Origin of the sequence: Stenotrophomonas sp. NPDC078853 (assembly GCF_044901215.1) — a bacterium.
In the GTDB taxonomy this organism is placed as follows: Bacteria; Pseudomonadota; Gammaproteobacteria; order Xanthomonadales; family Xanthomonadaceae; genus Stenotrophomonas; species Stenotrophomonas lacuserhaii.
Window position 1 is genome coordinate 57,672 of record NZ_JBJDOQ010000002.1, and the last position, 55,961, is coordinate 113,632.

Genomic DNA, 55,961 nt, shown 5'->3' on the forward strand with positions numbered 1-55,961 from the left:
GCCACCATGGCCGCCCGCAAGGCGCTGGAAGACGCCAACATCGGCCCGGCCGACGTCGGCCTGGTGATCAACACCTCGGTCAGCCGCGACTACCTGGAGCCGTCCACCGCCAGCATCGTGTCCGGCAACCTGGGCGTGGGCGAGGAATGCGTGACCTTCGACGTGGCCAACGCCTGCCTCGCCTTCATCAATGGCATGGACATCGCCGCGCGGATGATCGAGCGTGGCGAGTTGAACTACGCGCTGGTCGTCGATGGCGAGACGGCGAACCTGGTGTACGAGAAGACCCTGGAGCGGATGACTGCCCCGGGCGTTACCGCCGAAGATTTCCGCAACGAGCTGGCGGCGCTGACCACCGGGTCGGGCGCGGCGGCGATGGTGATGGCCCGTTCGGAACTGGTCCCCGATGCCCCGCGCTACAAGGGCGGCGTCACCCGGTCGGCCACCGAATGGAACCAGCTGTGCCTGGGCAACCTGGACCGCATGGTCACCGATACCCGCCTGCTGCTGATCGAAGGCATCAAGCTGGCCCAGAAGACCTTCGCCGCGGCGAAGATCGCGCTGGGCTGGGCGGTGGAGGAACTGGACCAGTTCGTCATCCACCAGGTCAGCCAGCCGCACACCGCCGCGTTCATCAAGAACTTCGGCATCGATCCGAAGAAGGTGATGACCATCTTCGGCGAGCACGGCAACATCGGCCCGGCCTCGGTGCCGATCGTGCTGAGCAAGCTCAAGCAGCTGGGCAAGCTGAAAAAGGGCGATCGCATCGCACTGCTCGGCATCGGCTCGGGGCTGAACTGCTCGATGGCTGAAGTGGTCTGGTGACCCAGGCCCGGTAATGTCTCCCCAAGGGCCGGTACTACCGGCCCTTTTTACAGGTGCACCGCATGCGCGATCTTCCCGGCTACCCGTCCACTCCCCATCGGTTCGAGGTCCGTCCGGGCCTGTCGATGAACTACCTCGACGAAGGCCCGCGCGATGGCGAGGTGGTGGTGATGGTCCACGGCAATCCGTCGTGGAGCTACTACTGGCGCACGCTGGTGGCCGGCCTGTCCGACCGCTACCGCTGCATCGTGCCGGACCACATCGGCATGGGCCTGTCGGACAAGCCGGCTGATGACCGCTACGAATACACCCTGCAGTCGCGCGTGGATGACCTGGACGCGCTGCTGGCGCACCTGGGCATCACCGGTCCGGTGACCCTGGCCGTGCACGATTGGGGCGGCATGATCGGCTTCGGCTGGGCGCTGTCCCACCACGCCCAGGTCAAGCGGCTGGTGGTGCTGAATACCGCGGCGTTCCCGATGCCGGCGGCGAAGAAAATGCCGTGGCAGATCGCACTGGGGCGGCACTGGAAGATCGGCGAGTGGATCATCCGCACCTTCAATGCATTCTCCTCCGGTGCGTCGTGGCTGGGTGTGGAGCGGAAGATGCCGGCCGAGGTGCGCCGCGCCTACGTGTCGCCGTACGACAGCTATGCCAACCGCATCAGTACGATCCGCTTCATGCAGGACATCCCGCTGTCGCCGGCCGACAAGGCGTGGCCGCTGCTGGAGCGCTCCGGCCAGGTGCTGCCGTCCTTCGCCGACCGGCCCGCCTTCATCGGCTGGGGCCTGCGCGACTTCGTCTTCGACCATCACTTCATGGAGGGCTTCCAAGCGGCGCTGCCGCAGGCGGAAGTGCACGCGTTCGAGGATGCCGGCCACTACGTGCTGGAAGACAAGCACGAGGTACTGGTGCCGCAGATCCGCGCGTTCCTGGAGCGCAACCCCCTGTAAGCACGGCTTCTGTGAGTGGCGACCGTGGTCGTCACGCGCGTGAAGCGCCCGGACTGTCAGGGCCGGGCGCTACCAGCCCCATGGACCCCTCGGGGGGAGGAAGCCCCTGAGTCGGCGTGCCCTCCCGCTCAGGCCGCGATCGGGGCCTGCGGCGAGCCGTTGTCGTCCGGATGGTCGTCATCGTTGCCGGCCGCCTCGCGCCAGCGCCAGTCGGCCGGGGTCAGCGGGTCCAGGCCGTAGGCGAGGCGGGCTTTCTCGCACTGCGCGCTCGGCTTGCCGTATTCCCATGAAGCGTCCACCTCGCGGCACACGCTGGGCCGGTTGGGATGGATCGTGCACCGCGAATACACGCCGATCTGGGCGTCGAGCGCCACGCAACGCACCGGCGCCGAATGGGTGCCCTGCATGCACAGGCGATGCGGGTCCAGCACTTCGGTAAGTCGGTGCGGCACGCCGCCGGGGGTGACTTCGTCCGATTCCATCCAGTGGAACGCCACGCGGTACTGGGTGCAGCAGGCGCCGCAGGTCATGCAGGGGTGTTGCATGGGCAGGGCGCCTCGGGCGGCCATTGGCGAGATGAAAAGAGAGTGCGGATTTTCCACGATGCGGGCCAGCGCGCAAGAAATTCCGTATCCGGCGACAATGAACGGATGAACCGATACAGCAATATTGCCGCGCGGTTGCCCGAACTGGCGCGCGAACGACCCGACCAGATCGCCATCCGCTGTCCCGGACGGCGCGGGCCGGGCAATGGCATGGCGGCCTATGACGTGACCTTGGACTACCGTCAACTGGATGCGCGCAGCGATGCGATGGCCGCCGGCCTGTCCGCCTACGGCATCGGCCGCGGCGTACGGGCGGTGGTGATGGTGCGTCCTTCGCCGGAGTTCTTCCTGCTGATGTTCGCGCTGTTCAAGCTGGGCGCGGTGCCGGTGCTGGTGGATCCGGGCATCGACAAGCGCGCGCTGAAGCAGTGCCTGGACGAGGCGCAGCCGCAGGCCTTCATCGGCATTGCGCTGGCCCACGTGGCCCGGCTGGCGCTGCGCTGGGCGCCGTCGGCCACGCTGCTGGTGACCGTGGGCCGCCGGCTGGGCTGGGGTGGCACCACGCTGGCCGCGCTGGAGCGCGCCGGCGCCGGTACGCCGCCGATGCTGGCCGCCACCGATGGCGAAGACACCGCGGCGATCCTGTTCACCAGCGGCTCCACCGGCGTGCCCAAGGGCGTTGTCTACCGCCACCGCCATTTCGTCGGCCAGGTCGAGCTGCTGCGCGCGGCCTTCGGCATGGAGCCGGGCGGAGTGGACCTGCCGACCTTCCCGCCATTCGCCCTGTTCGACCCGGCACTGGGACTGACCTCGGTGATACCGGACATGGATCCCACGCGCCCGGCCAAGGCCGATCCGCGCCGCCTGCACGATGCGATCAAGCGCCACGGCGTCACCCAGTTGTTCGGCTCGCCGGCATTGATGCGGGTGCTGGCCGACCATGGCCAGCCGCTGCCGGGGGTCAAGCGGGTGACCTCGGCGGGGGCGCCGGTGCCGCCGGACGTGGTCGCCAGGATCCGCCGGCTGTTGCCGCCCGATGCCCAGTTCTGGACGCCATATGGCGCCACCGAATGCCTGCCGGTCGCGGTGATCGAAGGGCGCGCGCTGGAAAACACCCGCGCCGCCACCGAAGGCGGTGCCGGCACCTGCGTGGGCGGGGTGGTGGCACCGAACCAGGTGCGCATCATCGCCATCGACGACGCGCCGCTGCCGGACTGGTCGCAGGTACGTGAGCTGGCGGTGGGCGAAGTGGGCGAGATCACCGTCGCCGGGCCTACCGCAACGGACAGCTATTTCAACCGTCCGCAGGCAACTGCGGCGGCCAAGATCAGCGAGACGCTGGCCGATGGGAGCACCCGCGTGGTGCACCGCATGGGCGATGTCGGCTACTTCGATGCACAGGGCCAGCTGTGGTTCTGTGGGCGCAAGACCCAGCGCGTGGAAACCGCGCACGGGCCGCTGTACACCGAACAGGTCGAGCCGGTGTTCAACACCGTGGCCGGCGTGGCGCGCACCGCGCTGGTCGGCGTGGGTGCGCCGGGTGCGCAGGTGCCGGTGCTGTGCGTGGAGCTGCTGGGCGGGCATTCCGATTCCGCGGCCCTGCATGAAGCGCTGCGCACCAAGGCGGCCGTGCGCCTGCCCGAGGCACGCCTGCAGGAGTTCCTGGTCCATCCGGGGTTCCCGGTGGACATCCGCCACAACGCCAAGATCGGCCGCGAGAAACTGGCGATCTGGGCCGCTTCGCAACGGGAAAAACACGCATGAAGATCCTTGTCACCGGTGGCGGTGGATTCCTCGGCCAGGCGCTGTGCGCTGGCCTTGCCGAACGCGGGCACCAGGTACTCAGCTTCAATCGGGGTCATTACCCGGCGCTGCAGGCCATGGGCGTGGGCCAGATCCAGGGTGATCTGGCTGATGCGCAGGCGGTGCTGCACGCGGTGACGGGCATGGACGCGGTGCTGCACAACGCGGCCAAGGCAGGGGCCTGGGGCAGCTATGACAGCTACCACCGGGCCAATGTCGTCGGCACCGACAACGTGATCGCCGCATGCCGTGCGCAGGGGGTGTCGAAGCTGGTCTACACCTCTACCCCCAGCGTGACCCATCGCGCTACGCATCCGGTGGAAGGGCTGGGTGCGGACCAGGTGCCGTACGGCGAAGACTTCCAGGCGCCGTATGCCGCGACCAAGGCGATTGCCGAACAACGCGTGCTGGCGGCCAACGATGCCGCGCTGGCCACCGTGGCGCTGCGCCCCCGGTTGATCTGGGGGCCGGGCGATCTGCAGCTGGTGCCGCGACTGGCGCAGCGTTCGCGCGCTGGACGCCTGCGCCTGGTCGGCGATGGCAGCAACCTGGTCGATACCACCTTCATCGACAATGCCGCACTGGCGCATTTCCTGGTGCTGGATGCGCTGGCTCCCGGTGCGGCGTGCGCGGGCAAGGCGTACTTCATTTCCAATGGCGAACCGCTGCCGATGCGCGAGCTGCTCAACAAGCTGCTGGCTGCGGCAGGCGCGCCCCCGGTGACGAAGTCGGTGAGTTTCAAGACCGCGTATCGCATCGGTGCGGTGGCCGAAAAACTGTGGCCGCTGCTGCGCCTGCCGGGTGAGCCGCCGCTCACCCGTTTCCTTGCCGAACAGCTGTGCACCGCGCACTGGTACAGCATGGAACCGGCGCGCCGCGACTTCGGTTATGTGCCCGTGGTGAGCATTGACGAAGGGCTCACGCGGCTGAAAGCTTCATCAATCGGCGAGATTTCCGTCACCAGATGAACACCGCTGGCACGTAAGTATGGTCCCCAACGCCACCCCGGCACGTTAACCGCGAGGATCGCCATGCTGCATTACGCCGTCATCTTTTTCGTCATCGCCCTGATTGCCGCCGTGCTTGGGTTCTCCGGTATCGCCGGTGCCGCCAGCAACATCGCCTGGATCCTGTTCGTGGTCTTCCTGGTGCTGGCCATCATCTCGATGTTCCGCAAGCGAACCTGACCTTCGGTCGGGTTGCTTGAAAGACAAAGCCGGGCATCGCCCGGCTTTGTTGTTTCTGCGAGCCCCCCGCGGCCGCAATGGTGGTAGCGCCGCGCCATGCTCGGCGAGCGCAGCGGCAACAGCGTGACCACCCACGGTGGTCACCCACCACGGCCGCGGCAGACCGCCAGCGGCCGTCACTACCGGGCCGGTGGCGGTCACTGCCGCATCAGGCAGGTAGAATGCCCGCCATGCCTCTTTCCCTGCTCAAGTCGCTCAAGCCGGTTGCCGGCCGCGCCCTGCAAGCCGCGCTCAACCGCGCGCTTGCGCTGGACCCTGATACCCGCCAGGCGCTGACCGCACTGGATGGCCGCCATATCGACCTGACCCTGGAAGCGCCCGCCCTGGCGATGCGCATCAGCGTGCACGGCGAGGCACTGGAAGTGGGTCCGGTGGACCATCGCGAAGCCGACCTGGCGGTGCGCAGCAGCCTGTCCGGGGTGTTGGCACAGCTGCCGCTGCTGGCGAAATCACGCAGCGCCCAGGCCAACACGGCCGGGCGCGTGCGGGTGGCCGGCGATGCCGAACTGGCGCGCCGCCTGCAGCAACTGGCGAAGGGATTCGATCCGGACTGGCAACTGCCCTTCGTGCGCGTGTTCGGCGAGGTGCTGGGCGTACAGGTGGCCAACACCCTGCGCAGCGCCTTGCAGCACGCGCGCCGCGGCGCGTCCGACCTCGCGCATACGGCCGCGGAGTTCGTTACCGAGGAATCGCGCGACGTGGTGCCGCGCGGCGAACTGGATGCCTTCCATGACGACGTGGACGTGCTGCGTGACGACCTGGAGCGCCTCGCCGCGCGCGTGCAGCGCCTGCGGGGGGCCGCATGAAGGCGCTGCTGCGGGCCAGCCGCATCGGCCGCATCATCCTGCGCTACCGGCTGGACGACCTGCTGCAGGGCACCCCGGCCGAGCGCTGGCTGCGGCTGGCCAAACCCTTCGTGCCACGTGCATCGGCGGACATCGCCGCGCAGTCCCGCGGTGCGCGGCTGCGCCTGGCGCTGCAGGACCTCGGCCCGATCTTCGTCAAGTTCGGACAGATCCTTTCCACCCGCCGCGACCTGGTGCCGCCGGATGTAGCCGTCGAACTGACCCTGCTGCAGGATCGGGTCAAGCCGTTCGACGGCGATACCGCACGGCGCATCGTCGAACAGGCGCTGGGCATGCCGGTCACTGCGGCATTCGCCAGTTTCGATACCGAGCCGCTGGCCTCGGCATCGATCGCGCAGGTGCACGCCGCCACGCTCGGCGATGGGCGCCAAGTGGTGGTCAAGGTGCTGCGCCCGGACATCGAGAAGCAGATCGTCGCCGACATCGCCCTGCTCAATTCGCTGGCGACGCTGGTCGAGCGCACCCATCCGCGCGCCGACAAGATCCGCCCGCGCGAGGTGGTGGCCGAGATCGAAAACACGCTCTCGGCCGAACTGGACCTGCAGCGCGAAGGCGCCAATGCGAGCGTGCTGCGCCGGTTCTGGGAGAACTCCGACGACCTGTACGTGCCCGAGGTGATCTGGAGCCACACGGCCGAACGCGCACTGACCCTGGAACGCGTCTGGGGCATTCCGTCGGACGACATCGAAGCGCTGGACCGCGCCGGCATCGACCGCGTCGCGCTGGCGGCCAAGGGCGTGCGGGTGTTCTACACCCAGGTGTTCCGTGACAACTTCTTCCACGCCGATGCGCACGCCGGCAACATCTGGGTCGATATCGATCCGCAGCGCCGCGCCAACCCGCGCTTCATCGCGTTGGATTTCGGCATCATGGGCCAGCTCTCGCAGGAGGACCAGTACTACCTCGCCGAGAACTTCATGGCCATCTTCAACCGCGATTACCGGCGCATCGCCGAACTGCACGTGCAGGCCCGGTGGATGCCCGACCACGTGCGCATCGACGAGCTGGAATCGGCGGTGCGTTCGGTCTGCGAACCGTACTTCACCCGTCCGTTGTCGCAGATCTCGCTGGCCGAAGTGCTGATGAAGCTGTTCCGCGTGGCGCAGCGTTACCAGCTGACCCTGCAGCCCCAGCTGATCCTGCTGCAGAAGACCCTGCTCAACATCGAAGGGGTGGGCCGCCAGCTGGATCCGCAGATCGATATCTGGGCGGTGGCCAAGCCGGTGCTGGCGAAGATCCTGCGCGCGCGCTACAGCCCGCGCCGGGTGCTGCGCGAGATCGGCAAACGGGTGCCGGAAATCATGACCCATGCGCCGGACATGCCGCGGCTGGTGCACGCCTGGCTGAGCCAGCAGGTGGAAGGGCGGCATGAGCTGTCGATGCGCTCGCGCGACCTGGTCGCACTGGATGCCAGCCTGCAACGGCTGCAGAAGCGCGCCGTGGGCGCGATCACCGGTGTCGGCCTGCTGGCGATCGCCGCGCTGCTGTACGTGCTGCAGCCGCCGGGCCTGTACTTCGGCGACATGCCGATCTGGAGCGGGGTGTCCGGCGCCCTGGGTGCATTGGCGTTGGCACGGGCGTGGTGGCGATGACCGCGGGCGGGTCGGTGGTCGACGAGGCGATCCCTGACGAAGCGGCCGCAGTCACGCCACTGCCGCCGCTGCAGCTGCTGCACCAGGACGAGCGGCTGGCAGTGGTCAACAAGCCCGCCGGGTTGATGGTCCACGACAGCAAGCTGGCGCGCGGCGAGGATGACTTCCTGGCTGATCGGCTGCGCGAGCAGCTGGGCCGGCAGATCTTCCTGGTGCACCGGCTGGACCGTGCCACCAGCGGTTGCCTGCTGCTGGCCTTCGATCGCGAAACCGCCAGCGCGCTGGGCAAGTCGCTGATGGGCGGGGAGGTGCAGAAGGATTACCTGACCGTGTGCCGTGGGTGGCCGGCAGAGCAAAGCTGGCAGGTCGACCATGACCTCGACGGCGGTCCCGGCAAGCCGGTGAAGAAGCCGGCGGTGACGGATTTCCAGCGTCTGGCGACCGGCGAGCTGGCGGTGCCGAGTGGTGAGTTCAGCACCTCGCGCTATGCGCTGCTGCGCTGCCAACCGCAGACCGGGCGCTTCCGCCAGATCCGCCGCCACCTCAAGCACCTGTCGCACCACATGATCGGTGACACCAGCCACGGCGATGGGCGGCACAACCGCATCTTCCGCATGCAGGGCGTGCACCGCATGCTGTTGCATGCCGAGCGCCTGCGCTTCCCGCATCCGGACGGAGGCACGGTGGGCGTGCGCGCACCGGTCGACGCCGCATTCCAGAAGGCGCTGGATCTGTTCGGCTGGGACGTCGCGCCGGCCTGAGCCGGTAGCGCCGAGCCATGCTCGGCGGGATCCAGAAGCGTGACGACCAACGGTCGTCACCCACCAAGCGAACAGCGTGACGACCAACGGTCGTCACCCACCACGGCACGGCGCTACCGGGCCCCGGGCCTGGGCGGGCTACAATCCCCGCCATGAAAATCGCCTCGTGGAACGTCAATTCCCTCAACGTCCGCCTGCCGCACCTGGAGCAGTGGCTCAAGGACTTCGGCCCGGACATCGTCGGCATCCAGGAAACCAAGCTGGAAGACCACAAGTTCCCGGATTCGGCGCTGATCGCCGCCGGTTACCGCAGCGTGTTCGCTGGCCAGAAGACGTACAACGGCGTGGCACTGCTGTCGCGCGAGCCGGCGCAGGACGTGCAGATCGGCATCCCCGGCTTCGAGGACGAGCAGAAGCGCGTCATCGCCGGCACCTTCGGCGAGCTGCGGGTGATCAACCTGTACGTGGTCAACGGCCAGGACGTGGGCACCGACAAATACGCCTACAAACTGCGCTGGCTGGAAGCAGTGCATGCCTGGATCGCCGATGAGCTGCAGCGCTACCCGAAGCTGATCGTGATGGGGGATTTCAACATCGCCCCCGACGAGCGTGACGTCAACGACCCGCTGGTCTGGAACGAAAACCACATCCTGACTTCCACCGCCGAACGCGGCGCGCTGAACAAGCTGCTGCAGCTGGGACTGCACGATGCGTTCCGCCTGCACAGTGACGAGGCCGGAGTGTTCAGCTGGTGGGATTACCGCGCCGCCGGTTTCCGCCGCAACCTGGGCCTGCGCATCGACCTGACCCTCGTATCGGATGCGCTGAAGGCGTCGGCGGTGGCATCGGGCATCGATCGCGAGCCGCGGACCTGGGAGCGCCCGAGCGATCACGCACCGGCCTGGGTGCAGCTGGCCTGAAACAACGAGGCCCGGCACTTTGCCGGGCCCCGTGCTGATGCATCAGCCGGCCAGCGGCCGGCACCACGGCGGCGTCAGCGTATGCTCTTGCGGGTGAACAGGTTGACGATCGCCAACAGGATCACCGCGCCGATCAGCGAGAACAGGAAGGTGCGCAGCGTGATCGCGTCGTTGATCCCACCACCGAACAGAAAGCCGGCAATGAGCGCGCCGACGATGCCGACCACCACGTTGAGGATGATGCCCTGCTGGCCATCGCGCCTCATGATGATGCTGGCCAGCCAGCCCACGATGCCGCCTACGATCAACCAGATGATGATGCCCATCGCCACACCTCCACGTCCCAAGGGCCTTCAGTTGACGCGCCCGGCCGTGAACCGCTTGTGCAGCCGTGCTGACAGGCACGCGACGTGAGCCAGCCGCCGCCCTTTGGTGGCCCGTGGCAGTTCGGGCCGGTGACGGTCTGGCGCCGCCCCCACGTGCCGGGACACCGCGGCGAACCGCAGGCGCGCCAGGTGCTGGCCGAGGCGTTGGGAGGCGATCCGCTGGCGCTGCCCCTGGTCCGTGACCGGCGTGGCCGCCCGGAGCTGTCTGCTGCGTTGTCCGGCTACGGCACCGGCTGGAGCCACAGCGGCGAGCTGCTGCTGGTGGCGCTGGGCGAAGGCGTACGGCTGGGGGTGGACCTGGAACTGCTGCGTCCACGGCCGCGCCTGCTGGAAATCGTTCGCCGCTTTTTCCACCCGGCGGAAATCGAATGGCTGGAAAGCCTGTCCGAGGCTGATCGCGAACACTGGTTCTTCCGTGTCTGGTGTGCCAAGGAGGCCATGCTGAAGGCGGACGGGCAAGGCATCTCCTTCGGCCTGCACCGCCTGCAGTTCGCCCCCGCCCGCGACGGCAGCCTGCAGCTGCACTGGTGCGATGCGGCGCTCGGCCCGGCCGCGCGCTGGCACCTGCATGAGTGGCAGGCGCGCGCCGATTTCCGCGCCGCGCTGGCCTGGCACGCCGTCTGAAGGTAGCGCCGAGCCATGCTCGGCGAGCGCGAAGCGCGGCGTCGGACAGTGTCCGCCGAGCATGGCTCGGCGCTACCAAGGCCGGCCCGATCAACTCAACGGCAATAAACCGGCGATAATCACGGCATGAGCGAACACAATCTTCCGCCTGCCGTCGCCGACACGCTGCAGCGTGGCCTGGCCGACATGGGCCTGGCTGCCGAGCTGGCACCGCCGCTGCTGCGTTACCTGGCCCTGCTGCATCGCTGGAACCAGACCTACAACCTCACCGCCGTGCGCGATCCGCAGGAGATGGTCACCCGCCACCTGCTGGATTCGCTGGCGATGCAGCCGCACGTCACCGAAGGCACCCTGGCCGACCTCGGCACCGGTCCGGGGCTGCCCGGCATTCCGCTGGCCATCGCCTGCCCGGGCCTGCAGGTCACTCTGGTGGAAAGCAACGGCAAGAAGGCGCGCTTCATGCGCGAAGCCGTGCGCCAACTGCAGCTGGGCAATGCGCGGGTCGCCGAGTCGCGTGCCGAAGCGCTGGACGAGCCCGGCCAGTACGACCAGATCACCGCGCGTGCGATGGATACGCTGGAAGGTATCGTGCGCGTGGGTGGCCACCTGCTGCGCCCGGGCGGGGTGCTGCTGGCGATGAAAGGCATCCACCCGCACGATGAAATCGCCGCACTGCCGATGGGCTGGAGCGTGCGCGAGGTAGTGCCGCTGCAGGTTCCGGGCCTGTCCGGAGAGCGCCACCTGGTGACCATTACCGGTCCTTGAGCGGCTGCGCCGGTCCTTGTCCGCCAAGGTCCTGGCGCATCCCGATTTCCGCCCGGGGCCGGTTGTACGCATAATGACCAGCCCCAGCAACCGTCGACGAGGCTCACCCGCATGGCCCGCATCATCGCCATCGCCAACCAGAAGGGTGGCGTCGGCAAGACCACGACCGCCGTCAACCTGTCCGCCGCCCTGGCCCACGCCCCCAAGCGCGTCCTGCTGGTGGACCTGGATTCGCAGGGCAACGCGACGATGGGCAGCGGCGTGGAAAAGCGCGAGCTGGCCTCGTCCACCTATGACCTGCTGCTGGGCGAAAGCACCGCGGCGGAAGTGCGGGTGAAGTCGGCCGAAGGCTATGACCTGCTGCCCGGCAACATCGACCTGACCGCCGCCGAGATCCAGCTGATGGGCCAGGGCGAGCGCGAACAGCGCCTGAAGCGCGCGCTGGCCCCGATCCGCGATGAGTATGATTACATCCTGATCGACTGTCCGCCGGCGCTTTCGCTGCTGACCTTGAATGCCCTGGCCGCCGCCGATTCGGTGCTGGTGCCGATGCAGTGCGAGTACTACGCCCTGGAGGGCCTGAGCGCGCTGGTGGAAACCATCGAAGCGCTGCGCGGCAACCTCAATCCGGCCCTGGAAATCGAAGGCGTGCTGCGCACCATGTTCGATGTGCGCAACAACCTGGCCAACGCGGTGTCCGGCGAGCTCACCGAACACTTCGGCGACCTGGTGTTCCGCACCATCGTGCCGCGCAACGTGCGCCTGGCCGAAGCGCCCAGCCATGGCCAGAGCATCGTCGGCTACGACCGTGGCTCGCGCGGTGGCGTGGCCTACCTCGGCCTGGCCGGGGAGATCATCCGTCGCAACAACGATCGCAACAAGGCCGCCAAGGCCGTGGAGACTGCCTGATGACCACCAAGCCCGCCGCAGGCAAGAAGCGTGGCCTCGGCCGCGGCCTGGATGCCCTGCTGGGACCGAAGGCTTCGGTGAGCCAGGTGCAGGCCACGGCGGTGATCGAACCGCTGCCTGGTGAAGTGCTGCGCAGGCTGCCGATTGGCCAGCTGCAGCCGGGCAAGTACCAGCCGCGGCGCGAGATGGACCAGGCCAAGCTCGCCGAACTGGCTGATTCCATCCGTTCGCAGGGCGTGATCCAGCCGATCCTGGCGCGCCAGCTGCCGGGCGGCAACTACGAAATCGTCGCCGGCGAACGCCGCTGGCGTGCCTCGCAGCTGGCCGGGCTGGACGAAGTGCCGGTGGTGGTGCGCGAGCTGGAAGACCGCACCGTCATCGCGATGGCGCTGATCGAGAACATCCAGCGCGAAGACCTCAACCCGCTGGAAGAAGCCGAAGCCCTGCATCGGCTGATCAGCGAGTTCACCCTGACCCACGCCGAAGCGGCCGAGGCCGTCGGCCGTTCGCGTGCGTCGGTGTCCAACCTGCTGCGCCTGCTGGAACTGCCGATCGCGATCCGCGTGCTGCTGGAATCACGCCGGCTGGAAATGGGACACGCCCGCGCGTTGCTGACGCTGGCCCCGGAACTGGCCGGCAAGCTGGCCCAGGAAGCAGCCGATGAAGGCTGGTCGGTACGTGAAGTGGAGCGCCGCGCGCAGGCGTTCGCCGCCGGCAAAGTGCCGGGCAACCGCCCGCAGCCGGCGCCGCGCAGCGCGCCACAGGCGGATATCGCCTCGCTGGAAACCGAGCTGAGCGAATCGCTCGGTGCCAAGGTGGCGATCAACCACGGCCGCGGCGGCAAGGGCAAGCTGGTCATCCACTACACCGATCTGGACACGCTGGATGGCGTGCTTGAACGGTTGCGGGCCCAGCGCGGCTGAGCGACAGCATGACGATCCTGCTTACCGGCGCTGCGGGATTCATCGGGGCCTACACCGCGCAGGCCCTGCTGCAGGCCGGCCAAGCGGTGGTCGGGCTGGACAATTTCAATGAGTACTACGATCCCCAGCTGAAGCGCGACCGCGTAGCGGCGCTGTGTCCGCAGCTGGACCTGCGCACGCTGGAGCTGGCCGACCGCAACGGCCTGGCCGCGTTGTTCGAAGAGGTCAGGCCGCAGGCGGTGATCCACCTGGCCGCGCAGGCCGGTGTGCGTTATTCGCTGGAAAATCCGCAGGCCTACGTCGACAGCAACCTCAGTGGCTTCGTCAACATCCTGGAGGCCTGCCGCCACCACCGCGTGGAGCATCTGGTGTATGCCAGCAGCAGTTCGGTGTATGGCGATTCGGCCACGCCGCCGTTCTCCGAAGACCAGCGCGTGGACCAGCCGCGCTCGCTGTACGCGGCCACCAAGGTCGCCAACGAATTGATGGCCTACAGCTATGCGCACCTGTACGGCCTGCGCGCCACCGGACTGCGCTTCTTCACCGTATACGGCCCCTGGGGGCGGCCGGACATGGCGCCGCTGCTGTTCGCCCGCGCGGTGCTGGCCGGGCGGCCGATCGAGGTGTTCAACGAAGGCCGGATGCAGCGCGATTTCACACATGTTTCCGACATCGTGGCGGGCATCCTTGGCGCGCTCGCGCATTCCAGCACCGAGCCGGTGCCGCACCGCGTGTTCAACCTGGGCAACCACACCCCGGTGGAACTGGAGCGGTTCATCAAGGTGATCGAGCAAGCCGCCGCGCGCCCTGCACGCAAGGTCTACAAGCCGATGCAGGCCGGCGACATGGTGCGCACGATGGCCGATACCCGACGTGCCCATGAGGCGTTCGGCTATTCGCCGTCCCTGCCGATCGAACAGGGGCTGCCGCCTGTGGTGGCGTGGTGCCGGGATTATTTCGGCGAACGCGGCTGAAGGCGGCCATGCTGGGCAGCCGGGTTCATCTTCGGATAACCTCGGAAGCGGAGAATGCGCGCTGTTTTACTTCCCCTTGGCCGAGTTCCCGATGAGTCATCCCGAGCTTTCCGTCGTCGTCCCGGTATTCAACGAACGCGACAACGTCGCCCCGCTGGTGGCTGAAATCACCGCAGCGCTGCGCGGCCGCGTGGCGTTCGAGATCGTCTACGTGGATGACCATTCGCAGGACGACACGCTGGCGGTGCTGCAGGCCCTGAAGGCCACCACGCCGGAGCTGCGCGTGCTGCACCACCTCACCCAGAGCGGGCAGAGCACGGCGGTGCGGACCGGCGTCAAGCAGGCCCGCGGCGCGTGGATCGCCACGCTGGACGGCGACGGCCAGAATGATCCTGCCGATATTCCGAAGCTGCTCGACGCCCGCGCAACGGCCGATGCCCAGGTCAAGCTGTTCGCAGGCTGGCGGGTCAACCGCAAGGACAGCGGCAGCAAACGCTGGGCGAGCCGCTGGGCCAACGCGATCCGCGCGCGCGCGCTGCACGACGCCACGCCCGATACCGGCTGCGGCATCAAGCTGTTCGAGCGCGAGGCCTTCCTGGACCTGCCTTACTTCGACCACATGCACCGCTATCTGCCCGCGCTGATGCAGCGTGCCGGCTGGACCACGCAGTGCGTGCCGGTCAACCACCGTGCGCGTACCGCCGGGGTGTCCAAGTACAACAACCTGCAGCGGGCGCTGGTCGGCCTGCGCGACCTGCGCGGGGTGGCGTGGCTGATCACGCGCAGCCGCCGTACGGCCGTGGAAGAACGCTGATGGACCTTCCCCTGCTGGACCAGCCGCTGACCTGGTTGTACTGGACCGGCCTGCACGTTACCGGCTGGAAGCTGATCGGCTACACCGGCGCGCTGATGTTCGGCGGCCGCTGGCTGGTGCAGTTCGTCGCTTCGCGGCGCGCCGGCAAGCCGGTGATCCCGCGGTTGTTCTGGTACATGAGCGTGGTCGGCAGCCTGATGACGCTGAGTTACTTCCTTTTCTCCGCCAAACAGGACTCGGTCGGCGTGCTGCAGAACCTGTTCCCTGCATTCACCGCACTGTACAGCCTGAAGCTGGACATCGCCCACCGCGGCTGGAAGCGCGACAAGGCCGCTCATTAGGCAGCGGGCAGGACGTTCGACCCATGTCGGCGACGACCATCGGTGCCATCATCGAAGGACTGCCTCCCCGGGAATCTGCCGCTCGTGAAAACCCGCCTCGCCGTTGCCCTGCTGCTCGCCCTGTCCGCTCCCTTGCTCGCCCACGCGGCCCCGCCGGCGGCCACCGCCGCGCCGTCCAGCATTGCCAATGAAAGCGCCGCCGATGCAGCGTTCCGCGCGATCTATGAGAAGGAATGGGCGTGGCGCCAGGCCGGTGGAGGTGAAGCCAGCGAAGACGGCGACGCTCCGGAAAGCGCCGCGCGCATGCCCGATGTAGGCCCGGCTGCACAGCAGGCGCGGCTTGCGGTCTGGGACGGTGTGCTCAAGCAGCTGGACGGGCTGGATGCCAAGGCCCTGTCTGGCGTGAACCAGGTCAACCTGGCGATCTACCGCGACCAGGTGTTCAACCTGGCCGAGGAAGTGCGCCTGCGCACCTACGAGATGCCGTTCAATTCGGATTCCTCGTTCTGGTCGAACCTGTCCTTCATGGCCCGCCGCGAAATGAAGACCGCGCAGGACCATCGCAACTACATCGCGCGCCTCAACGACGTGCCGCGTTATTTCACCCAGCAGACCGACAACATGCGTGCCGGCCTGGCGCGTGGTTTCAGCGTGCCGCGCGCCGTGCTGGACGGCCGCGAAGTGGCGATCTCCAACGTCGCCGACCTCACCGATCCGACCCGGTCGCCGCTGTACGCACCGTTCAAGAAGCTGCCTTCCAGCATTCCCGCCGCCGAGCAGGCCCAGCTGCAGGCGCAGGCGCGCGAGGCGATCGCCGGCAAGGTCATCCCGGCGTTCCAGCAGCTGCGCCGCTTCTTCCTGCAGGAGTACGTGCCGAAGGCGCGCACCACCCTGGCCGCCGAGGCGATGCCGGACGGCAAGGCGTTCTACAAGCAGCAGATCCACGAGTACACCACGCTGGACCTGGGCCCGGATGAGATCCACACGATCGGCCTGGCCGAAGTGGCGCGCATCCAGGCTGAGATGAACGCCATCATCAAGCAGGTCGGCTTCAAGGGCAGCTTCGGTGAGTTCCTGACCTTCCTGCGCACCGATCCGCAGTTCTACGCCAAGACGCCCGATGAACTGCTGCATCGCGCGGCGTGGATCTCAAAGCGGGTGGACGGGGTGATCGGCAGGTACATGACGCTGCCGCGCGCGCGCTTCACCATCGTGCCGGTGCCGCCGGACATCGCCCCGTTCTGGACCGCCGGCCGCGGTGGCATGGGCACCTACTGGCTCAATACCTACAACCTGCCGGCGCGCCCGCTGTACAACCTGCCCGCGCTGACCCTGCATGAGTCCGATCCGGGCCACGCGCTGCAGGGCGCGCTGGCGGCCGAGCAGGGCGAACTGCCGGAGTTCCGTCGCAACAGCTACATCTCCGCCTACGGCGAAGGCTGGGGCCTGTACTGCGAAAAGCTTGGCGTGGAAATGGGCATCTACGAGACCCCGTACGAAGACTTCGGCCGGCTGACCTACGAAATGTGGCGTGCGGCGCGGCTGGTGATCGATACCGGCGTGCACAGCAAGGGCTGGAGCCGCGAGCAGGCGCTGGCCTACCTGCGCGACCACACTGCGTTGAGCGAACACGAAGTCACCACCGAAGTGGATCGCTACATTTCCTGGCCGGGCCAGGCGCTGAGCTACAAGCTCGGCGAGATCGCCATCGTGCGGCTGCGCGCGCAGGCGGAGAAGGAACTGGGCGATTCGTTCGACATCAAGGCATTCCACGATGCAGTGCTGCAGCAGGGCTCGGTGCCGCTGCCGGTGCTGGAACAGCAGATCCAGGCCTTCATCGCAGAACGCAGGAAAGGCTGATTCCTGGTAGCGGGAATCGCGCGCTGCGGCAGGCTTGTTGGATCCAACAGACAGGCCTGCCGCATGCCCCGACCCCTACAGTCCCATCCGGCCGCGCCAGGTATTTTCAGCATCCGCAGCGTCGCTGCCCCGGCAAGCGGCCCGGCGGCTTCGCTGGTGCCACGCGCCGTGGGCAATGCTCCGGTCATCACCGCCATCTGGATGGCCGGGATGCCATGCTACGGCGGACAGGCGCCGCAGGGCATCACTGAAGTGCTGACAGCACAGGAGCGCGGCGTCATCGCCAGCGATCATGCGCGGTACGGGAATGCGCTGAACGACCCGGAGCGCATCGTCAACATCGATCCCGAGCAGGCCAAGGCGCACGTCAGCTATCGCGCCCTGTGCACGCAGTTCCAGCGCCCGGGCAGCTTCTGTGTACGCCATGCAGAAGGCGGGGATTTGATCCTGGTGCATCGTTCGCGATCAGCACTGAGCCCAGCACAGCTGGTGCGCACGCCGCTGCAACTCTCGGCGACAGGCTGGCAGTTGCAGGTCGCCGACAACGCCAGTCCAGCGTGGTCGGCAGTGCGAGGCAGGCATTTCCAGACCTTGCAGGCGCTCAAGGCGGCGCTGCCGCCCGGCATGCGCGAAGTGCACGCAATATCCGTTGGCGACCCGGACATCAGCCACCTGTAGCGCCTGCCCGCGGCGCTGCGATTGTGTAACGCCGCGTGCGGCCGCTACCCTGACGATGATGATCCGCACCGTCCGCCGACGCCCGCTGTTCCTGATCCGCCTGCTGATGTTGGTGGTGGTGGCGCTTGGCACGGCCGGTGGCGCCTTGGCGTCGGCGCTGGGTGACCTGCATGAGTTGTCCCATGCCGATCACCCCGCGGTGCCGCATGGCGATGCAGAAACAGACACCGGCCACGACGATGACGATACCGGCGCGCGCCTGCTGCATGCACTCGTGCATTGCGGCCATTGTCATGGCCAGGGCGGCGTGCTGCCCTTTGCCTACGCCGGCTGGGAACTGATCACTGCACCGGCTGGCGTGCGCCACGCTCGGCATGACGCGACGTGGCGTCCGGCGCCACAGGACAGCCCGTTGCGTCCCCCGATCCAGGCCTGATCCGCGGTCCGCATGCAGCGGACGACCCGATCCTGTCCTGAGATTGCTGGAGAAACCCCATGTGGAAACGCCTGGCCGCGCTTGCGGCCCTGGCGATGGCACCGTGCGCAGGCGCACAGGTGACATCGTCTGCTGTCCCGTTGACGCTCGATGCTGCCATCGAGCGTGTTTCGCGCACCCACCCCGACCTGCGACTGCTGCCTTTGCAGCAGCAGGCCGCCCGCGCCCGCTACGACGCCGCCGGGCTGGCACCGCCGCTGGTGTTCGGCGTGGACCTTGAAAACGCGCTTGGCAGTGGCGACAGCGGCGGCATCGACGCGCTGGAAACCACGGTATCGCTGGCCGGCGTCCTGGAGCGCGGCGGCAAGCTGGATGCCCGCCGTGCCGTGGCCCAGGCCAACATCGATGCGCTGGCGCCGCAGCGCGAGATCATCCGGCTGGACATGATGGCCGAGGCGGCCCGTCGCTACCTTGCGATCACCGTCGCCAGTGGCCGTGAGCGCATCGCGCTGGAAGACATCGAGCAGCGCCGGCGCGCGGTGGACGCGGCGCGCCGGCGGCTCAGCGCCGGTGCTTCGCCAGCCTCGACCCTGATCACCGCGCAGGCCGCACTGGCCCAGGCAGAGCTTGACCGTGACCGTGCACTGCAGGAGGGCAGGGCGGCACGGTTGTCGCTGGCCGCGCTGTGGAATGCACGCGACGTCGACTTCGACGTGGCCAGTGGTGATCCGCTGCAGTTGCCTGCCCTGCAGGAATTTGGCCAGCTGGCCGATCTGCTCGAGCGGACCCCGGAGCTGGCGCTGATCGCCGGCGAGCAGCGGGTGCGCCAGGCCCAGTTGCAGCTGGCCAGCAGCCAGCTGCGCGGCGATGTGTCCTGGCAGCTGGGGGTCCGCAACGACCGCGGCGGCCGGGACTCATCGCTGGTGGGAGGCTTCAGCGTGCCGCTGGGCAACGCCCGGCGTGCCGATCCAGAGATCCGCGCGGCGCGCAGCGAACTGGAAATGAGTGCAGTGGAGCGGCAGGCGCGCGCGCTGCAACTGCACGCCACCCTGGCCGAAGCGCATGGGCGTTACGCCAACGCCCGGCTGGAGGTCACCCGCATGGAGCGCGATGTGCTCCCGCAGCTGCGTCGCGCCGAAAAGGCCGCCGAAACCGCGTGGCGCGCCGGTGCCATCAGTTACCTGGAATGGGCCCAGCTGCAGGCGATGCGCATCCAGGCGCGGCAGCGCCAGCTGGATGCAGCGGTGTCCGCGCAGAGTGCCCTGATCGAGATCCAGCGGTTGACCGGACAGCCACTGGTCGCCAACGCAACCCAAGGAATCGCACCATGACCTCCACCACCGTGGCGCCGCGCCGCATGCTCGCGATCCTGTTGCTGTCCGCCCTGCTGGCGGGCTGTAGTGACAGGGCAGCCAAGGCCACCGATGAAGACCCACACGCGCACGCAGAAGGTGGATCGCACGATGATGAAGCGCCTGCCGACAGCACCCGTATCAGCGACATACAGGCCCGCGCCGCCGGCATCGTCAGCGCAGCGGCAGGCCCGGGCACCATCGCCGACGAGCACGAAGTGCAGGGTCTGCTGGCGCCGGTCGATGGGCGCAGCGCACAGGTCACCGCGCGTTTTCCCGGACCGGTGCGCGCGCTGCGCGCCAATGTCGGTGACCGGGTGCGCGCCGGCCAGCCGCTGGCCAGCATCGAGAGCAACCTCAGCCTGACCACCTACAGCATCGCCGCGCCGATCTCCGGCGTTGTCCTGTCGCGCCAGGTGCAACTGGGCGCAGTGGCAGCCGAAGGCCAGGTGCTGTTCGACATCGGCGACCTGTCACAGCTGTGGGTGGACCTGCATATCTTCGGTTCCGATACCCAGCACATCACCGCCGGCGTGCCGGTCACCATCACCCGCATGACCGATGGCGCCGCGCAGACCGTGACCCTGGAACGTGTGCTGCCGGGCACCGCCACGGCCAGCCAGAGCACCGTGGCCCGGGCCACCATCGACAATGCCGATGGCCTGTGGCGGCCGGGTGCCGCGGTGCGCGCGCGCATCGTGGTGGCCAGCACGCCGGCGCCGCTGGCGGTACCGCTGAGCGCACTGCAGACGCTGGATGGCAAGGACGTGGTCTTCGTCCGCGACGGTGAAACCTACCAGGCACGCGAGGTCCAGCTGGGTGCACGCGACGCACGCCAGGTGGCGGTCACCGGCGGCCTGCAGGCCGGCGAGCAGGTGGTGGTGGAGCAGAGCTATACGGTGAAGGCGGACATCGGCAAGGCGGGCGCAGCGCATGAGCACTGAACCGCAAAGCGGCCGCGCCAGGCCTGGCGTGCTGGAGCGTCTGATCGGCGGCGCCATCGCACAGCGCTGGCTGATGATGGCGCTGACCGTGGTGCTGGTGTTGGTGGGTGCGTGGAGCTTCGGACGGCTGCCCATCGATGCCACGCCGGACATCACCAACGTACAGGTGCAGATCAATACCGCAGCGCCCGGATATTCGCCGCTGGAGAGCGAGCAACGCATCACCTATGCGGTGGAAACCGCGATGGCCGGGTTGCCGGCACTGGAGCAGGTCCGTTCGCTGTCGCGCTATGGGTTGTCACAGGTGACGGTGGTGTTCGACGACGGCACGGACCTGTACTTCGCCCGCCAGCAGGTGGCCGAACGCCTGCAGCAAGTCCGCTCGCAGCTGCCCGACGGCCTTGATCCCCAGCTCGGGCCGATCGCCACCGGACTCGGCGAGATCTTCATGTACACCGTCGACGCCGCGCCCGGAGCGCGCAAGCCCGATGGCACGGCCTACACCGCCACCGACCTGCGCACGCTGCAGGACTGGGTGATCCGCCCGCAGCTGCGCAACGTGCCAGGAGTCACCGAGGTCAACACCATCGGCGGCTTCCAGCGCCAGGTCCACATCACCCCGGACCCGGCTCGGCTGCGCGCACTGGGATTCACGCTCGAGGACGTGGCGGCCGCGGTGGAAGCCAACAACCAGAACGTGGGTGCCGGCTATATCGAGCGCAACGGGCAGCAGTTCCTGGTGCGCATACCCGGCCAGGTGGCCAACCTGGAAGAGATCGGCAACATCGTGCTGGACCGCCGCGAAGGGGTGCCGATCCACGTGCACGATGTGGCCGAAGTGGTCGAAGGGGCGCAGCTGCGCAGCGGCGCGGCCACCCAGGATGGTCATGAAGTGGTGATGGGCACGGTGGTGATGCTGGTCGGCGCCAACAGCCGCGAGGTGGCCCAGGCTGCGGCAGCGAAACTGGCGCAGGCACAGCGCAGCCTGCCCGAAGGAGTCACCGCCACTGCCAGCTACGACCGCACCGCGCTGGTGGACCGCACCATCACCACCGTGGCCAGGAACCTGCTGGAGGGTGCGCTGCTGGTGGTCGTGGTCCTGTTCCTGCTGCTGGGCAACGTGCGTGCCGCGCTGATCACCGCGGCGGTGATCCCGTTGGCGATGCTGTTCACCCTGACCGGCATGGCACGCGGCGGCGTGTCGGCCAACCTGATGAGCCTGGGTGCGCTGGATTTCGGCCTGATCGTCGATGGCGCAGTGATCATCATCGAGAACTGCCTGCGCCGCTTCGGTGAGCGCCAGCATGCGCTGGGTCGCGACATGAGTGCCGCCGAACGCTTCGCCGAAACCGCCAGCGCGACCGCCGAAGTGATCCGTCCGAGCCTGTTCGGCCTGGGCATCATCACCGCGGTCTACCTGCCGATCTTCGCGTTGACCGGGGTGGAAGGAAAGATGTTCCACCCGATGGCGATCACCGTGGTGCTGGCGCTGACCGGCGCGATGCTGCTGTGCCTGACCTTCGTGCCGGCCGCCATCGCGCTGTTCCTGGGTGGACGGGTGCAGGAAAAGGAAAACCGGGTGATGGCCTGGCTGCGCCGGCGCTACCAGCCGCTGCTGGGCTTGGTGCTGCAGCGTGGGCGCTGGGCAGTGGCCGCCGCGCTGGTTCTGGTGGTGGGCTGCGGCGTGCTGGCCAGCCGCCTCGGCAGCGAGTTCGTTCCCAGCCTGGACGAGGGTGACGTGGCGATGCATGCCATGCGCATTCCCGGCACCAGCCTGGGCCAGTCGGTACGGATGCAGGTGCAGATCGAAACGCGTCTGCTGCAGGTGCCCGAGGTGGCCAAGGTGTTCTCCAAGATCGGCACGCCGGAAGTGGCGTCGGACCCGATGCCGCCCTCGGTGGCCGACACTTTCGTGATGATGAAGGACCGCCGCGACTGGCCCGATCCGCGCAAGCCCCGCAGCCTGCTGCTGGCCGAACTGGAAGCGGCGGTGGAGCAGCTGCCGGGCAACAACTACGAGTTCACCCAGCCGATCCAGATGCGCATGAACGAACTGATCTCCGGTGTGCGCGCGGATGTGGCGGTGGTGGTGTATGGCGATGACCTGGACATGCTGGCGCAGCTTGGCCGGCGCGTGGAGCAGGTGGTTTCCGGCGTGCCCGGCGCCGCCGACGTGCGCCTGGAGGAAACCAGCGGCCTGCCGCTGCTGACGGTGCGGCCCGATCGCCAGGCATTGGCGGGCTACGGGCTCAATCCGGGCCAGGTGCAGTCGACCGTGGCCACCGCCGTCGGCGGCACGGTGGCGGGGCAGCTGTTCGAAGGTGATCGCCGCTTCGACATCGTGGTGCGCCTGCCCGAAGCCCTGCGCCAGGACCCGGCGGCGTTGGCGGACCTGCCGGTGTCGCTGGAAACGGCGCTTGCCAACGGCGACGCCGACGAGCTGAGCCGTGGCGACAGCGCGGCCAGTGGAGGCCCGCGCACGGTGCCGCTGCGCGAACTGGCCCGCATTGAAACCAGCGAAGGGCCGAACCAGGTGAACCGTGAAAACGGCAAGCGGCGCATCGTGGTCACCGCCAACGTGCGTGATCGTGACCTCGGCGGGTTCGTTGCTGAGCTGCAGTCAGCGGTGGGCACGCAGGTCGTGGTCCCCAGCGGCTACTGGATCGACTACGGCGGCAGCTTCGAGCAGCTGATTTCCGCCAGCGAGCGGCTGGCGGTAGTGGTGCCGGTCACCCTGGTGCTGATCTTCGCGCTGCTGTTCTGGGCCTTCGGTTCCGGTCGCGATGCGCTGGTGGTATTCAGTGGTGTGCCGCTGGCGTTGACCGGTGGCGTGCTGGCGCTGGCGCTGCGTGGCATGCCGCTGTCGATCTCCGCCGGAGTGGGTTTCATCGCGCTGTCCGGCGTTGCGGTGCTCAACGGGCTGGTGATGATCAGCTTCATCCGCCAGCTGCGCGGGCAGGGACTGGCGTTGCCGGACGCGGTGCGCGACGGTGCGCTCGGCCGGCTGCGGCCGGTGCTGATGACCGCGCTGGTGGCCTCGCTGGGCTTCGTGCCGATGGCGTTCAATGTCGGTGCGGGTTCGGAAGTGCAGCGGCCGCTGGCAACGGTGGTGATCGGCGGCATCGTGTCGTCCACGCTGCTGACCCTGCTGCTGTTGCCGGTGCTGTACCGCTGGCTGCACCGCCGCGAACACTGAACAAAGGCCCTGGTGGCGATGACCTGCGCTGGTGGCTGACGAACCGCTCTGGCGGGTAACGAACCGCTCTGGTGGGTGACGAGCCGCCCTGGTGGGTGTCGAGCCGCCCTGGTGGGTGACGACCGTTGGTCGTCACCGCTTCTGCTTTCCCATGGCTGCTGGAAGAGCGTGACGACCAACGGTCGTCGGGTAGGGTCGCCACCCACCACTTACGCCGGCAACTTGGCGATCACCTTGATCTCGAACTGGAATCCATACAGCCAGGTCACGCCGATGCCGGTCAGGGTGGGGTGGGGCGCCTCACCCCAGTACTCCGGCACGATCGCCCAGGCCTTCTCGAAGTTCTTCTCCGGGTCGACGATGAACACCGTCACGTCGACCACATCGTCGAAGCTGCAGCCGGCCGCGGCCAGTACCGCGTTGAGGTTGTCGAAGGCGCGCCGGACCTGCGCCTCCAGCTCGGGCTCGGGTGAGCCGTCTTCGCGACTGCCGACCTGGCCGGATACGAACAGCAGGCCGTTGGCGCGCACCGCCGGGGAGTAGCGGTTGCGCTCATACAAGGCCTGCCGGCCAGCGGGAAACACGACGTCACGGGTCATGGGATTACTCCATCAGGGGGCGCGGCAGGTTGCCGCAGCACGAGCTGCATGCTGGACCGCCTGGCCTGCTGGATAAACCGACAGAAGCCGCCTAGATTGTTCGGCAGAACCGACAGATGAGGCCCGGCATGGACCGCTTCGACGCAATGCGCGCGTTCGCGCGGGTGGTGGAAACCGGCAGCTTCACCCGTGCGGCGCAGACCCTGCAGCTGGGCCGGACCGGGGTGACCGAACGGGTGCAGCAGCTGGAAGCGCACCTGCGCGTACGCCTGCTCAACCGCACCACCCGACAGGTCAACCTGACCGCGGAAGGGGAGCTGTACTACGCGCGCGTGGTGCGCCTGCTGGCCGAGCTGGACGATGCCGAAGCCAGCCTTTCCACCGCCACCGCCGCCCTGCGTGGCCGCCTGCGCATCGACGTGCCCAGCCCGTTCGCACGCCTGCTGCTGGTGCCGGCGCTGCCGGACTTCCATGCGCGCTACCCGGACATCGAGCTGCAGATCGGCGTCAGCGACCGCGAGGTCGACCTCATCGGGGACAGCGTGGACTGCGTGATCCGCGGCGGTGCGCCGGTCGAACAGTCGCTGGTGGCGCGCCATATCGGTGACCTCGGCTTCGGCATCCATGCATCGCCTGATTACCTGCAGCGCCATGGCAGGCCCACCCATCCCGGCGAACTGGAAGGGCCGCATCAGCTCACGGTCGGTTTCCTGCGACCGCGCACCGGCCGCACGCGCCGCTTCGTGATGCAGCGTGGTGCAGAGCAGATCGACCTGCAGGGACGCCACGTGATCGCCATCGACGATGGCGACGCCTATCTCGCCGCTGGCCTGGCCGGACTCGGCATTGTCTGCGTGCCGGACTACATGGCCGCCGCACCTGTTGCGCGCGGCGAACTGGTGCCGTTGTTCGACGACTGGCAGATCGAGCCGATGCCGATGTACCTGATGTTTTCCCCCGGCCGGCACGTGAACCAGCGCCTGCGGGTGTTCATCGACTGGGTGACCGCGCTGATGAAGGCATGACCCGACCTGGCCGCCTCTGGTGGCGGCCCCTCCCGGTGAGGCCGCCCGGTTCGATATGGACGGCATCCTGCTTCCGTTCGAAGGCTTGTCCGACGACTACCAGGCGTATGTGGGCGGGATCGGCGACCTGCACGCTTCATGGGTCTGATCGGGAACGCGCGGACGCGCTCGGCGCCATGGCACTGCCGTTGGTGGCCGGCTGACCGAGCAGCTGCCCCACGGCCGCCACACCGATGGCCACACCGTCTTCCGTCGCCATCCGCCGACCCAGCGCCGTCGCACGCGCACGCACGTCTGGATGTTCGGCAACGGCCAGTGCCGCGGACAATCGCTGGCTGTCCAGCCGCCGCGGCGAAAGGGCCGGCGGCGCCACGCCGAGCCGATGCAGGCGGTCGGCCCAGAAGAACTGATCGGCCGCGAAGGGCATCACCATCGAGGGCACGCCGGCGCGGCAGGCCGAGTGCGTGGTGCCGCTGCCGCCATGGTGGATGACCAGCGAGGTAAGCGGGAACAAGGCTTCATGCGGCACCGCCCCCACCACATGCACGTTGCCGGGAAGGGCCAATGCCGGCGTGCCGGACCATCCGGGCGACAACAGCACGCGGCGTCCTTCGAGCATGCGCAGCAGCGCCGACAGCACGGCGTCACGGTCGAATCCGGTCATGCTGCCGAAGCCCACATAGACCGGTGGCGGGCCGGCATCCAGGAACGCCTGCAGTGCGGGCGCTGCCGACCAGCCGGTGCTGTCGGGCAGTCGCCACTGGCCGCACACCCGATGGTCGGCCGGCCAGTCCGCGGGCGTGGCGACCAGGCTTGGCGACACGCCGTACAACATCGGCGCATCGATCCACGGCGTGGTGGCCGGTGACAGGCCCAGCACGGCGCGCCGGGCCTGGTTGATCGGCGCGCGGAACTGTTGCCAGATCAATCGGGTCACCACCCGGTGGCTGAGCCGGTTCAGGGGTGGCGGCGTCCAGCCGGGCGGCAGGAACGGCGAGGGGAAGGCGCGGGTCGGGGTGATCGGGATCATGCCGGTACCGATCACCGGAATGCCGTGGCGCTCGGCCACGCTGAGGCCGACGAAGGCGGCCAGCCCGCCGGCCAGCACCGCCTCGCAGCCTGACGCCGCCTGGTCGGCCTGACGCATCCAGTCGGCCACATGCCGCCGTGCCATCCGTGCCAGCCCGCTGCTGGCGGCGCGTGGGCTGTTGCCGCGCGACAACAGCGCCACCACTTCTTCGTGGATGTCGCCCTGCAGGGCGGCGTGCGGCACGTCCAGCGCCCGCGCGCTGCCCAGCGTGCCGCCGTCGGCCAACAGCAGCACCTGGTGCCCGGCGTCGATCAGCCCGCGGCAGAGCAGGGTCAGCGGGCGGGTGTCGCCTTCGGTGCCGTAGGTAAGGGCGAGCAGTCTCATGTGCCCTGTGTAGCAGGGACCGGGCGAGGGCTCCGTAAACCGGCTCACGCCGCCGGGCAGGCTTGCAGGTTTCCCCGGTTCGCGGCATAATTCGCGGCTCGCTGTGTCCGGTCAACCCCGGATGGCGGTACCGGGAATACGTCCTCCGGTGCGCCTAGGACAGCGTAACCCTTTGATTCTCTTGACGTGTGGTGGGCAACCATCGAGGCCGCCGTCGCCCGGGCTACGGGCTGACAACATGTGCGGATCCTTCCGCAGAAGCTCGGCCTTCCCTGGCCGGACTTTCAATACAAACTTATCGAGGTGCGCAATGTCCCGCGTATGCCAAGTTTCCGGCAAGCGAGTGCAGACGGGTAACAACGTCTCGCACGCAAACAACAAGACCCGTCGTCGTTTCCTGCCCAACCTGCATGAGCGCCGCTTCTGGGTCGCCAGCGAAAACCGCTGGGTCAAGCTTCGTGTTTCCGCGCATGCACTGCGCACCATCGACAAGAACGGCATCGACTCCGTTCTGGCTGAGCTGCGTTCGCGCGGCGAAAAGGTCTGAGGAGTAAATCATGGCAGGCAAGCGCGACAAGATCCGTCTGATTTCGACGGCCGGTACCGGCCACTTCTACACGACGGACAAGAACAAGAAGAACACCCCCGGGAAGATGGAATTCCTGAAGTACGATCCGGTCGTGCGCAAGCATGTCCCGTACAAGGAAGGCAAGATCAAGTAATCCGCCAGGATGCTTGAGCTTCCCGAATGAAGAGACCCGCCGCGAGGCGGGTTTTTTTGGCCGTGGCCCAGCCCGTGGCAGAATGCGGCTTCCTCCGGGCGGGTGGCGCGATGCTCTTCGAGTGGATGCTGGGCTCATGGCTGCTGCTGCTGGACTGGCTGATCCGGCTGGCCGCGCTGTTGTGGATCCCCACCCGCACCACGCCCGGGGCTGCACGCAGCTGGCTGTTGCTGGTCGGCTTCGTGCCCCTGCTGGGCCTGCCGCTGTACCTGCTGTTCGGCCATCCGTGGCTGTCGGCCGAGCGCCTGCGCCGCCAGGCCGAAGCCTCGCAGGTGATCCGCGAAGAACAAGCGCTGCAGGCAGCCCTGCGCTGGCAGCCGGACGCGGACACCACCGTCGCCGAAATGGTGCCACTGGTGGAGCGGCAGGGCGATTTCATGCCCGTGCACGGCAATGCACTGGACCTGCTGACCGGTTACGACGACTCGCTGGCCCACCTGATCGCCGACATCGACCAGGCCGAAGAGCGCGTCCACCTTCTGTATTACCTCATGTTCGACGATGCGGTGGGCGAGGCCATCGTGGAGGCGCTGCAGCGTGCCGCCGCGCGCGGCGTGCACTGCCGCCTGCTGCTGGATGCGGTAGGCGCAAAGCGTGGACTGCGGGCCTACCGCAAGCGCCTGCTGGCGCGCGATATCGATGTCCGCGCGATGCTGCCCGGTGGATTGCGCTGGCGCCGCAGTGGGCGCATGGACCTGCGCAACCACCGCAAGATCGCCGTCATCGACAACAAGGTCGGCTATATCGGCTCGCAGAACCTGGCCGATGCCGGCTTCGTGCGCGGCAGGCCGAACCGCGAGCTGGTGGCGCGGGTGCGCGGCCCCGCCGTGGCCCACCTGGAAGCGGTGTTCGCCAGCGACTGGTACATGGAAACCGGCCAGCGGCTGGAGGTGATGGCCGATGTGCCGGTGTGCAGCGAAGACGTGGCCACCCAGCTGCTGCCCAGTGGCCCGGCCTACCCCTTCAGCAACGCGCGCGATGCGGTCAATGCGTTGATCCACCTGGCGCGCCGGCGCATCGTGCTGGTCACCCCGTACTTCGTGCCCGACGAAGCCACCCTGAGCGCGCTGCGCATTGCTGCCCTGTCCGGGGTGGATGTGCAGCTGATCGTATCGGCCACCAGCAATGCTCGGCTGACCGCGTGGGCGCAGGAAGCCTACTACGATGAACTGCTGCGCAGCGGCGTGCGCATCGCGCTGTACGAGCCCCATTTCCTGCACGCCAAACACCTCAGCGTGGACGAGGACATCGCCCTGTTGGGATCGATCAACCTGGACATCCGTTCGTTCGCGCTGAATGCCGAGGTCGGCCTGCTCTGCTATGACCGGAAGATCGTGCGCCAGTTGCTGGACATCGAGGACGATTACCTGCGCAACTCGCGGCCGTTGGAGCTTTCACAGTGGCGCAAGCGCGCCACCTGGCGGCGCAGCCGCGAAGGCATCGCGCGGCTGGCCGATGCGCTGATGTAAGGCGCTGGCCGACGCATCGCCTACAATCAACGCATGAACGATACAGCGACTCCGCACCGCATCGACCTGGCCATCATCGGCGGCGGCGCCGCCGGTGCGCTGACCGCCCTGCACCTGCTGCGCCACGCAACGACCCCGCTGAAGGTCCAGCTGTTCGAGCCGGCCTCGACCCTGGCCGAGGGCATCGCTTATGCCACGCCGGCACCGCAGCATCTGCTCAACGTGCCGGCCGGGCGGATGAGCGCGCTGCCCGACCAGCCCGCCGATTTCACCGCCTACCTGCGCCAGGTCGATGCCTGTCCGCGGGATGATGATGCGACGTTGGCGGGCCGCTTCGTGCCGCGTCGGCATTACGCGGCGTATCTGCGCCAGCGCCTGGCCGAAGCGGAGCAGGCCAGCAGCGCGCAGCTGCAGGTGGTCGCGCAGGCGGTGCTGTCGCTGCGCCAGGAGGACGACATGGCACGGCTGCAGCTGGCCGACGGCACCGTCGTCGATGCCCGCCAGGTCGTGCTGGCCTGCGGCAACAGCGTGCGCCCGATTCCGCTGGCTGGCGCCGATGCCCTGCCGCACGAGTCGATCGCCGAGGCCTGGGATTACGATGGGGTACGCCTGCTGGCGGGTGACCAGGCGATCGGCATCATCGGCTCCGGGCTGAGCATGGTGGACAGCGTGGTGGCATTGTTCGCGGCGGGCCAGACCGGCGTGCTGCACGTGTTTTCGCGTCACGCGCTGATGCCGTTGCCGCATGCCCACGGCGCGCCCGCCACGTATGATCCACAACCGCTGCTGGCGATGGGCTTGCGCGCGCGCCTGCGCACGCTGCGTCGGCATGCCCGTGAGGCGGCTACGCACGGCATTCCCTGGCAGAGCGTGATGGAGCGAATCCGCCCGCTGGGCAAGGCACTGTGGCAGACCCTCGATGAGGCTGACCAGCGGCGCTTCCTGCGCCACGCGGTACGGCACTGGGATGTACACCGGCACCGTATCGCTGAAGAGGTTCATGTGCAGCTGCGCGATGCGCTGGCCGATGGTCGCCTGCAGTTGCATCGTGTGCGCCTGCAGGGTGTCGTGGAAACGGACACGGGCCTGCGCCTGACCGCTTTGTCGCACGGCGCAGCGGTGCAGTGGGACCTTGGCGCACTGGTCAACGCCACCGGCGTGGAGACGCGTGCGGAGGGCCTGCGCAATCCCTTGCTGAGGCAACTGCTGGCTGAAGGCATCGCGCGCCCGGGGCCGCATGGCCTCGGCCTGGACAGCGAGGCAGCAGGTGACCGGCTGATCGATGCCGACGGCACCGCGCATGGCGCCATCGGCGTGCTGGGCAGCCTGCGCATCGGCACGCTGTGGGAGAGCCTGGCCGTGCCTGAACTGCGTCAGCAGGCCGAAGATGCGGCGCGCCACGCGGTGCGGGAGCTCGAAGCAGCGATGCCGTAAAATGGGGGCATGGATGTCTCCCACCTGCTTGATGGCCTGAACCCGGCCCAGCGCGATGCCGTGTCCGCCCCCCCTGGCCACCACCTGGTGCTGGCCGGCGCGGGCTCCGGCAAGACCCGCGTACTGACCCACCGCATCGCCTGGCTGCACGAAGTGTTCGGCGTGCCGACCCATGGCATTTTCGCGGTGACCTTCACCAACAAGGCGGCCGGCGAGATGCGCCACCGGATCGACGCGCAGCTGCCCAATGGCAGCCGTGGCGCCTGGATCGGCACCTTCCACGGGCTGGCCAACCGGCTGCTGCGGCTGCACTGGGCCGAAGCCAGGCTGCCCGATTCCTTCCAGGTGATGGATTCGGATGATCAGCTGCGGCTGGTCAAGCGCGTGGTGCAGGCCCTGGAGCTGGATGACGGCAAGTACCCGCCCAAGCAGATCGCCTGGTGGATCAACGAACAGAAGGACGAGGGTCGCCGGCCGCAGCACATCCAGCCCGAGCCGAATGACGCCTGGCTGGACACCATGCGCCAGGCCTACACCGAGTACCAGGCGCGCTGCGACCGCGCCGGCCTGGTCGACTTCGCCGAACTGCTGCTGCGCGCGCATGAGCTGCTGCGCGACAACCCGGCCCTGCTGGCGCATTACCGCGCCCGCTTCCGCGAGATCCTGGTCGACGAATTCCAGGACACCAACTCCATCCAGTACGCCTTCGTGCGCGTGCTGGCCGGCGACACCGGGCATGTGTTCGTTGTCGGCGACGATGACCAGGCCATCTATGGCTGGCGCGGTGCGAAGGTGGAAAACGTGCAGGGCTTCCTGCGTGATTTCCCCGGCGCGCAGACCATCCGCCTGGAACAGAACTACCGTTCCACCGCCAACATCCTCGGCGCGGCCAACGCGGTCATTTCGCACAATCCGGACCGCATCGGCAAGGAGCTGTGGACCGACAGCGGCGAGGGCGATCCGATCGACCTGTACGCGGCCTACAACGAGATGGACGAGGCGCGTTACATCGTTGAACGTGCCCGCCAGTGGGTGCGCGACGGCGGCAGCCATGGCGAAGTGGCGGTGCTCTACCGCAGCAACGCACAGTCGCGCGCGCTGGAAGAAGTGCTGCTGAGCGAGCAGGTACCGTATCGCGTGTACGGCGGCATGCGCTTCTTCGAACGCGCCGAAATCAAGGATGCGCTGGCTTATCTGCGGCTGCTGTCCAACCGCAACGACGATGCGGCCTTCGAGCGTGCGGTCAATACCCCCACCCGTGGCATTGGCGACCGCACCCTGGACGAGGTGCGCCGCGAGGCGCGTGCGCAGGGCATTTCGCTGTGGGAAGCCACCATGCTGGTTACCCAGGGCAACGCGCTGGCGGCACGCGCGCGCAATGCGCTGGCCGGCTTCCTGGTGCTGGTCAATGAACTGCAGGCGCAGACCGTGCACATGACCCTGGCCGAGCGCATCGACCACGTGCTGGCGCGCTCGCTGCTGCGCGAGCACTGGAGCAAGGAAAGCCGCAACGCGCTGGACTCCGAATCGCGCACCGACAACCTCGACGAACTGGTGTCGGTTGCCTCGCGCTTCGTGCGCCGCACCGACGATGTCGAAGAAGTGGAGGACATGGACGAGCTGGTCGCCTTCCTCGCCTATGCCGCGCTGGAAGCGGGCGAAGGACAGGCGCAGGCCAACGAAGACGGCGTGCAGTTGATGACCCTGCATTCGGCCAAGGGCCTGGAGTTCCCGCTGGTGTTCCTGGCCGGCATGGAAGACGGCCTGTTCCCGAGCGCTCGTTCGCTGGAAGAAAGCGGGCGGCTGGAGGAAGAACGCCGACTGGCCTACGTCGGCATCACCCGCGCGCGGCAGAAGCTGGTGCTGTGCTACGCCGAATCACGGCGCATCCATGGCCAGGACAACTATGGGGTGCCATCGCGCTTCCTGCGCGAGATCCCGCGCGAGCTGCTGCATGAAGTACGGCCGAAGGTACAGGTGTCGCGGCCGGCATCGCTGGGCGCCAGCCGCGGCGGCGGGCATGCCGCGCTGGAGGCACCGCCGCTGAAGCTCGGCACGATGGTCACCCATCCCAAGTTCGGCGAAGGCATGGTCACCGACTACGAAGGCAGCGGTGCGCATGCACGCGTGCAGGTGGAGTTCGCCGATGCCGGCAGCAAGTGGCTGGTGATGGCCTACGCCAACCTGACCGCGCTGTAACGTCAGCAGCGCACGCCATGTCCCGCCACGTGCTGTTCCTGTGCAGCCAGAACCGCCTGCGCAGCCCGACGGCCGAGCAGGTGTTCGCCGACTGGCCTGGCATTGAAACCGCGTCGGCCGGGTTGCTGGCCGATGCGGATGAACTGCTAGGGCCTGAGCTGCTGGAATGGGCCGATCTGGTGTTCGTGATGGAGCGTGCGCACCGCACGCGGCTGTCGGCACGCTTCGCCCCTTGGTTGAACGGCAAGCGCGTGGTGTGCCTGGATATCCCGGATGACTACGACTACATGGACCCGGTGCTGGTCGAGCTGCTCAAGCGCAAGGTCAGTCCGCACCTGCGCTGAGTGGCCGGCGTGGGCGTACGGCATCGCGGTCCAGCTGGCGGATGACGGTGTCATGCTGACCAGTGCCGTATTTATGGAAGCCCGCGCCTATGGCTGAAAGCAGTATTTCCTTCTTGTTCAATGAAGGAAGGCGCATGCCCGTTGCTGGCTCCTCGTCGCAGACAACGCCCGCACTGATCCGCGGTCGGCATCCATCCGGCCCTGTGCAGGGACGCGCCACAGCGTCCACCCTCGGCAGCCTGCTGGTCGGCAACACCGCCCCGTTGCGCGTGCGCCGTCTCTCTGCGCCCTCAGGCCCGCGGCGGGTGTCGGCGGAGAACTACCCGCCTGTCGCTGGGTCAGCCGACGCGATGCGGCAGACGACCACGCTGCGCGCCCTGTACGACCAGATGGACGAGGTGCGGCGGGCATTGCAGAGCGGACGCACGGGGGCTGGCCGGCGCTCGGCCGCGCTGGAGTCTTCGCTGCGGCGTAGCGTGGACGCCAACATGCCAGCACTCATCCCTGCTTCCGAAGCAGAGTGGGCAGGCCGCATGGTGTCGATGGAGTTCCAGCGCGGTGGGCCCGGCGGTCTGCGCGACAGCCCGTTCTTCCAGTCCACGCCATCACGGGCGCACTCGCTGGAATCGCTGAGCCGGGATACCCCGGTCACCTGCACGCGAGAAATCGGTGGCCTGCGACGCGTGCAGGGAAACCTGCTGCTTGCCGGGGTCCAGAACGAGGATGTAGCTGCTGTCGCCGGGTCGTGCCCTTCGCTGTCCAGCATCCAGCGCGGTGCGCTGCTGCCGCAGCTTTCCGGAGAAGCCGTGCAGGGAGTCGACCAGCGGGTCCACCTGTTCCATCCCGATGCAGATTCCGATGCGGAAGGTGACGGCCAGGGCCCGGCAGCGGCCCGCGCATGGACCGGCGCCGGCAGTCGACCCGCCGCGCTGGTCTGCCTCGATGACGCCGACTGGAGGGTGAAGGAAACCGGGGACACCGGGCTCAGTGCGATGGAGGCCAGCCTGTCCCGCGTGTTCCAGCTCACCGGCCTGGCCGCGCCGGACGCGCGCGTGATGGCAGCCGACGCCTCGCTGCCGGGCGACAGCCAGCGCTTTGCTTCGCGCTACGAACCCAGCTTCAAGGACCTTGGCAGCTTCCTTGCCACGCCGGCTGCCGAAGCCTTGGCCGCCGCAGGCGACGAAGAGGCCAGGATGCGCTACGCCCAGCTGCGCAGCGACCATGCAGCGGCTGTTTCGACCTGCGATGCGGTGCTGCAGCGCGCTGGGGTCGCGCACTTCTGGCAGGTGCAGGACGCTGGACTGCAGGCCGAACACGCAGCGGCCGACAGGCAGCGATTCGATGCGCTGGAAGCGATGAACCGCTTGCTGCCGACCGCAGTGCGCAGCGACCAGGTCCGCCATTTCATCGCCTCGCGATGGCTCGGCAACTGGGATCATCTCAACTTCCGGATGGAGAATTTCGGCTACGCCGAGCGCGATGGACAGCCCGTGGCGATGACCGTTGATTTCGGTTCGTGCGGGCCGCTTGGATTCGCCACGCTCGATGCGCGCATGGTGATGCTGCCCAAGCAGGCCAGTGGCGATATCGCCATGCTGCAGCGGCCCGCCTCGCTGTTCCCGATACCCGATGCCTTCGTTGAGAACGCTGCGGAGTTCGACGCCATGGGGGCAGATCCCGGCCGGCTGCATGACACGCTGGGCTGGCCCTATGGATTCCAGTCGGAGAGCGTTGCCGAGCTCATGCGTGCGCCCGCCGCGCCCGACCCGGCCATTGCCTATGCGATGGCTGAAATGGGGTATCGGCTCGCGCTGGTTCCTGCAATGACGGTGCATGCCGTCGTCGGTGCAGGATGGCAGGTTCCCGCTGGCGCGCCGCAAGGCCACTGGCCGGACGCCGCACGGATGGCCGGCACCCTGGTGCAGCGCCGGCAGGCCCTGCTGGCGCAGTATGCGCCAGCGCAGATCCGCGACTGGATCAGCGCCGACCCCGAGCGCGCCGCGCGGGTCCGGCAGCAGATGCTGGACGGCATCGGCGCTGCCCTGGGCGGTGATGCCGAACCCACCGTCCTGCAGGAACACTTCAACGCCCTGCACGCCGGGCATCAGATGCTGCTGGACGGCGACCTTGCCGCTGTGATGGGCGACGCCACGGCGCACGCCCCCAATGCCACCACGGCACGGATCAGGACGCTGCAGCAGCTGCATGACTGCAATCGAAGGCTGGCGGCCGCGCTGGACACCAACGAGGAAACGGACATCCGTGCGATCGGCGAAGAACTGTTGTCCCCATTGGTGTTCGGGCAGCTGTTGAGGGACCTGGAACTGGGTCCGGGCTCGGATGTCCTCGGGCACGCCAGCTTCGAGGCAAACCGCGATTGGCTGTTGCTGGTGACCCGCCTGGTGGACGCAGGTCACCTCGATGCCACGCGGGTCACGCGCTGCCTGTTGGAGCCGTTCGAGGGATCCGCCTATCCGCCCAACGTCGGCGCGCACGCCCATCGTGACCCCGCGCTCGGGATGGCGTTCATCGAACTGCTGGAGACCCTGATCGCCAGATCGGCGGAGATCACCCCGACGATGCTGCGCGAGGGCCTGCTGACGGCGAAGGAGAAGGGCTATCCCAACTATTACGCCGCGTTGGCGGCATCAGGCGCATCGACCGCCTGGGACCGTCGCCTGCAACTGGCCGAGCTGTTGCCGGGCAACGCGGAGTACATCCGATTGCGGTCGTGGCGCAGCTGGGCGGCGAAGAAGCTGTCCTACGCGCCGCGCCGCGGTGACGAACCGATCAGGATCGCAGCGGACGCAGGACAACGCTCTGCGTTGCCGCTACGCGCCCTCGTGCAGCATGTCGAAGGCGCATATGGTGTCCGCCGCATCATTGGACTGGAGCTGCAAGTCATCCGCGCAAACCTGCACATGAAGCTGACCAGCCATGCCGAGGACGAGGCGCTGCAGGCGCTTGTGCAGGACAGCGTGGAAGACGCCTGGAAGGAGGCCCTGGCAAAACACCGGCTTCCGCGCAACGCCCCCGTGCCGCCCGGGATGATCGAAACGCTCAAGGGCGAAGCACTGGACGACTACCGGATTCGAATGAGGAACCTGCGCAAAGCCGATGCCGAGCTACGGGTCCAGGCCGGTGAGCGGCGCTACACGGACGCGGTGCTGGCGCAGCCGGGACTGTCGCTGCCGGACCGGCGTCGGTTGCTCAAACAGTGTGCCGCGGAGATCGAGGTCGACATCCGCAACATGGTGCGTGACGCGGGCGACACCGGCAATGAGGCCTTGCATGCAGTGGGCATCGGCCAACGCGCGCAGCAGCACGCGGCTGCCACCGCAGGCGACATGGCAGCCCGTGCAGCAGCCCAGGCGCAGCGGGATGCGCAGGCACAGGCCGAACAGCAGACGCGCAGCAAGGCCGGGGAATCCGCTCAGCGGGCATCCGCCCGTGCTGCTGGAAGCGCCACCCGCGCTGCGGCTCTTACCGCCTCCTCGCAGGCAAATGCGCAGGCCCAGGCCACCGCGCACAGGCAGGCCGAGCATCGCGCAGCTGCCAAGGCCGCCAGCGAAGCTTCGGCCCGCGCCACGCGTGATGCGATCGTCCAAAACCGCGGATTCAGAAACGAGGTTGAAACACGCCTTGCTATCCTGCGCAGCCCGGATGTTGCCGGCGGCTCCACGTCCGCTGTCAGGCACACCGATGCGCAGCTTGAAAGGCGCCTGCACGCGCTGCGACAAGACAGCGCCACGGCCGCGCTGGAACAACGATTGCGGGCGCTCAGGGAAGGCTCTCCACGCGCAGGCGCGGCGCCTGGCTCCCGCCCCGCGCGGCAACGCACCCGGCAGTACGTTGACCCTCACAGCGGAGCGTCCGGCAGCACCACCTGATGAGCCGCGGGGCGTCGGTCAGCAGTGCGGGGACGCACCACTGGCATACGCCAGTCCCCGCCGCAGCATGGCGCGCACATCGGGATCGGCGTACACCGCCGCATCGTGGCCGAAGCCGGTATACCAGCTTCGGCCCCGGCCCATCGGCCGGCACCAGGTGATGGGATGGTCATCGCCCATCGTGCCGCCTTCGTAGCCTGCCTCATCCACGGTGGCCAGCACCTGCACCCACGGACGTGGATTGCGGCGATAGTTGTAGATCTCATCGGTGATCGACCACTGCACACCCTCATGGCCCTCGCCGTGCAGCGTCACTGGCGCAGTTTGCAGGCCGGGTGGATGCTTGTGGAACCAGGCACCGACCAGTTCGCCATAGAACGGCCAGTCGTATTCGGTATCGGCCGCCGAATGCAGGCCGAGGAACCCCCCGCCGCCTTCGATGAAAGCCTGGAGCGCGGCCTGCTGCGGCTCATCCAGCACGTCACCGGTGGTGTTGGCGAACACCACGGCGCGAAAGGCGGACAGCCCTTCAGCAGTGAATACGCCGCTGTCTTCGCCATGCACCACCCGCAGTCCCTGCTCGGCGGCCAGCGATCGCAGCGTTTCCACGGCTGCTGGAATGGAGTCGTGGCGGAACTTGGCGGTCCGGGTGAAAACCAGGATCGCATCGTCGGCAAAGGCCGGCCAGGGGAGCAGCAACAGGGCCAGGCAGCATGAGATGAGAGTGCGCATGCGGCCGATTCTGGCACGCACCGCCCGCTGCGCCATGCTGCACTGCATTGATCGTGATCAAGGCGCGGCCTGCACGCCGGGTATGTAATGCTTCTGTTCCCACACGGCGGATCACCAAGGAGCCCGGCCATGTACAAGCGCATCCTGATTGCCACCGACGGGTCCGAACTGTCTGAAAAAGGCCTGATGAAGGGTCTGGAGCTGGCCAAGGACCTGGACGCGGAGGTCGATATCGTTACCGTATCGGAGCCTTGGGCCGTTGGCATGTATGACGCCATGGGCTGGAGCGTCGGCTACATGAACAGCCCGGAATACAAGGCCGACCGCGAAGAGGCGGCGCAGAAGATCCTGCAGCCCGCGCTGGCCACCGCGCAGGCGCAGGGCGTGCGCGCCAACGGCGTGCACGTGCTGGACCGCTATGCGGCCGACGGTGTGATCGACGTGGCCGGCGAGCGCAGCTCGGACCTTATCGTGATGACCTCGCATGGCCGGCGCGGCATGACCCGCGTGCTGCTGGGCAGCCAGACCGCTGAAGTGCTCGCGCGCAGCAGCATACCGGTGCTGGTCATCCGCTGAGACAGCGTTCCCGGGGAGGGGACCCGGCGTCGGTCGCAGGAAGCGGCCGGCGCCGTTCTCCTGCCCTGGTGGGTGGCGCCCGGCGCCGCGGTGGGTGGCGACCGTTGGTCGTGGTGGGTGACGACCGTTGGTCGTGGTGGGTGACGACCGTTGGTCGTCACGCTGTTGCGCAACGCCAGCCGCGCCACGCTCAGTCGCGCAGCTTCAGGGTCTGTGATTCGTCCAGGCTGCCATCGGCCTGCAGCACCACGTAGCGCTCGCCACTGCGGTCGAACAGCACCGGGATCGGATCGCGGAACAGCGGCCGCCGCACGAAGCGCAGCTGCCAGCCGAAATGTTCCAGGGTCTGCACGGCGGACAGCTGCTCGGCAGTCAACCCCTGGCGAAGGGCGGCCTGGTCGATCGGCAGGTTACGGCGTTCTACGTTGCTCATTTCGAAAGAACGTGCATCACCAGCTGTAGAGCTTCCAGTACACCGGCGACACGCCGTCCCTGGAATTATCCATGCGGCCGTCGCCGTTCTGGTCGTAGATGAAATAGGGGGCACCGCGCAGCGGGGTCACCTTGACCATGCGCAGCTGGCCCGCCACGCGGTATTCCTCCAGCACATCGCCGTTGTCCAGCGTGCGCTTGGCGATGTCGGCACCGGCCACGTCGACCGGCGGTGCACCGGCGCCACCGGAGGTCGCGCAGCCGGCCAGCAGCAGGGCCAGCAGCAGCGGCGCGGCGAGCATCATGGGTTTCATGGGCAGGAGTCCTTGGCCGGGTGTGTCAGGGATTATGCCCCAGCTGACGTGACCGACGTGCAGGCGCGGGGCGCGTAGAATCGTGGCATGAGCAGATTAGTCCTTATCGACGGGTCCAGTTACCTGTATCGCGCGTTCCACGCGCTGCCGCCGCTGTCCAATCCGCAGGGTGAACCGACCGGTGCGTTGTTCGGCGTGGTCAACATGCTGCGCGCAACACTGAAGGAGCGCCCCGCCTACGTGGCGTTCGTGGTCGATGCGCCGGGCAGGACCTTCCGCGACGACCTGTACGACCAGTACAAGGCCAACCGCCCGCCGATGCCGGACGAGCTGCGCAGCCAGGTCGAACCGATGTGCCGCATCGTCGACGCGCTGGGCATCAGCATCCTGCGCGTTTCCGGCGTGGAAGCCGACGATGTGATCGGTACGCTGGCCCTGCAGGGCGTGGCGCGCGACCTCAGCGTGACCATCTCCACCGGGGACAAGGACTTCGCCCAGCTGGTGCGACCGGGCATCGAACTGGTCAACACCATGACCGGCAGCCGGATGGATTCAGACGCTGCGGTGATGGAAAAGTTCGGCGTGCGCGCCGACCAGATCGTCGACCTGCTGGCCTTGATGGGCGACGCCGTGGACAACGTGCCGGGCGTCGAGAAATGTGGTCCCAAGACTGCCGCCAAGTGGCTGGGCGAGTACCAGCACCTGGACGGTGTGATCGCCGCCGCGCCGACCATGAAAGGCAAGATCGGCGAGAACCTGCGCGCAGCGCTGGAGCGGCTGCCGCTGAACCGAGAGCTGGTGACCATCCGTACCGACGTGGCGCTTGAAGCCGGGCCGCAGGACCTGCCGCTGCGCGAGCGCAACGTCGAGGCACTGCGCGAACTGTATGCACGGTACGGCTTCACCCAGGCGCTGAAGGAACTGGAAGGCAGCGCGGGGCTGGCCCCGAACCTGGCCAGCGAGGCGGTTCCGAGCCTGCGCGGGACGGCCGCTGGCTTTGCCCGTGGCGGTGGCCAAGAGGCGCCGGTGGCCACCCTGGATCCGTCCCTGTCGTTGCCGGGCGAATACGAGACCGTGCTGGAGCCGGCCCAGCTGCAGGCTTGGATCGAGCGGCTGCAGCAGGCCGACCTGGTCAGTTTCGATACCGAAACCGACGCGCTGGATGCCATGCGGGCACGGCTGGTGGGCATCAGCCTGGCGGTGGAGCCGGGCAAGGCGGCCTACATTCCGCTCAACCATGATTACCCCGGCGCGCCGGCCCAGCTGCCGATGCAGCAGGTGCTGGATGCGCTGCGCCCGGTGCTGGAAGACCCGGCGAAGAAGAAGCTCGGCCAGCACGGAAAGTACGACCTGCACGTGCTGCGCCGGCACGGCATCGAAGTGCGTGGATACCACGACGACACCATGCTGGAAAGCTTCGTGCTGAACTCCACGGCCACCCGGCATGACATGGATTCGCTGGCGCAGCGCTACCTCGGCTACACCACGATCAAGTTCGAGGACGTGGCCGGCAAGGGCGCCAAGCAGATTTCCTTCTCCCAGGTGGGCATCGACGAGGCCAGCCGCTACGCTGCTGAAGATGCCGATGTGACCCTGCGGCTGCATCGCGCGCTGGCGCCCCAGTTGCTGGCGCTGCCGTCGCTGGACCAGGTGTACCGGGAAATCGAAATGCCGTTGGTACCGGTGCTGGCCAGCATCGAAGCCAATGGCGTGCAGGTGGACGTGGCCGAACTGCGCCGCCAGAGCCAGGACCTGTCCACCCGCATGCTGGCTGCGCAGCAGAAGGCCACCGAACTGGCCGGGCGCAGCTTCAACCTGGATTCGCCCAAGCAGCTGCAGGCGGTGTTGTTCGACGAACTCAAGCTGCCGGCCCTGGTGAAGACGCCGAAGGGCCAGCCGAGCACCAACGAAGAAGCGCTCGAAGCGATCGCCGGACAGCACGAGCTGCCGCGGGTGATCCTGGACTACCGTGGCCTGGCCAAGCTGCGCAGCACCTACACCGACAAGCTGCCGGAGATGGTCAACGCCGCTACCGGCCGGGTGCACACCAGCTACCACCAGTCCGGTGCGGCCACCGGGCGGCTGTCCTCGTCCGATCCGAACCTGCAGAACATCCCGATCCGCACCGACGACGGCCGCCGCATCCGCCGTGCCTTCGTCGCACCGGAGGGCAAGCTGCTGCTGGCCGCGGACTACTCGCAGATCGAACTGCGGATCATGGCCCACCTGTCCGAAGACCCGGGCCTGGTACGGGCCTTCGAACAGGGCGCGGACGTGCACCGCGCCACCGCCGCCGAAGTGTTCGGGCGCAGCCTGGACGAGGTGACCAGCAACGAACGCCGCGCCGCCAAGGCGATCAACTTCGGCCTGATGTACGGCATGAGCGCATTCGGCCTGGCACGCAACCTGGGCATCGACCGCGGCCAGGCACAGGATTACGTTGCGCTGTATTTCAGCCGGTATCCCGGCGTGCGCGATTTCATGGATCGCATGCGCCAGCAGGCACGCGAGCAGGGCTACGTGGAGACCCTGTTCGGCCGGCGCCTGTATCTGAACGACATCAACGCGCGCAACCAGGGCCTGCGTGCCGGTGCGGAACGGGCGGCCATCAATGCACCGATGCAGGGCACCGCGGCCGACATCATCAAGCGGGCGATGGTGGACGTGGACGGCTGGCTGAAGGCGTCTGCGGCGCCGGCCAGGATGATCCTGCAGGTGCACGATGAACTGGTGTTCGAGTGCGAGGCCGGGTACATCGACGAGCTGCGTACGGCGGTGGTCCTCCATATGTCGCAAGCGGCACAGTTGAAGGTGCCGCTGGTGGTCGATACCGGACACGGTCACAACTGGGACCAAGCCCATTGAGTCGCGTTCGGCGCCTTACGCCGCTGAATGGGTTAATCGAACGGATTTAGCTGACTAAATGATGAATATTCTGGTGGGTGAGGTTGGCTAAATGGGCCGCCTTCACGATTCATCAATGTTCGAAGTGCTTCCATAGGCTCCAACAGGCGCAACGCCTGTTGTGGATCTCTCCCATCCCCTGGAGCAGATCTCGGAACGGGGGCTCCTCCCCAAGCACCCGTTCCCCGGCCCCGTTGACCTCCCCCTGGTCAGCGGGGCTTTTTATTTGGGGCATCTTCAGGGCCTCGCCGTTACAGCCAGTCGCGCGGCACCAGGTAATCGGCCAGTCGCGCTTCGGCGCTGCCGGATTCGGGCTGGAAGCCATACTCCCAGCGCACGCGGGGTGGCAGGCTCATCAGGATGCTTTCGCTGCGCCCGCCGCTCTGCAGGCCGAACAGGGTGCCGCGGTCGTAGACCAGGTTGAACTCCACGTAGCGGCCGCGCCGGTACAGCTGGAACTCGCGCTCGGCCTCGCCGTACGGGTCGTCCTTGCGACGCGCCACGATCGGCAGGTAGGCATCCAGGAAGCCATCGCCGACCGCACGCAGGTAGTCGAAGTCGCGCTCGAAATCGCCATGCAGGTCATCGAAGAACAACCCGCCCACGCCGCGCGTCTCGTTGCGGTGGCGCAGGAAGAAATACTCATCGCACCAACGCTTGTGCGCCGGATAGCGCTCGGCGCCGAACGGGGCGCACAGGTCATGCGCGGTCTGGTGCCAGTGACGCACGTCTTCATCGACGGGGTAGAACGGGGTCAGGTCGAAGCCGCCACCGAACCAGCTGGCCACCACCTGGCCGTCCCGTTCGGCCTGGAAGAAGCGCACGTTGGCATGGGTGGTGGGCACCCGCGGATTGAGCGGGTGGAACACCAGTGACACCCCGGTGGCACGCCACGAGGCGCCCGCCAGCTCCGGCCGGTTGGCCGAGGCCGAAGGCGGCAGACGGCTGCCGGCCACGTCGGAAAAGCCGATGCCTGCCTGCTCGAACACGGCGCCATCGCGCAGGATGCGGGTGCGCCCGCCGCCGCCTTCGGCGCGCTGCCACAGGTCTTCCTGGAAACGGGCCTGGCCGTCTGCGCCTTCGATGGCGGCGCAGATGCGGTCCTGCAGGTCGGTGAGGTAGGCGCGGACGCGGTCGAACTGGTTCATGCGTGCAGTTTAGCCGGTGCCCGCCGCCCGCTGCAGCGCTGGTAGCGCCGGGCCACGCTCGGCCGATGCCATCAGCGCTTGTGGTTGCGCGTGCGCGACGGTGCCGGTGGGTCGTCCTTGCTGCTCTCCTCGGCGGCGTCCTGCAGCGCCCGGCCCAGTTCCATCAGTGTCCAGTTGCGGGTGGCGACCACATCGCAGGCCACGTGACGGCCGCTGCGGTCGGCCTCGCACAGCTGCTGCAACTGCCCCCGCGCATCCACCTCGGCGCTGTTTTCCTGTGCACTGGCCAGGTTCTCGCAGCCTTCGCGCACGCCCGCGCGGCATACCTGCAAATAGCTTCCGGCGGCCTTCACCCAATCGCCGGCCAGGGCCTGCTGGTTGCCCAGTGTGTTGCAACCCTGCAGGCTGCCGGCCTTGCAGCAGGCCGCGGCGCCATCCCCGCTGGCGGCCTGCGGGCAGTCCCGTGGCAGCGGCACTACGTTGAACACCACCGCTTCGGCACACTGCGCCTTGCCACCGGTACGCTGGAAAACCCGCATCCGGGTCCACTCGTCCATACCGACCAGGCGGCCGCCGGGCAGAGTCTGGAACACGAAGTCCCCGCCCTTGTCGTGGCGCAGCCGGATCGCGCCGTCTTCCAGCCGCGCGCGCGCCTGTGCGCCCAACCCCAATCCAACCAGGCCGCCGTCGCCGAAGTCCAGCGTGTCCAGCAGGCCGCCCTCGCTGCGGTACTGGCCGCACGGCACGCTGGTGGCCGGCTGCGGCCGCGGCGCGCCGCCGAGCGCCTGCAGCGGGGCATGCAGCTCGCAGGCGCGCTCATCGCCGCTGCGGCAGCTGAGCTGCAACGCCGCCACGGCCTGCGCGAAGCCGCCGGCTTTCCACTGTTCCTCGGCGACCTCGCGGCAGAAATCGCCGTCCGGATGCGCCACGCAGAACGACTGCAGCGCCTCCAGCCGGGCCGTCGGCAACACGATCTCACGCTGGTCGAACACTCCGGTCAGCGCCATGCCCAGCGCCTTGGAAAGCGCCGCCTTGGCCGCCTCCTCGCAGGCCTGCTCGTCATAGGCGGGGTCGGCTTGCTTGCACACTGCCGGTTCCTGCAGGTCCGGGTCGTCGTTGGGGGCGCGGGTGTCGGCCTGACGCGCCTCGCTGACCCATTCGCGCAGCAGGCCGCTGCAGGCCACGCCGGTGCCCTGCTCGCACCATTGCTGCAGGCGCGTTGCATCGGCGCTGTACAGCTGGTTGCCACAGGTGGCCTCATCGTAGACAGCACAGTCCTGTGCGCTGGCCACGGCAGTGGCGGACAGAAGGAAAAGCGCGGTGATCGCGCGCAGCGGCAACGTCATCACTGACATGCAGACTCCGGGGGGGAAGTAAAGAAGGAAGAGGGGAGGTCAGTAGCGCGAACGGATGTCCGGGCGCATCAGCCGCCATGCCAGCCAGCCCTGCAGCACCGCGAACAACACGCAGCTGCCGAGCACGGTGGCAGTGAACAGGATGCGCTGGGCATTCAGCGCCTCGACCACGTCGGCCTCGCCGAGCATGCCGATCAACACGGCGGCGACGCGATCCATCCACCACGCCACGCCGATGTTGCCGATGCCGGTGATCACCAGCAGCCAGACGAAGCTCAACAGGCCCCAGCGGGTGCCCTTGTACAGGCCCCAGCTGGAGACCAGCGACGGCACGCAGGCCGCGCCCAGCAGCAGGCTGGTGGCCACCGGGTGGACCAGCATCCAGCGCAGGCTGGCGGGCCACCCGCTTTCCTCGGCCAGCTCGATCAGCATCTGCCAGGGCTGGCTGGCGCCGAGCGGCCAGGCCACCAGCGCCTGCAGCAGGAACCACACGATCATGGCCGCGCAGACCAGCAGGGTGGTCAACGCGATGGGGCGCACGAAGTCCGTGCGCGGTGGTTTTGCCTGGCCGGTGGGGGCCAGGGTGGGAGGCAGCTGTGACATCCGGTGTCCTTGCAGGGGGAGGCAACGCCAGACCGATCGTGCCGAGCGGATCGGCACGATCCGGGTCGCTTACTTCACGTTTTCGTTGAACAGCTTGAGGATGCGCTTGTACTGGTCCAGCCAGGAATCGGCACGGGTGTAGCCATGGCGTTCCAGCGGGTACGGCGCGATGGTCCAGTTGTCCTTGTGCAGTTCGATCAGGCGCTGGGTCAGGTTGACCGAATCCTGGAAGAACACGTTGTCGTCCATCATGCCGTGGCCGATCATCAGGTGGTCCTGCAGGTTCTGCGCGTACTCGATGGGCGAAGAAACGCGGTAGGCCTCCGGGTCGATGTCCGGCGTGTTGAGGATGTTGGCGGTGTAGGCATGGTTGTAGTTGTGCCAGTCCACCACCGGACGCAGCGCGGCGCCGGCCTTGAACGTGCCCGGCGAACGGAAAAGCGCCATGAAGGTCATGAAGCCGCCGTAGGAACCGCCGTAGATGCCCGCGCGGTCACGGTCGCCCTGCTGGGTTTCGGCCAGCCAGTCCAGGCCGTCCTTGTAGTCTTCCAGCTCCGGGTGGCCCATGTTGCGGTAGATCGCGGTACGCCAGTCGCGGCCGTAGCCCTCGCTGCCGCGGTAGTCCATGTCCAGCACGATGTAGCCCTGCTGCACCAGCAGGTTGTGGAACATCTGTTCGCGGAAATAGGCCGGATAACGCTGGTGGACGTTCTGCAGGTAGCCGGCGCCGTGCACGAACATCACGATCGGATACTTCTTGCCGGGTTCCTTGTTTTCCGGTTCGTAGTACTTCGCCCAGACCACGCCGGCACCGTGCTTGGACGGCACGGCAACCAGCTTCGGCTGGATCCACTCACGCGCCTTGAATTCGGCGCTGCGGGTGTCGGTCAGCACGCGCGCCTGCCCGCCTGCCGTCGGCACCACGGCCAGCTGGGCCGGCAGATAGGCGCCGGAGTAGCGCACCAGCAGCTGCTGGCCATCCGGGGAGACGGTGAAATCCTCCACGCCGTTGAGGCTGGTCAGCTCCCGCACCTGGCGGCTGGCCACGTCGACGCTGCACACTTCATAGTCGTGCGGAGCCTGCTGGTTGCACAGGAAGTAGAAGCCCTTGCCATCGGCCGACAGCGCCGGCGCGGAGGTCTCCCACTTGCCGCTGGTCAGCGCCTGCGGCTTGCCGGTGCCGGCCTGGGTATACAGGTGCGAGAAACCGGATTCCTCGGACAGCAGCCACAGCGTGCGGCCGTCGGCCATCCAGCCGTAATCGTTGAAGCCCCAGTTGATCCAAGCCGCATCGGTGAGGCGGTGGCGGCTCTGCAGGCGGCCATCGGCCGCGCCCACGCTGACGATCCAGCGGTCCTTGTTGTCGTTGGCGCGCAGCATGATCGCGGCCTGCTGGCCGTCGGCGCTCCAGCGGATGCCGCCGCCCATGAAGTCGCTCATCAGTTCCAGCGGGCGGTTGCCCTTCAGCGCGTCCTTGCCGGCCTGCCTGCGCAGGCTGGCCAGCGGATCGGTGCCGATACCCGGCAGCGCGTCCAGCGAGACCTTGTCGACCTTGCCGGTGCGTGCATTGACCAGCCAGAAGGTATGCGGTTCCGGCTCATTGCGGCCGACGCGGGTGCGGGTGTCTTCGGTTTCTTCGTAACCGGATTCGGTCACGTACAGCGGCATCTTGCTGGTGCGGCCCTCTTCGAAGCCCTTCGGCTTGGTCACCACCACCAGGTGCACGCCATCGGGCGACAGCACGCTGTCGACGATCTCCACATCGGCGCCGAGGAACACCGGACCCGGCGCGCGGGTCGGGTCGGTCTCGCGCCAGCGCTGGTCCTGCTCTTTCAGGGCCTCGCGCTGTTCGCGGTCGCGGCGCAGGGTTTCCAGCGTGCGCAGCTGCTGCTCGCGCAGGGTATCGGCCTTGGGCGCGTCGGACGGATTTTTTTCGGCCTTCAGGCTGGCCACCTGGGCCACGCCGTTCGCTGCAGTCCAATGGAACCAGTTCTGTCCGTTGCGCCAGATCACCCCGCCGTCGGTGGCGAAATTGATGCCGCTCGAGCGTTCATTGCCACGGGTGAGCTGGGTCAGTGCGCCGCTGCGCAGGTCGCGCACGAACACATCGCCGTTGCGGGCGAAGGCCATGCGGCTGCGGCTGCTGTCATAGACCGGATCGGCCACGTCCAGGCTGCCGCGCTGGTCGTCGGCCACCTGGGCGGCGACGCCCCCGCCGAGCGGCTGGCGGAACGTATCTCGGACCGGGCTGCCCTTGCGCTTGAGCTGGTATTCGACCTGCTGGCTGTTCCAGGACCACCAGGCGCGTTCCACCGGCGGCCCGATCCAGTCAGGGTCGGCCATGGCCTGTTCGATGGTGATCGGGGTCGGCGCAGCCTGAACGGCCGGAGCGGCCAGCAGGGCGGACAACAACAGGGACAGCGGCAGCACTCGGGACATGGACGGGACGCACCGTGAAGGAGAAAACCGGCCAAGGGTAGCAGCCCCTTCCCGGCAGGGGCTGGCCCACAGGTCATGCAAGGGCTGGTTTGCTCTGGGACGGCGACGGGCGGGTGGGTTGTCCGGGACACGCCGCAAGTACGTCCTTGTAGGCTACTGTTCGGCTCCTGCCTCACAGTGTCCCGGACAGCCCACCCGCCCGTCGCTCTGACAGTTCCCGTGGCCGCCAGCAAGCAAGCGGTAGCGCCGACCCATGGTCGGCGGAGACCATCAGATCCTGTTCCCCCAACGATCCGCCGACCATGGGTCGGCGCTACCAGAGCCGCATGTTCCCAGGCCGTCATGGACCTGTCGAAGGTGGGGCGGGGTGGCTGTGCAGGACCGTCTGTTGCCATGGAAGGCAACAGCGAGCCCCCATGGATGGGTTTACGGCGTGTCCTGCACAGCTACCCCGCCCCACCTACCCCCAGCCCTGCACGCTTTTGATGTTGCTGGCACCCCCGCGACAAAGTGAAGCAGCGCGTCACCCGGTCGCATCCCTTCTTCACGCAAATCCACCCAGACTGGTCCGGTATCCCCACCCGCGCCCGGCAGGAGGACGTCCCCTTGGACGCATTGCTGTTGTCCCGTTTCCAGTTCGGCTTCGTGGTCAGTTTCCACGTGCTGTTCCCCGCCTTCACCATCGGCACCGCCAGCTGGCTGGCCTTCGTGGAATGGCGCTGGCTGCGTACCCGCAACCCGATCTGGCGCGAACTGTTCTTCTTCTGGCAGAAGATCTTCGCCGTGTCCTTCGGCATGGGCGTGGTCAGCGGTATCGTCATGGCCTTCCAGTTCGGTACCAACTGGCCGCGCCTGATCCAGGTAGCCGGGTCGGTGATCGGCCCGCTGCTCACCTATGAAGTACTGACCGCCTTCTTCCTGGAAGCCAGTTTCCTCGGCGTGATGATGTTCGGCTGGGGCCGGGTGTCGCCGCGGCTGCACTTCCTGTCCACCTGCATGGTGGCCCTGGGCACGCTGGTGTCCACCTTCTGGATCCTGGCCTCCAACAGCTGGCTGCATACCCCCGCCGGCTTCGAGATGATCAACGGCATCGTGCATCCGGTCGACTGGTGGAAGGTGGTGTTCAACCCGTCCTTCCCGTATCGCCTGACCCACATGGCGCTGGGCTCGTTCATCACTACCTGCTTCGTGATCGGCGGCATCGGCGCGTTCTACCTGCGCCGCGGCGTGCACGTGGAAGCGGGCCGCCGCATGCTGACCGCCGCCGTGATCTTCGCCGCGATCACCGTGCCGGCGCAGATCTTCGTTGGCGACATGCACGGCCTGAACACCCTCAAGCACCAGCCGATGAAGATCGCGGCGGTGGAGGCGCACTGGCATGAAACCGCGCCAGGGGAGGGGGTGCCGCTGGTGGTGTTCGCGCTGCCCAACGAGGAACACGAACGCAATGATTTCGAGGTCGCCATCCCCACGCTCGGCAGCCTCATCCTGACCCATTCACGCGAGGGGACCATCGCGCCGCTGACGTCCGTGCCGGCCAGCGAGCGGCCGCCGGTCACCCCCGTCTTCTTCGCCTTCCGGATCATGGTCGGGCTGGGCACGCTGATGCTGCTGCTGGCGCTGGTGTCGGTCATCGCCCTGTGGCGTGGCAGGCTGCTGCAGTCGCCCTGGCTGCTGCGTGGCTGGAACTGGATGTTGCCGAGTGGCTTCATCGCGCTGGTGTCGGGCTGGTTCGTGACCGAAATGGGGCGCCAGCCATGGGTGGTGTACGGCCTGCTGCGCACCGCCGATGCGGTGGGGCCGCAGAGCGCATGGATGACCGCGCTGTCGTTGGGCGTCTATGTGGTCGGCTATGCCTTCGTGTTCGGCTGGGGCATCTGGTATCTGGTGAAGATCCTGCGGCAGGGCCCCAGGCCGCACGAAGACGGCCCCTCGCTGGATGGCGGCCACCACACCCCGGCGCGTCCCTTGTCCGGCGCGGACGAACCCCTGGAGGAGCGCTGACATGGACCTGATGACCTGGCTGCCGGTGGCGTGGTTCGCGGTGATCGGCTTCGGCGTGCTGATGTACGTGGTGCTGGACGGTTTCGTGCTGGGGATCGGCATCCTGGCCCCGTTCGCCCACAGCGAAGAAGAACTCGACCAGATGATGAACACCGCCGCGCCGATCTGGGACGGCAACGAAACCTGGCTGGTGCTGGGCGGTGCGGGCCTGCTGGCGGCCTTCCCGAAAGCGTACGCCGCGCTGCTGTCGGCGCTTTACCTGCCGGTGCTGCTGCTTGTGATGGCGCTGGTGTTCCGCGGCGTGGCCTTCGAGTTCCGCTTCAAGGCGCACCGCTCCAAGCGGCTGTGGAGCGTGGCCTTCGGGCTGGGTTCGCTGCTGGCCACCTTCGCCCAGGGACTCATCCTGGGTGCGTTGGTGCAGGGCCTGCCGATCGTCGACGGGGTCTACACCGGCGGGGCGCTCGGTTGGTTCAGCCCGTTCGCGATGCTGACCGGTGCCTCGCTGGTGGCCGGCTATGCCTTGCTCGGCAGCACCTGGCTGATCCTCAAGACCACCGGCCCGGTGCAGGTGCTGGCCCGGCAGTTGACCCGGCCGCTGGTGGTGGCGGTGATCGTGGCGATGGGGCTGGTCAGCAGCTGGCTGCCGTTCCTGCAGTCGCACCTGATGCAGCGCTGGTTCTCCGACGGCAATTTCTGGTGGCTGTCGCCGGTGCCGATCCTGACCCTGGCGGTGGCCGCCGCGCTGTGGCGCAGCGCGCTGCATCCCGGGCGCGATCTGCCGCCGTTCCTGCTCAGCCTGGGTTTGTTCGTGCTCGGCTTCGCCGGGCTGGTGCTGGGCATGTGGCCCTACCTCCTGCCACCTACCATGACCCTGTGGGACGCAGCGGCGCCGGCGTCGTCGCTGGGCTTCAGCCTGGTCGGCCTGGTGGTGCTGCTGCCGGTGATCCTGGGCTACACGGCGTGGTCGTACCGGGTATTCCGCGGCAAGGTGGAAGCCGGCGCCGGCTACCACTAGGCGCGGTGGGTGAGGACCGTTGGTCGCAGGGGGACGAGCGTTGGCCGCGGTGGGTGAGCACCGTTGGCTGCGGTGGGTGACGACCGTTGGTCGTCACGCTCTTCGCCCCGGCCGTGCTAGCGTGCGGCGCTCCGCGCAACCGCAGCAGTCGTTCCGCAATGATCGAGTTTTCCGTTGTCGACTGGGCCGCCTGGGCGCCCGGGCTGGCCACCCGCAGCGCCTGGCAGGAATGGGCGCAGGCACCTTGGCTGCCTGAAGGCGAGGACACTCCCGGGCTGCCGGAAGTACCGGCCATGCAGCGTCGCCGGATCGAGCGGCTGGGCCGCATGGCGATCCAGGCCGCCTGCTGGTGCGAAGCCGGCGAGGGGGCGGACAGCCGGGTGCCACTGGTGTTCGCCAGCCGCCATGGCGATGTCGCCCGTTCGATGGAGCTGCTGGCCGCGCTGGTGGCCGAAGAAGCGCTTTCACCCACCACGTTCGGCCTGTCGGTGCACAACGCGATCGGCGCGCTGTACTCCATCACCCGTGGGCACCGCGGCAACAACCTGGCGCTGGCGGCGGGCAAGGCCACGGCCGAAGCGGCCTGCCTGGAAGCGGCCGGGCTGCTGGCCGATGGCGCCGAGGAAGTCCGCATCGTGGTCTACGACCCGCCGTTGCCGGCACTGTATGCGGAGTTCATCGATGAGCCGGCTCCGTTCCACGCCTGGTGCTGGCGCATCCGGCGCTCCGAGTCGCCGGGCGTGCGCCTGCAGCTGGGCTGGCAGGCCACCGGGCAGGCGGATGATCCGCCCGGGCTGCTGCCGCATGCGTTGGACCTGCAGCGTTTCCTGCTGTCCGCGCAGCCGTCCTGCGAACGGGTGATCGACGGCCAGCGCTGGACCTGGAAGCGTGGCTGCTGAGGCGCTGCTGCGCGGCCTGGACCGGGCCTGGCGGGTGTTGGCCACCGGCCTCAGCTTTGCGGCATTCGGGCTGGGCGGGTTGATCGCCGGTCTGGTCGTGGCGCCGTTGATGCTGGTCCTGGTGCGCGACCCCGCGCGTCGCCGCCGGCTCGCGCGCCGGGGCGTCCAACGGGGATTCGCGCTGCAGGTGGCGATCATGCGCCGCCTCGGCGTGCTCACGGTTTCGGTCAGCGGCGCAGCTCGGCTGCAGCGCGAAGGCCTGCTGGTGCTGGCCAATCATCCGACCCTGATCGACGTGGTGCTGCTGGTCGCGCTGCTGCCGGATGCGGACTGCGTGGTCAAACGCGCGGTGGCGCGCAATCCGTTCATGCGCGCCACCGTCCGGGCCGCCGGCTACATCGTCAACGATGATGGACCGGCGCTGGTGGAAGCGGGCATCGCCACGGTACGCGGCGGGGGCTGCCTGGTGATCTTCCCCGAGGGCACCCGCAGCGAGCCCGGCCAGCCGCTGAAACTGCGCCGTGGCGCGGCCAACATCGCCGTGCGCGGGCGGCGGGACATCACCCCGGTACGGATACGCTGCACCCCGCCGACGCTGGAAAAGGGGCGGAAATGGTATCGTGTGCCCCCGCGACGCTTCCACGTTTCGCTGGAGGTCGGTGAGGACATTCCGATCGGCACGTTCATCGACGAGGACGCAGCGGCAGGAGGGGAAGCCCTGGCCGCGCGGCGCGTCACCGACCATCTCACCCGATACTTCCAACCCTGTGGAGAGCTGCCCCGTGCAGGAACTTGAGCACGAGATCAAGGAGCTGATCATTTCGGCGTTGTCGCTGGAAGACATTTCCGCCGCCGAAATCGATGCGACCGCGCCCTTGTTCGGCGAAGGCCTAGGCCTGGATTCAATCGATGCACTGGAGCTGGGCCTGGCCCTGCAGAAGCAATACGGCGTGAGCCTGTCCGCGGATTCGGAAGAAACCCGCCGCCATTTCGGCAGCGTGCAGGCGCTGGCGGCCTTCGTCGCCGGCAGCCGCGCGTGAGTGACCTCAACGCCATGACCAAGACCGACCTGTTCGACCACATCGCCCGACTGCTGACGACCAGCTTCGAGATCGATCCGGCCCTGATCGTGCCCAGCGCGCGGCTGCATGCCGACCTGGATATCGACAGCATCGATGCGGTGGACCTGATCGTGCAGTTGAAGCCGCTGCTGGGCCGCAACCTGCAGCCGGATGCCTTCAAGACAGTGCGCACCGTGCAGGACGTGGTCGATGTGGTGCATGGGCTGCTGCCCGACCCGGCCGCTGCCTGACCGCGCGCGCCGGAACTCCCTCGTGTCCCATCCGCGCAGGCTGGCTTTCGTGCTGCTGTCGCTGGCCTATCCGCCGCTGATGTACCTGGCGATGGGCCGGTTCGAGCCGCGCTGGCTGTCGCTGCTGTTGTTCGCGGTGGCCCTGCTGCGCGCGCTGGGCACGCGCGAACGTTTGTGGATCTGGTCGGCGGTGGGCACCGGGGTGTTGGCCATGGTGGCCCTGCTGGGCAATGAAGCGCTGCCGCTGAAACTGTATCCCGCGCTGGTCAATGCGGTGCTGCTGGTGTTTTTCCTGGTCAGCCTGCGCCATCCCCCCACCGTGGTCGAGCGCTTCGCACGCCTGCAGGATCCACAGTTGCCGCCGTTCGCCATCGTCTACACGCGCCGGGTCACCCAGGTCTGGTGCGGCTTCTTCGTGCTCAACGGCAGCTTGGCGCTGGCCACTGCGCTGTGGGCCTCCGATGCCACGTGGGCCCTGTACAACGGCCTGCTGGCCTATCTGCTGATGGGCCTGCTGCATGCCGGGGAATGGACCGTGCGGCGCCGGGTGAAGGCAGCGCATGGCCATGTCTGAATGGATCCCGCTGCACCTCCTGCTGCAGTCTGCACGGCCTGGCCGCACGGTGGGCGCGCTCGACGGTGCAGCGCTGGACCACGCCGCGCTGCTGGCACGGGTATGCCGCTGGCACGCTGCGTTCGCGGCCGCCGAAGGGCGTGACTGGGCGCTCTACTTCGACGACAGCCTGGCCTTCGCCGCTGCGTTGCTGGGCGCATGGTCGGCTGGCAAGCGGGTCTACCTGCCCGGCGACGACCTGCCCGGTACGCTGCAGGCGCTGCGCCCGCACGTGGATGGCTTCGTCGGCGATGTCGATCCGTGCTGGCAGCCGCTGCACGCGGCACCGGCCACCGACATTCCCGCCACCGGCGTCGTGCTGGATCCACACGCCTGCCGGCTGGTGGTGTTCACCTCCGGCAGCACCGGCCAACCGGCTGCGATCGAAAAACGCCTGGACCAGCTCGGCAGCGAAGTCGAGGCACTGCAGCAGGCCTTCGGCGCGCTGCTGGCCGGTGCGCAGGTGCATGGAACGGTCTCCCACCAGCACATCTACGGCCTGCTGTTCCGCGTGCTGTGGCCGCTGGCCGCGGGCCGGGCGATCCGGCCACGACGTTTCTTCCATGAAGACCTGGTAGCCGCGCTGGCCGCCGCACCCAGTGTGCTGGTGGCCACCCCGGCGCACCTGAAACGACTGCCACCGCAGTTGGACTGGGCTGGCGCGCGTGGCCAGTTGCGCGCGGTGTTTTCCTCCGGTGGGCCGCTGCCGGCACAGGCCGCCGCGGACGTGCGCGAGGTGCTGGGCATCGCGCCGATCGAAGTGTTCGGCAGCAGCGAAACCGGTGGCATCGCCTGGCGCGTTTGCGCCGATGACGCCCCCGCGTGGCAACCGTTGCCCGGCGTGCAGTGGCGCATCGATGACGGCCAGCTGGCGGTGGCATCGGCCCATCTTGCGCAGGGCGGCTGGTGGCGCAGCGAAGACCGTGCCGAAGCCAGTCCTGACGGCGGCTTCCGCCTGCTCGGGCGGGCCGACCGCATCGTCAAGATCGAAGAGCGCCGGGTTTCGCTGGGGGCGCTGGAGCAGGCCCTGTGCCGCGATGCGGGCGTGGCTGAAGCGCAGGTGCTGGTGCTGCCGGGTACGCGCGAGCAGCTGGCCGCGGTGATCGTGCCGAGCGACCCTGCGCTGGCGCAGGCCGGTGCTGCCGAGCGGCGTGCTTTCATCGGCCGTCTCACCGCACTGCTGGCGCAGGGCCATGACGCGGTGACCCGGCCGCGGCGCTGGCGGCTGGTTGCCGCACTGCCCGTCAATGCACAGGGCAAACCGACCCAGGCGCTGCTGCAGGCGCTGTTCCAGAAAACGCTTCCGTCGCCGCAGTGGCTTGCGCGCGATGCCGCCACGGCACGGGTGCAGCTTGTACTGGAGCCCGACCTGGGCGCCTTCGAGGGTCATTTCCCCGAAGTCGCCGTGCTGCCGGGGGTGGCCCAGCTGGACTGGGCGATCCGCCTGGGCCGCGAGGCATTCGACCTGCCACCGCGCTTCCTGCGCATGGATGCGCTGAAGTTCCACCACGTTGCGCGCCCGCACGACGTGCTGATGCTGCAGCTGGACTGGGACGCGGCGCGCGGCGTGCTGGGATTCCGGTTCAGCTCCGATCACGGCATCCACGCCAGTGGCAAAGTACTGTTCGCCGATGCCGATTGATTCCCTGGTTCCCGCTGCCGAGTACGCCCTGCTGGTCGTGGTACCGGTCTACGACCATGAGCACGCCATCGCCGAGGTGGTGGCCGGAATCGGCGCTGCGGGACTGCCGTGCCTGCTGGTGGATGACGGATCGCACGCAGACTGCGCGGCTGTGCTGGCCGGGCTGGCACGACAGCCGGGCGTAGGCCTGCTGCGGCTGCAACACAACCAGGGCAAGGGCGGGGCGATGCTGGCCGGTTTCAGCCAAGCGGCGCGCCTGGGCTATACCCACGTGCTGCAGATCGATGCCGATGGCCAGCACGACACCGCCGAGCTGGGCCGTTTCGCCGCGCTGTCGCGCGAGCGTACCGATGCGGTCATCTGCGGTATCCCGGCCTACGATGAAACCGTGCCGAAGATCCGGCTGTACGGCCGCTATGGCACCCATGTGTGGGTCTGGATCAACACCCTGTCGCTGCACCTGCGCGACTCGATGTGCGGTTTCCGGGTCTATCCGTTGGCACCGGTGCTGCAGGTGATGGCGCAGGAAACCATCGGCCGGCGCATGGATTTCGACACTGAGATCCTGGTGCGTCTGTACTGGCGCGAGGTGCCGGTGCATCACCTGGCCACGCCAGTCACCTATCCGAAGGACGGCGTGTCGCACTTCGATGTGTGGCGCGACAACCTTCGCATCAGCGGCATGCACGCGCGGCTGTTCGTGGGCATGCTGCGGCGCGCTCCTCGATTGCTGCTGCGGCGCCTGCGGGGACAGCCCTGATGGCTGCCCGTCCTGGTCCTGCCGCACCGCACTGGGCCGACATCGGCGAGCGCACCTCGGTACGCGGCGTATTGGTCCTGTGCTGGATCCACCGCTGGTTCGGGCGCTGGCCGTACCGGGCGTGCGCCTGGCCGGCGGTGGCCTGCCACTGGCTGGCCAACGGCCTGGCACGCCGCGCCTCGCTGCAGTACCTGCAGCGGTTGCAGGCGCACAGCGGTGCGCTGGGCCGCGCGCCGGGCTGGCTGGACAGCCTGCGCCACTTCGCGCTGTTCGGCGACACCATGCTGGACAAGCTGCTGGCGCTGGGACGGCGCTACCCGCCGCAGCGCCTGCAGCTGCACGA

The 55,961-nt window shown here is 68.0% G+C and carries 53 protein-coding genes (2 of these 53 cut by a window edge); 42 read left to right on the forward strand and 11 right to left on the reverse strand.

The genetic code is table 11. The features are described 5' to 3' along the window. Positions 1 to 825, forward strand: the 3' portion of a protein-coding gene (locus ACI2JH_RS02475) for a 3-oxoacyl-ACP synthase III (protein ID WP_057507087.1). Its footprint begins 192 nt before the window's first position; only the last 825 of its 1,017 coding nucleotides appear in the window; its start codon lies off the left edge, out of view; it ends in the stop codon at positions 823 to 825. A gap of 62 nt (positions 826 to 887) precedes the next feature. Continuing rightward, positions 888 to 1,778, forward strand: coding sequence for an alpha/beta fold hydrolase (locus tag ACI2JH_RS02480; RefSeq protein ID WP_404735340.1), 891 nt, complete (start codon positions 888 to 890; stop codon positions 1,776 to 1,778). 128 nt (positions 1,779 to 1,906) lie between these two features. On the opposite strand, the gene ACI2JH_RS02485 is transcribed toward ACI2JH_RS02480, so the two are convergent. Further along, the gene (locus tag ACI2JH_RS02485) at positions 1,907 to 2,323 is read right to left on the reverse strand and encodes a YkgJ family cysteine cluster protein (RefSeq protein WP_182656365.1); all 417 of its coding nucleotides are present in this window, start codon (positions 2,321 to 2,323) and stop codon (positions 1,907 to 1,909) included. Between the two features lie 105 nt (positions 2,324 to 2,428). On the opposite strand from ACI2JH_RS02485, the gene oleC reads away from it, so the two are divergent. From oleC to xth, 7 genes are all read left to right on the forward strand, one after another. Then, positions 2,429 to 4,087: an olefin beta-lactone synthetase gene (gene oleC, locus ACI2JH_RS02490; protein WP_404735341.1), complete on the forward strand. Its 1,659-nt coding sequence runs from the start codon at positions 2,429 to 2,431 to the stop codon at positions 4,085 to 4,087. After that, positions 4,084 to 5,094: a 2-alkyl-3-oxoalkanoate reductase gene (gene oleD / locus ACI2JH_RS02495; protein WP_404735342.1), complete on the forward strand. Its 1,011-nt coding sequence runs from the start codon at positions 4,084 to 4,086 to the stop codon at positions 5,092 to 5,094. The genes oleC and oleD overlap by 4 nt, the downstream gene beginning before the upstream one ends. A 63-nt stretch (positions 5,095 to 5,157) precedes the next feature. After that, on the forward strand, positions 5,158 to 5,313 hold the full coding sequence (locus ACI2JH_RS02500) for a DUF1328 domain-containing protein (protein WP_042613899.1): 156 nt from the start codon (positions 5,158 to 5,160) through the stop codon (positions 5,311 to 5,313). A 230-nt stretch (positions 5,314 to 5,543) separates the two neighbouring features. After that, on the forward strand, positions 5,544 to 6,179 hold the full coding sequence (locus tag ACI2JH_RS02505) for an SCP2 domain-containing protein (RefSeq protein WP_101099502.1): 636 nt from the start codon (positions 5,544 to 5,546) through the stop codon (positions 6,177 to 6,179). Beyond that, complete coding sequence (gene ubiB / locus ACI2JH_RS02510; protein ID WP_404735343.1) at positions 6,176 to 7,831, forward strand: ubiquinone biosynthesis regulatory protein kinase UbiB; 1,656 nt, start codon at positions 6,176 to 6,178, stop codon at positions 7,829 to 7,831. Before ACI2JH_RS02505 ends, ubiB begins: the two co-directional genes overlap by 4 nt. Continuing rightward, positions 7,828 to 8,592: a pseudouridine synthase gene (locus ACI2JH_RS02515; RefSeq protein WP_404735495.1), complete on the forward strand. Its 765-nt coding sequence runs from the start codon at positions 7,828 to 7,830 to the stop codon at positions 8,590 to 8,592. The genes ubiB and ACI2JH_RS02515 overlap by 4 nt, the downstream gene beginning before the upstream one ends. 152 nt (positions 8,593 to 8,744) lie before the next feature. Further along, on the forward strand, positions 8,745 to 9,512 hold the full coding sequence (gene xth / locus ACI2JH_RS02520; protein ID WP_182656361.1) for an exodeoxyribonuclease III: 768 nt from the start codon (positions 8,745 to 8,747) through the stop codon (positions 9,510 to 9,512). 74 nt (positions 9,513 to 9,586) lie between these two features. On the opposite strand, the gene ACI2JH_RS02525 is transcribed toward xth, so the two are convergent. Next, the gene (locus ACI2JH_RS02525) at positions 9,587 to 9,838 is read right to left on the reverse strand and encodes a GlsB/YeaQ/YmgE family stress response membrane protein (RefSeq protein WP_101099446.1); all 252 of its coding nucleotides are present in this window, start codon (positions 9,836 to 9,838) and stop codon (positions 9,587 to 9,589) included. Between the two features lie 84 nt (positions 9,839 to 9,922). On the opposite strand from ACI2JH_RS02525, the gene ACI2JH_RS02530 reads away from it, so the two are divergent. The 13 genes from ACI2JH_RS02530 (at position 9,923) to ACI2JH_RS02590 (ending at position 23,714) form a co-directional block, all read left to right on the forward strand. Next, the gene (locus tag ACI2JH_RS02530) at positions 9,923 to 10,522 is read left to right on the forward strand and encodes a 4'-phosphopantetheinyl transferase family protein (RefSeq protein ID WP_404735344.1); all 600 of its coding nucleotides are present in this window, start codon (positions 9,923 to 9,925) and stop codon (positions 10,520 to 10,522) included. A 126-nt stretch (positions 10,523 to 10,648) separates the two neighbouring features. Then, positions 10,649 to 11,287 (forward strand): 16S rRNA (guanine(527)-N(7))-methyltransferase RsmG, encoded by a 639-nt coding sequence (gene rsmG, locus ACI2JH_RS02535; protein WP_349999438.1) that lies wholly within the window; start codon positions 10,649 to 10,651, stop codon positions 11,285 to 11,287. Between the two features lie 111 nt (positions 11,288 to 11,398). After that, the gene (locus tag ACI2JH_RS02540) at positions 11,399 to 12,196 is read left to right on the forward strand and encodes a ParA family protein (RefSeq protein WP_101099443.1); all 798 of its coding nucleotides are present in this window, start codon (positions 11,399 to 11,401) and stop codon (positions 12,194 to 12,196) included. Next, positions 12,193 to 13,119, forward strand: a complete 927-nt coding sequence (locus ACI2JH_RS02545) for a ParB/RepB/Spo0J family partition protein (protein ID WP_372487481.1) — start codon at positions 12,193 to 12,195, stop codon at positions 13,117 to 13,119. Before ACI2JH_RS02540 ends, ACI2JH_RS02545 begins: the two co-directional genes overlap by 4 nt. Before the next feature lie 8 nt (positions 13,120 to 13,127). After that, a complete protein-coding gene (locus tag ACI2JH_RS02550; protein WP_404735345.1) occupies positions 13,128 to 14,093 on the forward strand; it encodes an NAD-dependent epimerase/dehydratase family protein in 966 nt (321 codons plus the stop codon). A gap of 91 nt (positions 14,094 to 14,184) precedes the next feature. Continuing rightward, positions 14,185 to 14,907, forward strand: a complete 723-nt coding sequence (locus ACI2JH_RS02555; RefSeq protein ID WP_101099440.1) for a glycosyltransferase family 2 protein — start codon at positions 14,185 to 14,187, stop codon at positions 14,905 to 14,907. Beyond that, on the forward strand, positions 14,907 to 15,248 hold the full coding sequence (locus ACI2JH_RS02560; protein WP_101099439.1) for a lipid-A-disaccharide synthase N-terminal domain-containing protein: 342 nt from the start codon (positions 14,907 to 14,909) through the stop codon (positions 15,246 to 15,248). The genes ACI2JH_RS02555 and ACI2JH_RS02560 overlap by 1 nt, the downstream gene beginning before the upstream one ends. 84 nt (positions 15,249 to 15,332) lie before the next feature. Continuing rightward, entirely contained in the window at positions 15,333 to 17,108 is a 1,776-nt protein-coding gene (locus tag ACI2JH_RS02565; protein ID WP_182656357.1) for a DUF885 family protein, read from the forward strand. A 63-nt stretch (positions 17,109 to 17,171) separates the two neighbouring features. Continuing rightward, positions 17,172 to 17,786: a hypothetical protein gene (locus ACI2JH_RS02570; RefSeq protein WP_404735346.1), complete on the forward strand. Its 615-nt coding sequence runs from the start codon at positions 17,172 to 17,174 to the stop codon at positions 17,784 to 17,786. A 55-nt stretch (positions 17,787 to 17,841) separates the two neighbouring features. Then, entirely contained in the window at positions 17,842 to 18,222 is a 381-nt protein-coding gene (locus ACI2JH_RS02575) for a hypothetical protein (RefSeq protein ID WP_404735347.1), read from the forward strand. Positions 18,223 to 18,281: 59 nt separating this feature from the next. Next, positions 18,282 to 19,553 carry a TolC family protein gene (locus ACI2JH_RS02580; RefSeq protein ID WP_404735348.1) on the forward strand — a complete coding sequence of 424 codons (1,272 nt, stop codon included), beginning with the start codon at positions 18,282 to 18,284 and terminating at the stop codon, positions 19,551 to 19,553. Next, entirely contained in the window at positions 19,550 to 20,518 is a 969-nt protein-coding gene (locus ACI2JH_RS02585; RefSeq protein ID WP_404735349.1) for an efflux RND transporter periplasmic adaptor subunit, read from the forward strand. Before ACI2JH_RS02580 ends, ACI2JH_RS02585 begins: the two co-directional genes overlap by 4 nt. After that, complete coding sequence (locus ACI2JH_RS02590) at positions 20,508 to 23,714, forward strand: efflux RND transporter permease subunit (protein ID WP_404735350.1); 3,207 nt, start codon at positions 20,508 to 20,510, stop codon at positions 23,712 to 23,714. The genes ACI2JH_RS02585 and ACI2JH_RS02590 overlap by 11 nt, the downstream gene beginning before the upstream one ends. A gap of 209 nt (positions 23,715 to 23,923) precedes the next feature. On the opposite strand, the gene ACI2JH_RS02595 is transcribed toward ACI2JH_RS02590, so the two are convergent. After that, positions 23,924 to 24,313: a RidA family protein gene (locus ACI2JH_RS02595; RefSeq protein ID WP_101099432.1), complete on the reverse strand. Its 390-nt coding sequence runs from the start codon at positions 24,311 to 24,313 to the stop codon at positions 23,924 to 23,926. Positions 24,314 to 24,441: 128 nt separating this feature from the next. Between ACI2JH_RS02595 and ACI2JH_RS02600 the strand changes: the two genes are divergently transcribed. After that, complete coding sequence (locus ACI2JH_RS02600; RefSeq protein WP_349999443.1) at positions 24,442 to 25,338, forward strand: LysR substrate-binding domain-containing protein; 897 nt, start codon at positions 24,442 to 24,444, stop codon at positions 25,336 to 25,338. Positions 25,339 to 25,474: 136 nt separating this feature from the next. On the opposite strand, the gene ACI2JH_RS02605 is transcribed toward ACI2JH_RS02600, so the two are convergent. Next, the gene (locus ACI2JH_RS02605; protein ID WP_404735351.1) at positions 25,475 to 26,752 is read right to left on the reverse strand and encodes a glycosyltransferase; all 1,278 of its coding nucleotides are present in this window, start codon (positions 26,750 to 26,752) and stop codon (positions 25,475 to 25,477) included. A gap of 310 nt (positions 26,753 to 27,062) precedes the next feature. On the opposite strand from ACI2JH_RS02605, the gene rpmB reads away from it, so the two are divergent. The 7 genes from rpmB (at position 27,063) to ACI2JH_RS02640 (ending at position 36,870) form a co-directional block, all read left to right on the forward strand. Beyond that, positions 27,063 to 27,299 (forward strand): 50S ribosomal protein L28, encoded by a 237-nt coding sequence (gene rpmB / locus ACI2JH_RS02610; protein ID WP_019185625.1) that lies wholly within the window; start codon positions 27,063 to 27,065, stop codon positions 27,297 to 27,299. Between the two features lie 10 nt (positions 27,300 to 27,309). Next, the gene (gene rpmG, locus ACI2JH_RS02615) at positions 27,310 to 27,474 is read left to right on the forward strand and encodes a 50S ribosomal protein L33 (protein WP_042613882.1); all 165 of its coding nucleotides are present in this window, start codon (positions 27,310 to 27,312) and stop codon (positions 27,472 to 27,474) included. 110 nt (positions 27,475 to 27,584) lie between these two features. Continuing rightward, positions 27,585 to 29,003 (forward strand): cardiolipin synthase, encoded by a 1,419-nt coding sequence (cls, locus tag ACI2JH_RS02620; protein ID WP_101099500.1) that lies wholly within the window; start codon positions 27,585 to 27,587, stop codon positions 29,001 to 29,003. Between the two features lie 33 nt (positions 29,004 to 29,036). Next, complete coding sequence (locus tag ACI2JH_RS02625; RefSeq protein WP_404735352.1) at positions 29,037 to 30,437, forward strand: FAD/NAD(P)-binding protein; 1,401 nt, start codon at positions 29,037 to 29,039, stop codon at positions 30,435 to 30,437. 9 nt (positions 30,438 to 30,446) lie between these two features. Continuing rightward, entirely contained in the window at positions 30,447 to 32,636 is a 2,190-nt protein-coding gene (uvrD, locus tag ACI2JH_RS02630; protein WP_101099428.1) for a DNA helicase II, read from the forward strand. A gap of 17 nt (positions 32,637 to 32,653) precedes the next feature. Continuing rightward, a complete protein-coding gene (locus ACI2JH_RS02635) occupies positions 32,654 to 32,980 on the forward strand; it encodes a low molecular weight protein tyrosine phosphatase family protein (RefSeq protein WP_101099427.1) in 327 nt (108 codons plus the stop codon). Positions 32,981 to 33,114: 134 nt separating this feature from the next. Then, complete coding sequence (locus ACI2JH_RS02640; protein WP_404735353.1) at positions 33,115 to 36,870, forward strand: hypothetical protein; 3,756 nt, start codon at positions 33,115 to 33,117, stop codon at positions 36,868 to 36,870. Between the two features lie 18 nt (positions 36,871 to 36,888). Here ACI2JH_RS02640 and ACI2JH_RS02645 read toward each other — a convergent pair whose 3' ends face one another. Then, positions 36,889 to 37,602, reverse strand: coding sequence for a ThuA domain-containing protein (locus ACI2JH_RS02645; RefSeq protein ID WP_404735354.1), 714 nt, complete (start codon positions 37,600 to 37,602; stop codon positions 36,889 to 36,891). Between the two features lie 129 nt (positions 37,603 to 37,731). On the opposite strand from ACI2JH_RS02645, the gene ACI2JH_RS02650 reads away from it, so the two are divergent. Continuing rightward, positions 37,732 to 38,178: a universal stress protein gene (locus ACI2JH_RS02650; protein ID WP_042613877.1), complete on the forward strand. Its 447-nt coding sequence runs from the start codon at positions 37,732 to 37,734 to the stop codon at positions 38,176 to 38,178. Positions 38,179 to 38,368: 190 nt separating this feature from the next. Here ACI2JH_RS02650 and ACI2JH_RS02655 read toward each other — a convergent pair whose 3' ends face one another. Further along, entirely contained in the window at positions 38,369 to 38,611 is a 243-nt protein-coding gene (locus ACI2JH_RS02655) for a hypothetical protein (protein ID WP_101099425.1), read from the reverse strand. A 16-nt stretch (positions 38,612 to 38,627) separates the two neighbouring features. Then, positions 38,628 to 38,924, reverse strand: a complete 297-nt coding sequence (locus tag ACI2JH_RS02660) for a DUF2782 domain-containing protein (protein WP_101099424.1) — start codon at positions 38,922 to 38,924, stop codon at positions 38,628 to 38,630. Positions 38,925 to 39,011: 87 nt separating this feature from the next. Between ACI2JH_RS02660 and polA the strand changes: the two genes are divergently transcribed. Beyond that, positions 39,012 to 41,789: a DNA polymerase I gene (polA, locus tag ACI2JH_RS02665; RefSeq protein ID WP_349999448.1), complete on the forward strand. Its 2,778-nt coding sequence runs from the start codon at positions 39,012 to 39,014 to the stop codon at positions 41,787 to 41,789. 290 nt (positions 41,790 to 42,079) lie between these two features. On the opposite strand, the gene hemF is transcribed toward polA, so the two are convergent. The 4 genes from hemF to ACI2JH_RS02685 form a co-directional block, all read right to left on the reverse strand. Continuing rightward, positions 42,080 to 42,976, reverse strand: a complete 897-nt coding sequence (gene hemF / locus ACI2JH_RS02670) for an oxygen-dependent coproporphyrinogen oxidase (RefSeq protein ID WP_319276922.1) — start codon at positions 42,974 to 42,976, stop codon at positions 42,080 to 42,082. A 71-nt stretch (positions 42,977 to 43,047) separates the two neighbouring features. After that, on the reverse strand, positions 43,048 to 44,331 hold the full coding sequence (locus ACI2JH_RS02675) for a hypothetical protein (protein ID WP_319276919.1): 1,284 nt from the start codon (positions 44,329 to 44,331) through the stop codon (positions 43,048 to 43,050). A gap of 39 nt (positions 44,332 to 44,370) precedes the next feature. Further along, complete coding sequence (locus ACI2JH_RS02680) at positions 44,371 to 44,934, reverse strand: hypothetical protein (RefSeq protein ID WP_101099420.1); 564 nt, start codon at positions 44,932 to 44,934, stop codon at positions 44,371 to 44,373. 69 nt (positions 44,935 to 45,003) lie between these two features. Next, complete coding sequence (locus tag ACI2JH_RS02685) at positions 45,004 to 47,373, reverse strand: S9 family peptidase (protein WP_319276914.1); 2,370 nt, start codon at positions 47,371 to 47,373, stop codon at positions 45,004 to 45,006. 606 nt (positions 47,374 to 47,979) lie between these two features. Between ACI2JH_RS02685 and ACI2JH_RS02690 the strand changes: the two genes are divergently transcribed. The 10 genes from ACI2JH_RS02690 to ACI2JH_RS02735 all read left to right on the forward strand — a co-directional run. Then, positions 47,980 to 49,377 carry a cytochrome ubiquinol oxidase subunit I gene (locus ACI2JH_RS02690; protein ID WP_404735355.1) on the forward strand — a complete coding sequence of 466 codons (1,398 nt, stop codon included), beginning with the start codon at positions 47,980 to 47,982 and terminating at the stop codon, positions 49,375 to 49,377. A gap of 1 nt (position 49,378) precedes the next feature. Next, on the forward strand, positions 49,379 to 50,392 hold the full coding sequence (gene cydB / locus ACI2JH_RS02695; protein WP_101099417.1) for a cytochrome d ubiquinol oxidase subunit II: 1,014 nt from the start codon (positions 49,379 to 49,381) through the stop codon (positions 50,390 to 50,392). 158 nt (positions 50,393 to 50,550) lie between these two features. Next, the gene (locus tag ACI2JH_RS02700; protein WP_404735356.1) at positions 50,551 to 51,291 is read left to right on the forward strand and encodes a beta-ketoacyl synthase chain length factor; all 741 of its coding nucleotides are present in this window, start codon (positions 50,551 to 50,553) and stop codon (positions 51,289 to 51,291) included. Further along, entirely contained in the window at positions 51,281 to 52,087 is an 807-nt protein-coding gene (locus tag ACI2JH_RS02705) for a lysophospholipid acyltransferase family protein (protein ID WP_349998746.1), read from the forward strand. Before ACI2JH_RS02700 ends, ACI2JH_RS02705 begins: the two co-directional genes overlap by 11 nt. Continuing rightward, entirely contained in the window at positions 52,074 to 52,331 is a 258-nt protein-coding gene (locus tag ACI2JH_RS02710; RefSeq protein WP_042612466.1) for a phosphopantetheine-binding protein, read from the forward strand. Before ACI2JH_RS02705 ends, ACI2JH_RS02710 begins: the two co-directional genes overlap by 14 nt. Further along, on the forward strand, positions 52,328 to 52,603 hold the full coding sequence (locus ACI2JH_RS02715) for an acyl carrier protein (protein ID WP_232767680.1): 276 nt from the start codon (positions 52,328 to 52,330) through the stop codon (positions 52,601 to 52,603). The genes ACI2JH_RS02710 and ACI2JH_RS02715 overlap by 4 nt, the downstream gene beginning before the upstream one ends. Before the next feature lie 22 nt (positions 52,604 to 52,625). Then, positions 52,626 to 53,177, forward strand: coding sequence for a hypothetical protein (locus ACI2JH_RS02720; RefSeq protein ID WP_317450733.1), 552 nt, complete (start codon positions 52,626 to 52,628; stop codon positions 53,175 to 53,177). After that, positions 53,164 to 54,858: an AMP-binding protein gene (locus tag ACI2JH_RS02725; protein ID WP_404735357.1), complete on the forward strand. Its 1,695-nt coding sequence runs from the start codon at positions 53,164 to 53,166 to the stop codon at positions 54,856 to 54,858. The genes ACI2JH_RS02720 and ACI2JH_RS02725 overlap by 14 nt, the downstream gene beginning before the upstream one ends. Beyond that, positions 54,848 to 55,618 (forward strand): glycosyltransferase family 2 protein, encoded by a 771-nt coding sequence (locus ACI2JH_RS02730; protein WP_404735358.1) that lies wholly within the window; start codon positions 54,848 to 54,850, stop codon positions 55,616 to 55,618. The genes ACI2JH_RS02725 and ACI2JH_RS02730 overlap by 11 nt, the downstream gene beginning before the upstream one ends. Then, a protein-coding gene (locus ACI2JH_RS02735) for an acyltransferase (RefSeq protein ID WP_404735359.1) crosses the window boundary here: on the forward strand, positions 55,618 to 55,961 show its start. It continues 604 nt past the right edge of the window; only the first 344 of its 948 coding nucleotides appear in the window; the start codon lies at positions 55,618 to 55,620; the stop codon falls past the right edge of the window. Before ACI2JH_RS02730 ends, ACI2JH_RS02735 begins: the two co-directional genes overlap by 1 nt.

What these genes read in the sequence shown, in the direction of transcription:
- ACI2JH_RS02480 (WP_404735340.1), top strand. Translation starts at nt 888, where the DNA reads ATGCGCGATCTTCCCGGCTACCCGTCCACTCCCCATCGGTTCGAGGTC.
- ACI2JH_RS02485 (WP_182656365.1), bottom strand. Translation starts at nt 2,323, where the DNA reads ATGCAACACCCCTGCATGACCTGCGGCGCCTGCTGCACCCAGTACCGC.
- oleC (WP_404735341.1), top strand. Translation starts at nt 2,429, where the DNA reads ATGAACCGATACAGCAATATTGCCGCGCGGTTGCCCGAACTGGCGCGC.
- oleD (WP_404735342.1), top strand. Translation starts at nt 4,084, where the DNA reads ATGAAGATCCTTGTCACCGGTGGCGGTGGATTCCTCGGCCAGGCGCTG.
- ACI2JH_RS02500 (WP_042613899.1), top strand. Translation starts at nt 5,158, where the DNA reads ATGCTGCATTACGCCGTCATCTTTTTCGTCATCGCCCTGATTGCCGCC.
- ACI2JH_RS02505 (WP_101099502.1), top strand. Translation starts at nt 5,544, where the DNA reads ATGCCTCTTTCCCTGCTCAAGTCGCTCAAGCCGGTTGCCGGCCGCGCC.
- ubiB (WP_404735343.1), top strand. Translation starts at nt 6,176, where the DNA reads ATGAAGGCGCTGCTGCGGGCCAGCCGCATCGGCCGCATCATCCTGCGC.
- ACI2JH_RS02515 (WP_404735495.1), top strand. Translation starts at nt 7,828, where the DNA reads ATGACCGCGGGCGGGTCGGTGGTCGACGAGGCGATCCCTGACGAAGCG.
- xth (WP_182656361.1), top strand. Translation starts at nt 8,745, where the DNA reads ATGAAAATCGCCTCGTGGAACGTCAATTCCCTCAACGTCCGCCTGCCG.
- ACI2JH_RS02525 (WP_101099446.1), bottom strand. Translation starts at nt 9,838, where the DNA reads ATGGGCATCATCATCTGGTTGATCGTAGGCGGCATCGTGGGCTGGCTG.
- rsmG (WP_349999438.1), top strand. Translation starts at nt 10,649, where the DNA reads ATGAGCGAACACAATCTTCCGCCTGCCGTCGCCGACACGCTGCAGCGT.
- ACI2JH_RS02540 (WP_101099443.1), top strand. Translation starts at nt 11,399, where the DNA reads ATGGCCCGCATCATCGCCATCGCCAACCAGAAGGGTGGCGTCGGCAAG.
- ACI2JH_RS02550 (WP_404735345.1), top strand. Translation starts at nt 13,128, where the DNA reads ATGACGATCCTGCTTACCGGCGCTGCGGGATTCATCGGGGCCTACACC.
- ACI2JH_RS02555 (WP_101099440.1), top strand. Translation starts at nt 14,185, where the DNA reads ATGAGTCATCCCGAGCTTTCCGTCGTCGTCCCGGTATTCAACGAACGC.
- ACI2JH_RS02560 (WP_101099439.1), top strand. Translation starts at nt 14,907, where the DNA reads ATGGACCTTCCCCTGCTGGACCAGCCGCTGACCTGGTTGTACTGGACC.
- ACI2JH_RS02570 (WP_404735346.1), top strand. Translation starts at nt 17,172, where the DNA reads ATGCCCCGACCCCTACAGTCCCATCCGGCCGCGCCAGGTATTTTCAGC.
- ACI2JH_RS02575 (WP_404735347.1), top strand. Translation starts at nt 17,842, where the DNA reads ATGATGATCCGCACCGTCCGCCGACGCCCGCTGTTCCTGATCCGCCTG.
- ACI2JH_RS02580 (WP_404735348.1), top strand. Translation starts at nt 18,282, where the DNA reads ATGTGGAAACGCCTGGCCGCGCTTGCGGCCCTGGCGATGGCACCGTGC.
- ACI2JH_RS02585 (WP_404735349.1), top strand. Translation starts at nt 19,550, where the DNA reads ATGACCTCCACCACCGTGGCGCCGCGCCGCATGCTCGCGATCCTGTTG.
- ACI2JH_RS02590 (WP_404735350.1), top strand. Translation starts at nt 20,508, where the DNA reads ATGAGCACTGAACCGCAAAGCGGCCGCGCCAGGCCTGGCGTGCTGGAG.
- ACI2JH_RS02595 (WP_101099432.1), bottom strand. Translation starts at nt 24,313, where the DNA reads ATGACCCGTGACGTCGTGTTTCCCGCTGGCCGGCAGGCCTTGTATGAG.
- ACI2JH_RS02600 (WP_349999443.1), top strand. Translation starts at nt 24,442, where the DNA reads ATGGACCGCTTCGACGCAATGCGCGCGTTCGCGCGGGTGGTGGAAACC.
- ACI2JH_RS02605 (WP_404735351.1), bottom strand. Translation starts at nt 26,752, where the DNA reads ATGAGACTGCTCGCCCTTACCTACGGCACCGAAGGCGACACCCGCCCG.
- rpmB (WP_019185625.1), top strand. Translation starts at nt 27,063, where the DNA reads ATGTCCCGCGTATGCCAAGTTTCCGGCAAGCGAGTGCAGACGGGTAAC.
- rpmG (WP_042613882.1), top strand. Translation starts at nt 27,310, where the DNA reads ATGGCAGGCAAGCGCGACAAGATCCGTCTGATTTCGACGGCCGGTACC.
- cls (WP_101099500.1), top strand. Translation starts at nt 27,585, where the DNA reads ATGCTCTTCGAGTGGATGCTGGGCTCATGGCTGCTGCTGCTGGACTGG.
- ACI2JH_RS02625 (WP_404735352.1), top strand. Translation starts at nt 29,037, where the DNA reads ATGAACGATACAGCGACTCCGCACCGCATCGACCTGGCCATCATCGGC.
- uvrD (WP_101099428.1), top strand. Translation starts at nt 30,447, where the DNA reads ATGGATGTCTCCCACCTGCTTGATGGCCTGAACCCGGCCCAGCGCGAT.
- ACI2JH_RS02635 (WP_101099427.1), top strand. Translation starts at nt 32,654, where the DNA reads ATGTCCCGCCACGTGCTGTTCCTGTGCAGCCAGAACCGCCTGCGCAGC.
- ACI2JH_RS02640 (WP_404735353.1), top strand. Translation starts at nt 33,115, where the DNA reads ATGCCCGTTGCTGGCTCCTCGTCGCAGACAACGCCCGCACTGATCCGC.
- ACI2JH_RS02645 (WP_404735354.1), bottom strand. Translation starts at nt 37,602, where the DNA reads ATGCGCACTCTCATCTCATGCTGCCTGGCCCTGTTGCTGCTCCCCTGG.
- ACI2JH_RS02650 (WP_042613877.1), top strand. Translation starts at nt 37,732, where the DNA reads ATGTACAAGCGCATCCTGATTGCCACCGACGGGTCCGAACTGTCTGAA.
- ACI2JH_RS02655 (WP_101099425.1), bottom strand. Translation starts at nt 38,611, where the DNA reads ATGAGCAACGTAGAACGCCGTAACCTGCCGATCGACCAGGCCGCCCTT.
- ACI2JH_RS02660 (WP_101099424.1), bottom strand. Translation starts at nt 38,924, where the DNA reads ATGAAACCCATGATGCTCGCCGCGCCGCTGCTGCTGGCCCTGCTGCTG.
- polA (WP_349999448.1), top strand. Translation starts at nt 39,012, where the DNA reads ATGAGCAGATTAGTCCTTATCGACGGGTCCAGTTACCTGTATCGCGCG.
- hemF (WP_319276922.1), bottom strand. Translation starts at nt 42,976, where the DNA reads ATGAACCAGTTCGACCGCGTCCGCGCCTACCTCACCGACCTGCAGGAC.
- ACI2JH_RS02675 (WP_319276919.1), bottom strand. Translation starts at nt 44,331, where the DNA reads ATGTCAGTGATGACGTTGCCGCTGCGCGCGATCACCGCGCTTTTCCTT.
- ACI2JH_RS02680 (WP_101099420.1), bottom strand. Translation starts at nt 44,934, where the DNA reads ATGTCACAGCTGCCTCCCACCCTGGCCCCCACCGGCCAGGCAAAACCA.
- ACI2JH_RS02685 (WP_319276914.1), bottom strand. Translation starts at nt 47,373, where the DNA reads ATGTCCCGAGTGCTGCCGCTGTCCCTGTTGTTGTCCGCCCTGCTGGCC.
- cydB (WP_101099417.1), top strand. Translation starts at nt 49,379, where the DNA reads ATGGACCTGATGACCTGGCTGCCGGTGGCGTGGTTCGCGGTGATCGGC.
- ACI2JH_RS02700 (WP_404735356.1), top strand. Translation starts at nt 50,551, where the DNA reads ATGATCGAGTTTTCCGTTGTCGACTGGGCCGCCTGGGCGCCCGGGCTG.
- ACI2JH_RS02725 (WP_404735357.1), top strand. Translation starts at nt 53,164, where the DNA reads ATGGCCATGTCTGAATGGATCCCGCTGCACCTCCTGCTGCAGTCTGCA.
- ACI2JH_RS02730 (WP_404735358.1), top strand. Translation starts at nt 54,848, where the DNA reads ATGCCGATTGATTCCCTGGTTCCCGCTGCCGAGTACGCCCTGCTGGTC.